General features: G+C 69.9%; 63 protein-coding genes (1 of these 63 only partly in view). 30 read left to right on the plus strand and 33 right to left on the minus strand.

Annotated features, from left to right (window positions below; genetic code table 11):
• Positions 1-125 precede the first annotated feature (125 nt).
• The 4 genes from ACFWQC_RS07160 to ACFWQC_RS07175 form a co-directional block, all read right to left on the minus strand.
• A complete protein-coding gene (locus tag ACFWQC_RS07160) occupies positions 126-2453 on the minus strand; it encodes a VanW family protein (RefSeq protein ID WP_378675088.1) in 2328 nt (775 codons plus the stop codon).
• Between the two features lie 62 nt (positions 2454-2515).
• Positions 2516-2872, minus strand: coding sequence for a hypothetical protein (locus tag ACFWQC_RS07165; protein WP_378675091.1), 357 nt, complete (start codon positions 2870-2872; stop codon positions 2516-2518).
• On the minus strand, positions 2869-3804 hold the full coding sequence (gene mshB / locus ACFWQC_RS07170) for an N-acetyl-1-D-myo-inositol-2-amino-2-deoxy-alpha-D-glucopyranoside deacetylase (RefSeq protein ID WP_378675094.1): 936 nt from the start codon (positions 3802-3804) through the stop codon (positions 2869-2871). The genes ACFWQC_RS07165 and mshB overlap by 4 nt, the downstream gene beginning before the upstream one ends.
• 10 nt (positions 3805-3814) lie before the next feature.
• Positions 3815-4522, minus strand: coding sequence for a (deoxy)nucleoside triphosphate pyrophosphohydrolase (locus ACFWQC_RS07175; protein ID WP_378675097.1), 708 nt, complete (start codon positions 4520-4522; stop codon positions 3815-3817).
• A gap of 112 nt (positions 4523-4634) precedes the next feature.
• On the opposite strand from ACFWQC_RS07175, the gene ACFWQC_RS07180 reads away from it, so the two are divergent.
• The gene (locus ACFWQC_RS07180; protein WP_378675100.1) at positions 4635-6257 is read left to right on the plus strand and encodes a D-alanyl-D-alanine carboxypeptidase family protein; all 1623 of its coding nucleotides are present in this window, start codon (positions 4635-4637) and stop codon (positions 6255-6257) included.
• Between the two features lie 18 nt (positions 6258-6275).
• On the opposite strand, the gene ACFWQC_RS07185 is transcribed toward ACFWQC_RS07180, so the two are convergent.
• Complete coding sequence (locus ACFWQC_RS07185) at positions 6276-7103, minus strand: thioesterase family protein (RefSeq protein ID WP_378675103.1); 828 nt, start codon at positions 7101-7103, stop codon at positions 6276-6278.
• Positions 7104-7148: 45 nt separating this feature from the next.
• Here ACFWQC_RS07185 and ACFWQC_RS07190 point away from each other — a divergent pair, with 45 nt between their 5' ends.
• From ACFWQC_RS07190 to ACFWQC_RS07225, 8 genes are all read left to right on the plus strand, one after another.
• Positions 7149-7526, plus strand: a complete 378-nt coding sequence (locus ACFWQC_RS07190; RefSeq protein ID WP_378675106.1) for a YidH family protein — start codon at positions 7149-7151, stop codon at positions 7524-7526.
• Between the two features lie 58 nt (positions 7527-7584).
• Positions 7585-8640, plus strand: coding sequence for an acetamidase/formamidase family protein (locus ACFWQC_RS07195; protein WP_378675109.1), 1056 nt, complete (start codon positions 7585-7587; stop codon positions 8638-8640).
• Entirely contained in the window at positions 8637-10172 is a 1536-nt protein-coding gene (locus ACFWQC_RS07200) for an AtzH-like domain-containing protein (protein ID WP_378675112.1), read from the plus strand. Before ACFWQC_RS07195 ends, ACFWQC_RS07200 begins: the two co-directional genes overlap by 4 nt.
• Before the next feature lie 75 nt (positions 10173-10247).
• Positions 10248-10742, plus strand: coding sequence for a 2-oxo-4-hydroxy-4-carboxy-5-ureidoimidazoline decarboxylase (gene uraD / locus ACFWQC_RS07205; RefSeq protein ID WP_378675732.1), 495 nt, complete (start codon positions 10248-10250; stop codon positions 10740-10742).
• Positions 10743-10753: 11 nt separating this feature from the next.
• Positions 10754-11068 carry a hydroxyisourate hydrolase gene (gene uraH / locus ACFWQC_RS07210; RefSeq protein ID WP_378675115.1) on the plus strand — a complete coding sequence of 105 codons (315 nt, stop codon included), beginning with the start codon at positions 10754-10756 and terminating at the stop codon, positions 11066-11068.
• On the plus strand, positions 11068-11955 hold the full coding sequence (gene pucL, locus ACFWQC_RS07215) for a factor-independent urate hydroxylase (protein WP_378675118.1): 888 nt from the start codon (positions 11068-11070) through the stop codon (positions 11953-11955). Before uraH ends, pucL begins: the two co-directional genes overlap by 1 nt.
• On the plus strand, positions 11952-12764 hold the full coding sequence (locus ACFWQC_RS07220; protein WP_378675121.1) for a MurR/RpiR family transcriptional regulator: 813 nt from the start codon (positions 11952-11954) through the stop codon (positions 12762-12764). Before pucL ends, ACFWQC_RS07220 begins: the two co-directional genes overlap by 4 nt.
• 62 nt (positions 12765-12826) lie before the next feature.
• The gene (locus ACFWQC_RS07225; RefSeq protein ID WP_378675124.1) at positions 12827-13306 is read left to right on the plus strand and encodes a nucleoside deaminase; all 480 of its coding nucleotides are present in this window, start codon (positions 12827-12829) and stop codon (positions 13304-13306) included.
• A 116-nt stretch (positions 13307-13422) separates the two neighbouring features.
• Here ACFWQC_RS07225 and ACFWQC_RS07230 read toward each other — a convergent pair whose 3' ends face one another.
• From ACFWQC_RS07230 to ACFWQC_RS07260, 7 genes are all read right to left on the minus strand, one after another.
• Positions 13423-14013 carry an ABC transporter permease gene (locus tag ACFWQC_RS07230; protein ID WP_378675127.1) on the minus strand — a complete coding sequence of 197 codons (591 nt, stop codon included), beginning with the start codon at positions 14011-14013 and terminating at the stop codon, positions 13423-13425.
• 210 nt (positions 14014-14223) lie between these two features.
• Positions 14224-15033 (minus strand): ABC transporter permease, encoded by an 810-nt coding sequence (locus ACFWQC_RS07235; protein WP_378675130.1) that lies wholly within the window; start codon positions 15031-15033, stop codon positions 14224-14226.
• Complete coding sequence (locus tag ACFWQC_RS07240) at positions 15033-15866, minus strand: ABC transporter ATP-binding protein (protein WP_378675133.1); 834 nt, start codon at positions 15864-15866, stop codon at positions 15033-15035. Before ACFWQC_RS07240 ends, ACFWQC_RS07235 begins: the two co-directional genes overlap by 1 nt.
• Positions 15867-15868: 2 nt before the next feature.
• Positions 15869-16999, minus strand: a complete 1131-nt coding sequence (locus tag ACFWQC_RS07245; protein WP_378675136.1) for an ABC transporter substrate-binding protein — start codon at positions 16997-16999, stop codon at positions 15869-15871.
• A 284-nt stretch (positions 17000-17283) separates the two neighbouring features.
• On the minus strand, positions 17284-17970 hold the full coding sequence (locus tag ACFWQC_RS07250) for an NUDIX domain-containing protein (protein WP_378675139.1): 687 nt from the start codon (positions 17968-17970) through the stop codon (positions 17284-17286).
• 25 nt (positions 17971-17995) lie between these two features.
• Positions 17996-18703 carry a YoaK family protein gene (locus ACFWQC_RS07255; protein WP_378675141.1) on the minus strand — a complete coding sequence of 236 codons (708 nt, stop codon included), beginning with the start codon at positions 18701-18703 and terminating at the stop codon, positions 17996-17998.
• 25 nt (positions 18704-18728) lie between these two features.
• The gene (locus tag ACFWQC_RS07260; RefSeq protein WP_378675143.1) at positions 18729-19280 is read right to left on the minus strand and encodes a TetR/AcrR family transcriptional regulator; all 552 of its coding nucleotides are present in this window, start codon (positions 19278-19280) and stop codon (positions 18729-18731) included.
• A gap of 84 nt (positions 19281-19364) precedes the next feature.
• Here ACFWQC_RS07260 and ACFWQC_RS07265 point away from each other — a divergent pair, with 84 nt between their 5' ends.
• Entirely contained in the window at positions 19365-19688 is a 324-nt protein-coding gene (locus ACFWQC_RS07265) for a multidrug efflux SMR transporter (protein WP_160024812.1), read from the plus strand.
• Between the two features lie 28 nt (positions 19689-19716).
• Here ACFWQC_RS07265 and ACFWQC_RS07270 read toward each other — a convergent pair whose 3' ends face one another.
• Entirely contained in the window at positions 19717-21390 is a 1674-nt protein-coding gene (locus tag ACFWQC_RS07270; protein WP_378675146.1) for an FAD-binding dehydrogenase, read from the minus strand.
• 137 nt (positions 21391-21527) lie between these two features.
• Here ACFWQC_RS07270 and ACFWQC_RS07275 point away from each other — a divergent pair, with 137 nt between their 5' ends.
• Positions 21528-22439, plus strand: coding sequence for a hypothetical protein (locus tag ACFWQC_RS07275; RefSeq protein WP_378675149.1), 912 nt, complete (start codon positions 21528-21530; stop codon positions 22437-22439).
• Positions 22440-22466: 27 nt separating this feature from the next.
• On the opposite strand, the gene ACFWQC_RS07280 is transcribed toward ACFWQC_RS07275, so the two are convergent.
• Positions 22467-22763, minus strand: coding sequence for a GNAT family N-acetyltransferase (locus tag ACFWQC_RS07280; RefSeq protein ID WP_378675152.1), 297 nt, complete (start codon positions 22761-22763; stop codon positions 22467-22469).
• Between the two features lie 168 nt (positions 22764-22931).
• On the minus strand, positions 22932-23510 hold the full coding sequence (locus ACFWQC_RS07285) for a TetR/AcrR family transcriptional regulator (RefSeq protein ID WP_378675155.1): 579 nt from the start codon (positions 23508-23510) through the stop codon (positions 22932-22934).
• A gap of 137 nt (positions 23511-23647) precedes the next feature.
• On the opposite strand from ACFWQC_RS07285, the gene ACFWQC_RS07290 reads away from it, so the two are divergent.
• From ACFWQC_RS07290 to ACFWQC_RS07300, 3 genes are all read left to right on the plus strand, one after another.
• On the plus strand, positions 23648-26128 hold the full coding sequence (locus ACFWQC_RS07290; RefSeq protein ID WP_378675158.1) for an MMPL family transporter: 2481 nt from the start codon (positions 23648-23650) through the stop codon (positions 26126-26128).
• Positions 26129-26214: 86 nt separating this feature from the next.
• Complete coding sequence (recQ, locus tag ACFWQC_RS07295; protein WP_378675161.1) at positions 26215-28032, plus strand: DNA helicase RecQ; 1818 nt, start codon at positions 26215-26217, stop codon at positions 28030-28032.
• Positions 28033-28090: 58 nt separating this feature from the next.
• On the plus strand, positions 28091-28672 hold the full coding sequence (locus ACFWQC_RS07300; protein WP_378675164.1) for a histone deacetylase: 582 nt from the start codon (positions 28091-28093) through the stop codon (positions 28670-28672).
• Here ACFWQC_RS07300 and ACFWQC_RS07305 read toward each other — a convergent pair.
• A complete protein-coding gene (locus ACFWQC_RS07305) occupies positions 28656-28850 on the minus strand; it encodes a helix-hairpin-helix domain-containing protein (protein WP_378675167.1) in 195 nt (64 codons plus the stop codon). The two genes, ACFWQC_RS07300 and ACFWQC_RS07305, sit on opposite strands and share 17 nt — an antisense overlap.
• A 58-nt stretch (positions 28851-28908) precedes the next feature.
• On the opposite strand from ACFWQC_RS07305, the gene ACFWQC_RS07310 reads away from it, so the two are divergent.
• Complete coding sequence (locus ACFWQC_RS07310; RefSeq protein WP_378675170.1) at positions 28909-29379, plus strand: DinB family protein; 471 nt, start codon at positions 28909-28911, stop codon at positions 29377-29379.
• A 28-nt stretch (positions 29380-29407) separates the two neighbouring features.
• On the opposite strand, the gene ACFWQC_RS07315 is transcribed toward ACFWQC_RS07310, so the two are convergent.
• Genes ACFWQC_RS07315 through ACFWQC_RS07325 form a run of 3 tightly spaced genes read right to left on the minus strand, consistent with a single transcriptional unit; the run spans position 29408 to position 33896 of the window.
• Positions 29408-30526: a 2Fe-2S iron-sulfur cluster-binding protein gene (locus ACFWQC_RS07315; RefSeq protein ID WP_378675173.1), complete on the minus strand. Its 1119-nt coding sequence runs from the start codon at positions 30524-30526 to the stop codon at positions 29408-29410.
• Entirely contained in the window at positions 30519-31811 is a 1293-nt protein-coding gene (locus ACFWQC_RS07320) for an aromatic ring-hydroxylating dioxygenase subunit alpha (RefSeq protein WP_378675176.1), read from the minus strand. The genes ACFWQC_RS07315 and ACFWQC_RS07320 overlap by 8 nt, the downstream gene beginning before the upstream one ends.
• A 27-nt stretch (positions 31812-31838) precedes the next feature.
• Entirely contained in the window at positions 31839-33896 is a 2058-nt protein-coding gene (locus ACFWQC_RS07325) for an FAD-dependent oxidoreductase (protein WP_378675179.1), read from the minus strand.
• Between the two features lie 84 nt (positions 33897-33980).
• On the opposite strand from ACFWQC_RS07325, the gene ACFWQC_RS07330 reads away from it, so the two are divergent.
• The 6 genes from ACFWQC_RS07330 (at position 33981) to ACFWQC_RS07355 (ending at position 40287) form a co-directional block, all read left to right on the plus strand.
• Positions 33981-34901, plus strand: a complete 921-nt coding sequence (locus ACFWQC_RS07330; RefSeq protein ID WP_378675182.1) for a LysR family transcriptional regulator — start codon at positions 33981-33983, stop codon at positions 34899-34901.
• A 99-nt stretch (positions 34902-35000) separates the two neighbouring features.
• Positions 35001-35648, plus strand: a complete 648-nt coding sequence (locus ACFWQC_RS07335) for a LysE family translocator (protein WP_378675185.1) — start codon at positions 35001-35003, stop codon at positions 35646-35648.
• 84 nt (positions 35649-35732) lie between these two features.
• Complete coding sequence (locus tag ACFWQC_RS07340; protein WP_378675188.1) at positions 35733-36725, plus strand: DUF5829 family protein; 993 nt, start codon at positions 35733-35735, stop codon at positions 36723-36725.
• A 19-nt stretch (positions 36726-36744) separates the two neighbouring features.
• Positions 36745-37488, plus strand: a complete 744-nt coding sequence (locus ACFWQC_RS07345) for an IclR family transcriptional regulator (protein WP_378675191.1) — start codon at positions 36745-36747, stop codon at positions 37486-37488.
• A gap of 93 nt (positions 37489-37581) precedes the next feature.
• A complete protein-coding gene (locus ACFWQC_RS07350; protein WP_378675194.1) occupies positions 37582-38799 on the plus strand; it encodes an MFS transporter in 1218 nt (405 codons plus the stop codon).
• Between the two features lie 24 nt (positions 38800-38823).
• Positions 38824-40287: a benzaldehyde dehydrogenase gene (locus ACFWQC_RS07355; protein WP_378675197.1), complete on the plus strand. Its 1464-nt coding sequence runs from the start codon at positions 38824-38826 to the stop codon at positions 40285-40287.
• Between the two features lie 249 nt (positions 40288-40536).
• Here the strand turns inward: ACFWQC_RS07355 and ACFWQC_RS07360 are convergent, their stop codons facing one another.
• Positions 40537-41391: a carbohydrate kinase family protein gene (locus ACFWQC_RS07360; RefSeq protein WP_378675200.1), complete on the minus strand. Its 855-nt coding sequence runs from the start codon at positions 41389-41391 to the stop codon at positions 40537-40539.
• Positions 41392-41504: 113 nt separating this feature from the next.
• Between ACFWQC_RS07360 and ACFWQC_RS07365 the strand changes: the two genes are divergently transcribed.
• Both ACFWQC_RS07365 and ACFWQC_RS07370 read left to right on the plus strand, forming a co-directional pair.
• A complete protein-coding gene (locus tag ACFWQC_RS07365; RefSeq protein WP_378675203.1) occupies positions 41505-42098 on the plus strand; it encodes a TetR/AcrR family transcriptional regulator in 594 nt (197 codons plus the stop codon).
• The gene (locus ACFWQC_RS07370; RefSeq protein WP_378675206.1) at positions 42095-42784 is read left to right on the plus strand and encodes a hypothetical protein; all 690 of its coding nucleotides are present in this window, start codon (positions 42095-42097) and stop codon (positions 42782-42784) included. Before ACFWQC_RS07365 ends, ACFWQC_RS07370 begins: the two co-directional genes overlap by 4 nt.
• Here the strand turns inward: ACFWQC_RS07370 and ACFWQC_RS07375 are convergent, their stop codons facing one another.
• Both ACFWQC_RS07375 and ACFWQC_RS07380 read right to left on the minus strand, forming a co-directional pair.
• Positions 42785-43243 (minus strand): YkvA family protein, encoded by a 459-nt coding sequence (locus ACFWQC_RS07375; RefSeq protein WP_378675209.1) that lies wholly within the window; start codon positions 43241-43243, stop codon positions 42785-42787.
• Between the two features lie 80 nt (positions 43244-43323).
• The gene (locus ACFWQC_RS07380; RefSeq protein ID WP_378675212.1) at positions 43324-43986 is read right to left on the minus strand and encodes an SDR family NAD(P)-dependent oxidoreductase; all 663 of its coding nucleotides are present in this window, start codon (positions 43984-43986) and stop codon (positions 43324-43326) included.
• An 88-nt stretch (positions 43987-44074) separates the two neighbouring features.
• On the opposite strand from ACFWQC_RS07380, the gene ACFWQC_RS07385 reads away from it, so the two are divergent.
• Both ACFWQC_RS07385 and ACFWQC_RS07390 read left to right on the plus strand, forming a co-directional pair.
• The gene (locus tag ACFWQC_RS07385; RefSeq protein ID WP_378675215.1) at positions 44075-44452 is read left to right on the plus strand and encodes a TetR family transcriptional regulator C-terminal domain-containing protein; all 378 of its coding nucleotides are present in this window, start codon (positions 44075-44077) and stop codon (positions 44450-44452) included.
• 98 nt (positions 44453-44550) lie between these two features.
• On the plus strand, positions 44551-45159 hold the full coding sequence (locus tag ACFWQC_RS07390) for a dihydrofolate reductase family protein (RefSeq protein WP_378675735.1): 609 nt from the start codon (positions 44551-44553) through the stop codon (positions 45157-45159).
• Here the strand turns inward: ACFWQC_RS07390 and ACFWQC_RS07395 are convergent.
• Positions 45134-45370 carry a hypothetical protein gene (locus ACFWQC_RS07395; protein WP_378675218.1) on the minus strand — a complete coding sequence of 79 codons (237 nt, stop codon included), beginning with the start codon at positions 45368-45370 and terminating at the stop codon, positions 45134-45136. The two genes, ACFWQC_RS07390 and ACFWQC_RS07395, sit on opposite strands and share 26 nt — an antisense overlap.
• A 30-nt stretch (positions 45371-45400) precedes the next feature.
• On the opposite strand from ACFWQC_RS07395, the gene ACFWQC_RS07400 reads away from it, so the two are divergent.
• The gene (locus tag ACFWQC_RS07400) at positions 45401-45544 is read left to right on the plus strand and encodes a hypothetical protein (protein WP_378675221.1); all 144 of its coding nucleotides are present in this window, start codon (positions 45401-45403) and stop codon (positions 45542-45544) included.
• Here ACFWQC_RS07400 and ACFWQC_RS07405 read toward each other — a convergent pair.
• From ACFWQC_RS07405 to ACFWQC_RS07415, 3 genes are read right to left on the minus strand one after another with little or no spacing between them, the layout of a single operon-like run.
• Positions 45500-46057, minus strand: coding sequence for a hypothetical protein (locus ACFWQC_RS07405; protein WP_378675224.1), 558 nt, complete (start codon positions 46055-46057; stop codon positions 45500-45502). The genes ACFWQC_RS07400 and ACFWQC_RS07405 overlap by 45 nt on opposite strands.
• Complete coding sequence (locus tag ACFWQC_RS07410; RefSeq protein WP_378675227.1) at positions 46057-46533, minus strand: GNAT family N-acetyltransferase; 477 nt, start codon at positions 46531-46533, stop codon at positions 46057-46059. Before ACFWQC_RS07410 ends, ACFWQC_RS07405 begins: the two co-directional genes overlap by 1 nt.
• 21 nt (positions 46534-46554) lie before the next feature.
• Entirely contained in the window at positions 46555-47796 is a 1242-nt protein-coding gene (locus ACFWQC_RS07415; protein WP_378675230.1) for a DUF222 domain-containing protein, read from the minus strand.
• Positions 47797-48218: 422 nt separating this feature from the next.
• Here ACFWQC_RS07415 and arr point away from each other — a divergent pair, with 422 nt between their 5' ends.
• Positions 48219-48629 (plus strand): NAD(+)--rifampin ADP-ribosyltransferase, encoded by a 411-nt coding sequence (gene arr / locus ACFWQC_RS07420; RefSeq protein WP_378675233.1) that lies wholly within the window; start codon positions 48219-48221, stop codon positions 48627-48629.
• A gap of 8 nt (positions 48630-48637) precedes the next feature.
• Here arr and ACFWQC_RS07425 read toward each other — a convergent pair whose 3' ends face one another.
• The 5 genes from ACFWQC_RS07425 to ACFWQC_RS07445 are packed head-to-tail and all read right to left on the minus strand — an operon-like array spanning position 48638 to position 51060.
• Positions 48638-49216: a DUF1349 domain-containing protein gene (locus tag ACFWQC_RS07425; protein ID WP_378675236.1), complete on the minus strand. Its 579-nt coding sequence runs from the start codon at positions 49214-49216 to the stop codon at positions 48638-48640.
• Positions 49217-49222: 6 nt separating this feature from the next.
• Positions 49223-49552, minus strand: a complete 330-nt coding sequence (locus ACFWQC_RS07430; protein ID WP_378675239.1) for a nuclear transport factor 2 family protein — start codon at positions 49550-49552, stop codon at positions 49223-49225.
• Positions 49553-49587: 35 nt separating this feature from the next.
• Positions 49588-49986: a low affinity iron permease family protein gene (locus ACFWQC_RS07435; RefSeq protein ID WP_378675242.1), complete on the minus strand. Its 399-nt coding sequence runs from the start codon at positions 49984-49986 to the stop codon at positions 49588-49590.
• Positions 49987-50015: 29 nt separating this feature from the next.
• Complete coding sequence (locus ACFWQC_RS07440) at positions 50016-50345, minus strand: branched-chain amino acid transporter permease (RefSeq protein ID WP_378675245.1); 330 nt, start codon at positions 50343-50345, stop codon at positions 50016-50018.
• The gene (locus ACFWQC_RS07445; protein WP_378675248.1) at positions 50338-51060 is read right to left on the minus strand and encodes an AzlC family ABC transporter permease; all 723 of its coding nucleotides are present in this window, start codon (positions 51058-51060) and stop codon (positions 50338-50340) included. Before ACFWQC_RS07445 ends, ACFWQC_RS07440 begins: the two co-directional genes overlap by 8 nt.
• 63 nt (positions 51061-51123) lie before the next feature.
• On the opposite strand from ACFWQC_RS07445, the gene ACFWQC_RS07450 reads away from it, so the two are divergent.
• Positions 51124-51576, plus strand: coding sequence for an Lrp/AsnC family transcriptional regulator (locus ACFWQC_RS07450; protein ID WP_350838185.1), 453 nt, complete (start codon positions 51124-51126; stop codon positions 51574-51576).
• A 1-nt stretch (position 51577) separates the two neighbouring features.
• Here ACFWQC_RS07450 and ACFWQC_RS07455 read toward each other — a convergent pair whose 3' ends face one another.
• Positions 51578-52240 (minus strand): TetR/AcrR family transcriptional regulator, encoded by a 663-nt coding sequence (locus ACFWQC_RS07455; RefSeq protein ID WP_378675252.1) that lies wholly within the window; start codon positions 52238-52240, stop codon positions 51578-51580.
• 97 nt (positions 52241-52337) lie between these two features.
• On the opposite strand from ACFWQC_RS07455, the gene ACFWQC_RS07460 reads away from it, so the two are divergent.
• Entirely contained in the window at positions 52338-53243 is a 906-nt protein-coding gene (locus tag ACFWQC_RS07460) for an SDR family NAD(P)-dependent oxidoreductase (RefSeq protein ID WP_378675255.1), read from the plus strand.
• A 30-nt stretch (positions 53244-53273) separates the two neighbouring features.
• Here the strand turns inward: ACFWQC_RS07460 and ACFWQC_RS07465 are convergent, their stop codons facing one another.
• Positions 53274-54074, minus strand: a complete 801-nt coding sequence (locus ACFWQC_RS07465) for a helix-turn-helix domain-containing protein (protein ID WP_378675258.1) — start codon at positions 54072-54074, stop codon at positions 53274-53276.
• Between the two features lie 116 nt (positions 54075-54190).
• Here ACFWQC_RS07465 and ACFWQC_RS07470 point away from each other — a divergent pair, with 116 nt between their 5' ends.
• Positions 54191-54429, plus strand: the 5' portion of a protein-coding gene (locus tag ACFWQC_RS07470; RefSeq protein ID WP_378675261.1) for a nuclear transport factor 2 family protein. 115 nt of this gene lie beyond the right edge of the window; 239 of the gene's 354 nt are visible here — the first part of the coding sequence; it begins with the start codon at positions 54191-54193; the stop codon falls past the right edge of the window.

Consider the following 54429-nt stretch of genomic DNA (forward strand, 5'->3'; position numbering starts at 1 on the left):
AACACCATCGTGGCCCGGCCCCGGTCACAGCGCTACCGGAACCGAGCCACGATCTTCAACTTCCACAGTCACCGAAGGTGCCCTCCGGCTCGGCGTTGGTTGTGGTCAGAACCGGCCGACTCGGCTCAGTTGGGATCGGCGGGCGGCGGCGGCTTCTCAGACTCGTCGGTGCACTCGACCTCGTCCTGCGGGATGTAGGTGGTCTTGAAAGTCTCGGTGTCGACCTTCGAGCCCGAACCCGCGTTGTAAAAGTCGCGCCAGACGTTGATCGAGAAGCCCTGGGCGCCGACGGTGTTCTCGCAGTTGCCGTCGGTGATCTTCTGCTTGCCCGGCTGCTTGAAGTCGTAGCGCTCGCCGGTGCGGGTCTTGATGTCCCAGATCTTGGTGGACCACATCTCGACGGTCACCGAGCCCTGGCTGCTGCCGCTGGCAGGGTTCACCCAGGAGCGGATCAGGACGCCGTACTTGGTGTTGTTCTTGAACTTGAGGTCCAGCGAGGGCCAGGCGACGGTCGCCTCACGGCCGATCGGGTAGCGGTCGATGTAGAGCGAGTGGGCCTTGTGCTCGACGTCTTGGAGGCCGGCGAAGAACATCGCGTTGAACGTGGTCGTCGCCATCTGCGAGACACCGCCGCCGTAGTCCTCGCGGAAGACGCCGTTCTGGATCATCCAGCCCTTGGTGAACCCGTTGGCGGCCGTACGCTCCCCGACGATGCCGTTCATCGAGAAGGTGTCCCCCGGCGCGAGCACGGTGCCGTTGACCAGCTCGGCGGCGCGACCGATGTTGACGTTGCGGTATTCGGCGTAGGGGAAGTTGGTGGTGAAGGTCGAGACCTTCTCCTTCACGCCCCAGGCCTTGGCCTCCTCGGTGGTGACCTTCGGCTTGGCGACCTTCGACTTCACCTCGACGGTGCGCTCGCCCTTCGGCGCCGTGACGACGTCGAGGAAGACCGCCTCCAGGTCCTTCTGGTTGAAGGTGACACCCGGCTTGGCGGGGATGACCTTCGGAGCGCCGTTGACCATCTTGATGGTCGCGTCGACCGGCTTCGCGGCGTCGTCGGCGAGGGCCTTCTTGAGCACCTTCTTGAGCTTGCTGGGCGCGACCGAGGCCTGCAGCTCGCCGTCCTTCGGGTCGAACCGGATCGCGTCGCCGAACTCCTTCGGGGACAGCTCCACCGGCGTCTTCTCGAACTTCAGCGTGATCGGCCCGGAGACCGCCGGCGTGGCGACCTTGTCGACCGCCTCCTGGACGTCGGCCTCGTCGACGTCGGGGGTGAGCTCCGCGAGAGGTACGTCGGCCTTGCGGTCGCCCTCGACGAGGAGCTGACCGGCGAGCGCGGTCCGGAGGGCCTCGTCGCTGACGCCCTCACCGGCGACCGGCTGGGTGGTCTTGATCTTGCCCTTCTTGATGACGACGTCGCCGTCCTTGAAGGGGGTGCCGGCGCGCTTGTTCACCTTGGCGGCGACCTTGGCGATCAGCTTGTCGTCGGCCTTGACGACGGGCTCGATCTCGGCACCGCCGGTGAAGTGCTTCCACAGCTTGACCGGGCTCCAGCTGCGTACGGCGTTGGCCTTCTCGATCGTCGCCTCGGCATCGAAGCTCAGGCCGGCGTCGGCCGGGTTGACCTCGGTCGTGCTGTCGCCCGCGCTCACGTTGATCGGCTGGCTGTGGGCGGGAGCGAACTTCTGGTCCAGCAGCGGAGTCGCCGCGGCGGCCGTCATGCCGCCGATGTCCACGCCCGCGACCGTGGTGCCTTCGGGGATCTTCTCCCCCGCCACGGCGTACGCAGCAGCCCAGCCGACGAAGGCCAGGACTGCGATGCCCCCCGCGATCGCAGCGACGACCTTGGTGCCGGTGCCGAGCGGCTTGCTCTCTGCCGCGACCGGCTGGGCGTAGTCGGGCTGCTCGAAGGCGGAGTGATCGTAACCGGAGTGGTCGAAGCCGGGCTGGTCGAAGCCGGGCTGGTCGAAGCCGGGCTGGTCGGCGGGGGCCGGCTCGTGCACGACGAACGGCCCGACGCCCATGACGGTCGCCTCGAGCGGCTCGTCGTCGAAGTCGGGAGGGTTCTGGGCCTGGTTGTCGAGCGCGATCTCGGTGGCCGCATCGCTGTCCAGCTCGGGGGCGGCGTCGACCGCGTCCGGCTCCGGGGCGAACTTCCGGTTCTTCGATACGAAGAGGAAGTTGTCGTCCTGCGGCAGCTCCGCACGCTTCGGCAGCTCCGAGCGCAGCATCGTGCTGCGCAGCAGGGTCTCCTCGGCGGGATCCTGATCGGCGTCGTTCGGGACCGGCGTAGCACCCGTGGACTCGGCAACACGGGCGTCGATCTCGATCTGAGGGATCATGATCGTCTCGATGGCAGCATCGTCCGCGCCAGCTTGGCTGGCGTTGGACCCGGCCGCGTCAGTTTGCTTCGCGGGCTCGGGGGCCTTGGAGGCCTCGGGCTCATTGGACATGCGGGAGAGCCTAGGACCTATACCCCCCTAGGCCGAACCCGTAGCCCATCTTGGGACGTTCGTCACTTCCCGGGGAGGTCCTGATCCGCCCGGGAAGCGACCCTCGACACGGTCGCGGTGGCCACGACGATCATCAGCACGGCCCAGAAGATCGTCAGGTACCCCGCCACGTCACCCGCGACGGCATAACCGCCCGTCGACCTCGGCGTCGCGGCCAGTGCGACCACGATCGCCCAGGCCGCGGCGTACGCGATCCTCGAGACCCCGCGCGGGAGCACGAGCAGCAACGCCGAGGACGCGGCCAGGGCGAGCAGCAGACCCCACCACCAGGGGTGGACTGCGACCGCCGCGACCCCGACGACGAGACCGAGGAGAAGACCGGCCGCACAACGAGCCAGGCCGCCGCCGAGCAGCCTCACAACCCGGCGAAGAGGTCGGTCAGGGTGGTCCCGTCGACGGTCCCTTCGACAGTCTCTTCGATGGCTCCCTTGGCGATCCGGAAGTGCTCCTGGGACCACGCGGTCGTACCGAGGCTGTTGGTCATCGCGAACATTCCCTGCTCCATGTCCATCTGGGTCGGGTAGGCGCGCATCGCGGCGACCTTCTGATCGGCATAGGCGGTGCCGTCGATCGCGGCGGCGATGTCGACGTCGGGAGTGGCCATCGGCAGCGGGCCCTCCGGGTCCATCCCACCGAGCGCGTCCTCGTCGCCGGCCGCGCGGGCCGCCCGCAGCCCCTCGCGGATCCAGCTCTCCGCGATCGCGGTCCAGAAGATCCGGTCGATCTCGTGGGCCTCGCCGAGCTCCTTCTTGTAGGTCGGCACGGCGGCGAGATGGGCGGCGTACGTCGCGACCCGGTGAGCCTGGATGTGGTCGGGGTGGCCGTAGTTGCCGAACTCGTCGTAGGTGACCAGAACCTGCGGGCGCACCTCGCGGATGATCGTGACGAGGTGGTCGGCGGCCTCGTTGAGGTCGGCGTACCAGAAGGCGTTCTCGCGCGCATCGGGGTCGGGGAGCGCGTGGGTGCGGTCCTCGCTCCAGGTCATCCCGGAGTCACGGTAGTTGCCGAATCCGCCCAGCCAGCGGTGGTCGACCTGGCTGCCGTCGGGTGCCTTCAGGGCCGCCATCGCGTCGTCGATCTCGCCCCGGCGGTGCTCGCCCAGGGCGTCGTCCTGGTCGGCAGCGAGATGGGCGAGGCCGGGGACCAGGATCTCGCCCATCTCACCGGCGGTGCAGGTCACCAGGGTGACGCGGGCGCCCTCGGCGAGATATCTCGCCATCGTCGCCCCCGTCGCGATCGTCTCGTCATCGGGGTGGGCATGCACGAGCAGCAGGCTCTTCTGTGAAGTCACGTTATCGATCCTAGGAGTTGCCCAAGTCTGGGCGCTTTATCCGCTTCGGGTTGTCGGGCAGCTCGACGGGTTCGGGGGCGATCGAGTCGTCCGGTGCGTCCTCGGGGATGTCGAGCCAGCCGTCGTGCTCGTCCACCAGCAGTTCCAGAACCATCTCCGGGGCGTCCGTCTCCACGGACCAGGGGTGGTCCTCGTCGTCGTCCTCGCCCTGGTAGCGCTCCCGGCTGACCCGGGCCGTCCAGCCCTCGCGCTCCAGCCTCGAGGCGGCCGACCGGGCGTGCTCCTCCTCGAAGAAGATGCCGCGAAGGGTGGGCCCTTCGGGCACGCCGAGTACGTGGCGGAGCGCATCGAGGAACGGACGGTCGGGCTCGAGCCAGTCGATCGAGTCGAGGTCCTCGGCCGTCAGCCAGAGGATCTGGTCGTGCTCGCGCGGTCTCGGCTCCCCGGCGACCACCCGGGCGGTCGCAGCGACCAGCCGGTGGCTCTCGCCGATCGATGCCTCGCCCTGCATCCAGTCGAGCACCTCGATCAGGCAGCCGAGCTCCTCGCCGATCTCCCGGACGAGGGCCGCCTCCGGCGTCTCCCCCTCCTCGACCTTGCCGCCGGGGAGCTCCCAGCGTCCGGCGGCCTCGGGCGGGGAGGTACGCCTCGCGGCCAGCACCTGCTTGCCGTCGGCGCTCAGTATCGCCGCGGCTACTACGGTCTTGGGGCTGTTCACGTGTGAGATTGTTCCCTAGACGCCCGGAAAGTGGTGTCTCTTGGGTACGCTCCAACGCCGTGCCCCGCTGTCTTCTGCTCATCGCCTACCTCCCCCCGTCCGGGGTCCGTTCATGAGCGATCAGCAGTGGCCCCCGCGGCGCCCCGGCGAGCCTCGCCCGCCCTACCGGGGACAGGAGCCCTTCCCCGGCCCGCGGCAGCCCCAACGACCACCGGCGCAGCCGGGCCGACCTCAGCAGCCCCACCCGGGTCAGCACCAGCCCCGCCCCGGCCAGCAGCAGCCGCACCCCGGTCAGCAGCGGCCTCATCCGGGGCAGCACCAGCCCTACCCGGGCGGGCAGCGCTACCCCGACCAGCGGCCGTACCCGCCTCAGCAGCAGCCCTATCCGCCGGCACAGCAGCCTTATCCGCCTGAGCAGGACCCCTACGGCCAGCAGCCCTATCCGGATCAGCCCTACCCCGAGCAGCCCTACCCCGAGCAGCCTTACCCCGAGCAGCCGTACGGGCAGCAGCCGCCCCCGGGGTACCCGCAGGGTTTCGGTCCCGGCCGGTTCGGGCCCGAGCCGCCGAAGAAGCGGCGGTGGCCGAAGGTTCTCGTGAGCCTGCTGGTGCTCGCGCTGGTCGGTGTCGGCGGCTACGGGGCGTACGACTTCTACGACCAGATGCAGAAGTGGAAGCAGACCACGACCGACGACCTGAACGGCGTCGGCAGCGACCTGTCGGTGGCCGTGGCGTCGCTGCGCAGCGTCGGCTGGGAGGTGACCGCCGCGGACATCGGCACCTGGCTGGAGCAGCCGGGCGCCTACGGCGACGGCCTGAGGCTACGTACGCTGCAGGTCGACGAGGCGAACAGCAGCTTCTCGGTGGCGGGCTACCGGACCTGGCAGGACACCTACGCCAAGCGGGACCACACCACGGTCGTGTGCGCCGACATCACCCTCGCGACCGGGACCCAGAAGCCACTGAGCGAGTCGATCACGACCTGCCCCGAGGACGTCCCGAAGACGGCACCGGACGCCGCCCAGACCGACCCTGACGCGAACGCGGGCGGGGTCACCGGCCACCTCGCCGAGCTGGCCGTGGAGGCCTCTGAGCAGCGTGCCGCCGGCGCAGCCGAGGACAAGCTCCTCGAGGTCGCGGCACCGACGAGGCCGGTCGGCAACCCACGGGCCGACTCGACCGCGCTCATGTGCTCGCCGGGGACGAAGGACCTCGGCGAGGGCGAGGGGTACGACGAGGGCAGGCTGATCCCGGTGCGGCTCTGCGCGGTCGAGGGGCTGCCCAACACGGGCACCGAGAGCACCGAGGGCGACCCCTACTACATCGACGGCGCCGACGGCCTGACCGTCGTCAACGCCCGCATCTCCGGGGCCGCGGCGGCGCTGGTCAAGAAGGCCTCGAAGCAGGGCGTCGACCTGGTCGCGGGCAGCTCGTTCCGGACGATGAAGAAGCAGAAGGCGCTGTGCCAGACCGACGCCACCGGCGGCTGCCCGGCCGGCGACTACACGCTCACCGCCCAGCCCGGCTACTCGTCTCACCAGCTCGGCATCGCCATCGACTTCGAGCAGCCCAGCGCGACCGGCGGAAAGACCTGCGCGACGCGGGCCTCGGAGCCGGCCAGCGCCGTGTGGCGGTTCCTGAACAAGACCGCGCTGAGCGTCGGGCTGAAGCAGTACTCGGCCGAGGCCTGGCACTGGGACGCGTACGGCGGGAAGGACCGCTGCGCCCCGATGTGACCGCCCCGCCCTGACCCGTCAGGCGCGCGGCAGCCGAGCCAGCTGACGCGCCTGCGCGACCAGCTTGCCCGCGGAGTCCCAGACCTCGCAGTCCTCCTCGAACATGCCGCCCGAGAGGTTGCGGGAGAAGTGGGTGACCTTGAGCCAGCCCGGCGCCGGCTTGTGGCGGATGTGGCAGGTGAGCTCGAGGGTCGGCGCCCAGCCCGGCAGCTCGAGCCCGAAGGTGACCGGTGGGAGCGCGTCGAGCACCTGCAGCAGCGAGATCGGGTCGGGCTCGCGGTCGTGGTGCCGGAACCAGCCGGTGAAGACGGCCTCGCCGGTCGGCGCGGCGCCGCCCCAGACGAACTGGTCCTTCGGCACGCAGAGCTCGTAGCGGTCCAGCATCGGCACGAACTTCTTCATCTCCTCGGGCGCCGTGGTCGAGGAGAGGCACTCATCGAGGGGCGGCAGCTCCGGCTCGGTCGCGGTGACCCGCTCGTAGCCGCTGCTCTTGGCGTGGAGACCGTCGAGGTCCGCGTACGTCGCCGTGGTGGTGATCCGCAGCTCCTCGCCCTGCCACAGCTCGGCGGTCGCGATGGCCAGCGAGCCCTTGTCGCGCTTGGTCTCGATGCGGACCTCCGCCGGGTCCGGGGTGCTCGCGCCGGCGTAGAACGCGCTCAGCACGATCGGGTCGGGGTGGTTCGGCAGGTGAGCCCGCAGCGCGTTGGCGATCACCGCGAGCAGGTAGCCGCCGTTGACTCCGCCGCCGACCACCCAGCCGGGGGCGAGGTCGGCTGCGTACGTCTTCTGGTCGGTCCTGCGGACCGCGATGTCACGGTCGAACTCGGCCGCTTCCCTATTACCCATGGGTAATAATCTAGATCGGGACGCGATGTGGTGGACGATGGGGGCATGACCGAGACGCCATCGAAGGAGGACCCGCGGCACCCGCACTGGGTCTACCACCACGGCTCCGAGCCGGATCCCCGGTTCACGCTGGCCAACGAGCGCACCTTCCTGGCCTGGGCACGCACCGTGCTCGGCCTGCTCGCCGGCGCGGTTGCGCTGCACTCGTTCCAGGTGCCCACCGCGGAGGGCGTACGCGTCGGGGTGGTCGCCATGCTGGTGCTCACCGCGATCCTGTGCACGGTCCTCGCGATGGTCCGTTGGGCACGGGTCGAGCGCGCGATGCGGGAGCGGCGCCCGCTGCCGGCCTTCTCCACCGGGTTCATCCTCGCCGGGGCGCTGCTGCTCATCGCGGTGCTCCTCGGCGTCGCGCTCGTCTTCTGAACCATCGGCTGATCCGCGCGTCACGAGCGTGAAACATCGGTTCCATACGGTTTCGGCCATGACTGCCCCCACCGTGACGGCACTGCAGCCGGGAACCGGACCGATCAGCTCCTCGACCTACCTTCCTGCCGAGGTCGACAACGTGCTGTGGGGGCGGCTGCCGTGCGCGACTGACTCCCCCGTGCTCAGCATCGCGCCGGGGACCTCGGTGACCGTGGACACGATCTCCCACGAGGGCATCCTCGAGGACCAGGGGAGGGATCCGGAGAGGTTCTTCTCGGCCCACGGCGTCTCCGACGTCCTCTCCGACGCGGTCGCTCTCGCGTCGTCGGGCTACGAGCGGACCTTCGGCGTCGACGGTCCGCACGTGGTCTCGCGGCCGATCGAGGTCGAGGGTGCCGAGGTCGGTGACCTGGTTGCCATCACGGTGCTGGAGACGCTGCCTCGGGTGCCCTACGGCGTGGTGTCGAACCGGCACGGGCGCGGCGCGCTGCCGGACGAGTTCCCGCGGGGCGACTCGCCGGTGCACAGCGTCTTCACCCCCGTCGTCGACGGACGCGGGGTGATCGGGCCGGCGTCGTTCGCCCTCGACCCGTTCCTCGGGATCATGGGGGTCGCCGTGCCGGGTTCTGAGCGACCGCACTCGGTCCCGCCCGGGTCGCACGGCGGCAACATCGACATCCGGCTGCTCACGGCCGGGGCGACCCTCTACCTGCCCGTCCAGGTCGCCGGGGCGCTGGCCTACGTCGGCGACCCGCACTTCGCGCAGGGTGACGGCGAGGTCTCACTGACCGCCTTGGAGGCCTCGCTCCGGGCGACGCTCCGCTTCGACCTGGTCGCTCGCGAGGAGGCCGCCACGCGGTTCGGCGAGCTCGCCGGTCCGCTGGCGGAGACCTCGGAATTTCTGATCCCCACCGGGCTCGACGAGTCCCTCGACGTGGCCACGCAGAACTGCGTCCGTGCCGCGATCGCCCTGCTCAGCGCGCGCTTCGGGATGGAGCCGGAGGCTGCGTACGCCTATCTCTCGGCGGCCACCGACTTCCGGATCTCTCAGGTCGTCGACGTCGTCAAAGGCGTACACGCCACGATCCGCAAGGCAGACTTCGCCCTATGACCCCTCGACATGCCGGCGCCCAGCTCAAACCGGTCCCGCACGGGCTGCTGCAGGCCTTCCGGGCGTACGAGAGCGCGCTGATGTCCGACGACGTCGCCGCTCTGGACGCGCTCTTCGCCGACTCACCGACCACCCTGCGCGGCGATGCCGCCGGGCTGCTCGTCGGGCACGAGCAGATCTCCGCCTTTCGCGGGTCGCGCGGCGGCGCGCCGAATCGGCGCATCGTGCAGACCCATGTGCAGGTGATCGACGACGACCACGCGCTCATCGTGGCCGTCACGGAGCTCGACCGCGGCGGGCGCGGTCTGCAGACGCAGCTGTGGGCGCGGGACCCGGTGCGGATCGAGTACGGCGGCTGGCAGGTCACCGCGGCCCATGTCTCGGCGCCCGCGCCGGCCTTCGACACCCGGATCTGGCGGGTCGTCGGCGACCCGCTGGTCTCCTCGCACACCGCCGACGGCGCGCTCTCGGGAGAGACCGTCGCGGTCAAGAATCTCTTCGCGGTCGCCGGTTTCGCGGTCGGCGCCGGGAGCCCGGCCTGGCTGGAGCAGGCGCCGACGGCGCCGTCACATGCCGCCGCCGTCGCCGCGCTGCTCGACGCCGGAGCGTCGGTACGCGGGATCGCGCGCACCGAGGAGTTCGCCTACTCGCTGTCGGGGCTCAACGCCCACTATGGGGCGCCGCCGAACCCGAAGGCTCCCGGCCGGATCCCCGGCGGCTCCTCATCGGGGTCGGCGACCTCGGTCGCCCTCGGCCAGGCCTCGATCGGGCTCGGCACCGACACCGGCGGCTCGATCCGGGTCCCGGCCGCCTACCAGGGCCTCTACGGGATCCGTACGTCGCACGGGGCCGTCTCGCGCGAAGGCCTGCTCCCGCTCGCCAAGGCCTTCGACACCGTCGGCTGGATGACGCGTTCGGCGTTCCTGCTGCAGGCGGTGGGGGACGTACTGCTGCCGGAGGCGCCGGCGGCGTCGCCCGCGCTGGACGAGATCCACCTGGTGCCGTCGCTGGTCGGGCTCGCCTCGGAGGATGTGGCTACCGCGGTGAGCGAGGCGTTGCCGGGGGCCAAGCCCCTGGCCTGGGAACCGGCACAGCTGGACGAGTGGCGCCAGGCCTTCGTCACCGGGCAGGCCTACCAGGCGTGGCAGGCCCACGGGGCCTGGCTCGAGACCCGGCTGGACACGCTCGGCGAGGCGGTGCGGGGTCGGTTCGAGATGGCTCGTTCGGTGACCCGGGAACAGGCCGCGGACGCGCGTGCCGTGCTCGCGGAGGCGCGTACGGAGATCCTCGACGTCGTCGGCGACCGTGTCCTCGCCTACCCCAGTGCCTCCTCGGTGGCGCCGACCGCTGCCGACGCGGCCGGGGTGCGCGACGACACCATGCGCCTCACCTGCATCGCCGGGATCGCCGGTCTCCCCGCCGTCTCGATCCCGGTCCGCACGCCCACCAATCTTCCGGCCGGCCTCTGCCTGGTCGCCGCACCCGGCCGCGACCGCGACCTCCTCGCCCTGGCGCAGAGCTTCGCGGGGTAACCGCTCGGGCGTTACACAAAGGCAACCTGCGTTTCGGGCGCCGAAACGCTCGTTTCATAGGCTGACCAGGTGACGATGACGCTCGCCGAGTTCGATGCCCTGCCCGCCGACAAGGCGGAGGCGCTGGTCGCACCCTGTGTCGCGATCCCCTCGTGGTCCCGCGGACTGGTCGCGGGGCGTCCCTATCCGGACGTGCCGGACCTGCTCGCCGCCGCGAGGCAGCTGGCCGCGGCCTGGACGGACGAGGAGGTCGAGGCAGCCTTGGCCGACCACCCCCGGATCGGCGAGCGGCACGCCGGGGACGGGGAGAGCGCCGCGCTCTCCGCCCGAGAGCAGGCCGGGGTCGACCCGGCCGACGCCGAGGCCCAGGCGCGACTGAGGGCGGGGAACGCGGCGTACGAGGAGCGGTTCGGGCGTATCTACCTGGTGCGGGCGGCCGGGCGCAGCGCCGAGGAGATGCTCGCGCTCCTCGAGGAGCGGCTGGAGAACGACCCGGCTACCGAAATCACGGTGACCAAGGGCCAGCTCGCCGAGATCGCGTTGCTCCGACTGCAAGGCTTGCTGGCATGACAGGTTCTCGTATGACCACCGTCTCCACGCACGTCCTCGATGCTGCCCTCGGCCGGCCTGCCGCCGGGCTCGCGCTCTACCTCACCCTTCCCGACGACAGCGCGCGCACCGCGACCACCGACGCCGACGGGCGGGTGCGGTTCGAGGGCGAGGTGCCGCCCGGGCCGCACCTGCTGACCTTCGCGACCGGCCACTGGTTCGCCGAGCAGGATCGCGAGACCTTCTTCCCCGAGGTGACCATCGGATTCACCGTCACCGCCGGCGAGCACCACCACGTCGCCCTCCTGCTCAGCCCGTTCTCCTACACGACCTATCGAGGAAGCTGATGTCGATCACTCTTGGCCCCAACCAGCACGGCAAGGCGGAGGTGCGTCTGGTCAAGGTCGATCGGGAAGGCGCGCGACACACCATCCACGACCTGAACGTGTCCACCCAGCTCAGAGGCGACTTCGCGACGGCCTTCACCGAGGGTGACAACGTGCACGTGCACGCCACCGACACTCAGAAGAACGTGGTCTACGCGAAGGCCAAGGAGCTCGGCATCTCCTCGCCCGAAGCGTTCCTGCTCGACCTCACCGCCTACTGGGCCGGGCAACCGTGGGTCACCGGGTCGGTGATGAAGGCGGAGTCCTACGCCTGGGACCGCATCCCGGCGAACGAATTCTCGTTCGCCCGGCGCGGTCAGGAGACGCGTACGGCCGCGGTCAACAGCTATGGCGAGCGAAGGTTCGTTCTCTCGGGCCTGACCGATCTGGTGGTGCTCAAGTCGACCGGGTCGGAGTTCCACGGCTTCCCGCGCGACCGCTACACCACCCTCGCCGAGACGACCGACCGGATCCTGGCGACCGAGATCACCGCGTGGTGGCGGTGGGAGAGCCACCCGGAGGACTGGAACGGGGCCTACGACCGGATCCGCGCGATCATGCTCGACACCTTCGCCGAGGTGCACTCGCTCGCGCTGCAGCAGACCATCTACGAGATGGGTCGGGCCGTGATGGAGGCCTTCGAGGGGATCGCGGAGTTCAAGATCTCCTGCCCCAACAAGCACCACTTCCTCGTCGACCTCTCCCCCTTCGACCTCGAGAACGCTGGGCCGGACAACCCCGGCGAGGTCTTCTTCGCCGCCGACCGCCCCTACGGGCTCATCGAGGCGACCCTGCAGCGCGACGGATCGACCGAGCCGGACGCCTGGGCCTCGGTGGCCAGCCAATGAACGCGCGGATCGACCGGCGGATCGCTGTGCACTACCAGGAGCTCTCACCGCAGGAGCGCAAGGCGGCCGACACGCTGCTGGAGCATCTCGACGACCTGGCGACCTACCGCTCGGCCGAGCTGGCCTCGCTCGCGGAGGTCTCGAAGGCGACGATGAGCCGGCTCTTCCGCTCGCTGGGATTCGACGGCTTCGACGAGGTACGCGACCACCTGCGGGGGCTGCGTACGGCCGGCGAGCCGCGACGTGTCGAGGGAGCCCCGGACCTCAGCGCCCATGCCGAAGGCGAGGCGGCCGCGATCGGGCGCGTCGTGGAGCAGGCGGGCATCGCCGAGGCGATCGCGGCGATCGCCGGGGCGAGCGACGTGATGGTCGCGGGCTGGCGCAACTCCTACCCGGTCGCGCTCCATCTGCGCCAGCAGCTCACCCAGACCCGCGAGCGGGTCACGCTCGCTCCCGCCCCCGGCCAGGTCATCGGCGAGGAGCTCGCCGAGCTCGGCGAGGGATCGGTGGTGGTCGCGGTCGGGCTCCGCCGCCGACCGCCCGGCTTCGGCGGGTTCGTCGACGCCGCCGCCGCATCTGGGAGCACCGTGATCGTGATCGCCGACCCGACCGGAACGGTCCACCTCGGCCGTGCCGACATCGCGCTGGAGTGCCCGGTCCAGGGTGCTCTGGCCTTCGACTCCCTGGCCGCACCGATGTCGCTGGTGAGCGTGCTCGCCGACGGCGTACTCCACGAGCGGGGGCGGGCCGGACGCGACCGCGTCTCGGCCATCAGCGCCACCTACGACCGACTCCACGAGGTCGAGTGATGTCGGGGAGCAGAATGGCAGTAGAAACATCGATCCTCGGGCCTGTGCAAGGGGGAATCGGCATGACCGACAGCATGTGGTTGGAGCAGGCGGTCGCACTGGCCGTGCGCAACGTCAACAACGGCGGTGGACCGTTCGGGGCCATCATCCTGCGCGACGGCATCCTGCTCGGCACCGGCCAGAACCGGGTCACCCGCGACCTGGACCCGAGCGCTCACGCCGAGGTCGTCGCGATCCGTGCCGCCTGCAAGGAGGCCGACAGCTTCTCGCTGGCCGGTTGCACCCTCTACACCTCGTGCGAGCCCTGCCCGATGTGCCTGGCGACCGGACTGTGGGCGCGCCTGGACCGCGTGGTCTACGCGGCCGATCGTGACGACGCGGCCAAGGGCGGGTTCGACGACCGCGCCTTCTACGACCTGTTCGGGACCGGCCGCGCCAACGAGCACCACGAATGGCCGACCCGCGTCGACGAGCTGCGGATCCCGCAGGCGTACGACCCCTTCGACGCCTGGCTCGCGAAGCGGGACCGCACCGACTACTGACAGCCGAGGCGTCACCCCGTCGGCCGAAGCGTCACGCGCGTCGGCCGAGTTGGCATCAGATTGCCCACTCGGCCGACGGGAGTGACGCTTCGCGCGACGTACGTGACGCCTCGGCGCTAGCGGGTCGTCATCCCCATCCGCTCCAAAGCGACCGACTCCAGGAGCTGGACGAGGTTGTAGAGCACCAGCGTGACCACGGTGATGATCGCGACGGCTGCCCACAGGTCGTCGAAGCGGGCGGCGGCGGGGAACTTCTGGATGTTGCCGCCGATGCCCTTGCCGGTCGAGAGCCACTCGGCCAGCAGCGCGCCGGTGACGGCGCCGGGAACCGAGACGCGGGCGGCGGCGAAGATCGACGGGAGCGCGCCGGGCAGCGACACCTTCCGGATCGCGGTGAGCCGTGAGCCGCCGTAGACGGCGACCAGGTCCAGCGACTGCGGCGAGGCCTGCGAGAGGCCGAACAGGACCGCGGCCAGTGCCGGGAACAGCACCACGATGATCCCGAGCACCACGACCGATGCTGTCGAGGCGCGGCCGGTGATCAGCATGACCACCGGAGCGATCGCGACCAGCGGGATCGAGCGCAGCAGCAGCGCCAGCGGCATCACGCCGGCCTCGACCGTACGCGACAGGTTGAACAGCACCGCCGCCACCACCGCGAGCGCCATCCCGGCGAGAAAGCCGAGCGCGGCGTCCTTCAGGGTCACCCAGGTCAGCGGGAACAGCTCCGCCCGGTGGGCGGCCGCGTCCGGCCCGGTGAAGAGGTGGTCGAGGACGTCCAGCGGCCTTCGCGACGAACTCCGAGACGCTGGAGAACGACACGAACCCCTGCCAGAGCACGACCACGATCGCCAGTGCGGCGACGGTGTGCAGCACCGGCCCCAGGACCGCCCGCGACAGGCCCTTGGCATCCGACCTCATCCGGACCTCCCAGCGACCCACGGCGTCACCAGACGCGAGACCAGCCCCAGCAGCAGGTAGCCGGCCAGAGCGACCAGGGCGCAGACCAGGAAGACGGCCCAGAGCCGCTCCGGGTCGGGCTTGCCCTGCAGGACGATCAGAGTGCGCCCGACGCCACGGTCGGTGGAGCCGAGGTACTCGCCGAGCACGGCACCGAGGATCGCGGTCGGCACCGCGATCTGCAGCGCGTTGAGGATCGCCGGCACGGCCGCGACGAGGCGTACCTTCACCAGCTGGGTCCACACCGACCCGCCGTAAACCCGCACCACGTCGAGCGAGGCGCGATCGGCCGACTTGAACCCGAGCACGGCCCCGACGACGGTCGTGAAGAAGACCATCAGCGCGGCCAGGAAGATCGATGTCTTGGAAGGGTCACCGGGCTGCTCGGCGCCGCCGAGGACCACGATCGAGATGCCGCCCACGGCGACCACGGGCAGGCAGTACGTCGTCACTGCGATCTGCATGATCATCGGTTCCAGCCACGGCACGAGCAGCACCAGCGAGGCCAGCAGCAGGGCGATGAGGTTGCCCCAGAGGAACCCGATCGACGCCTCCATCAGCGTCTCCCGGAGCACGCCGTCCCAGAACGCCGACGGACCCGCGGCGGCCATCTCCGAGAGGACCGTCCACGGCGGTGGTACCGGCGTGAACCCGGTGCCGGGGTCGGGCGGGAACCCGGCCACGGCCACGACCGCCCACAGCACGAAGAGGGCGACCACGCCGATCAGTCCGGCCAACCAGCCAGCCAGCTGTTGACTCAGTCGCATCAGGACTCCGCCTCGGCGCGCCCGTCGTCACCGAAGAGCAGCTCGGAGGCCCGGTCGGCCAGCGCGTGGAACTCCGGGGTACGCATCATGTCGGGCGTACGCGGCCGGGGAAGGTCGACCTCGATGATCTCCTTGATCCGGCCCGGTCGCGGTGACATCACCGCGACCCGGTCGGAGAGGAAGATCGCCTCGTTCACACCGTGGGTGACCAGCAGGGTGGTCGCCGGCTTCTCGGTCCAGATCCGCAGCAGCTCCAGGTTGAGGTTCTGCCGGGTCATGTCGTCCAGCGCGCCGAACGGCTCGTCGAGCAGGAGCACCGACGGCTTCAGCGCAAGCGCCCGGGCGATCGAGACCCGCTGCCGCATCCCACCGGAGAGCTGCGCGGGGCGGGCCTTCTCGAAGCCCTCCAGCCCCACGAGCTGGATCAGCTCGCGGATGTAGGACATGTCGGGACGCCGCCCGGCAACCTCGAAGACGAGCTTGATGTTGCCGACCACCGAGCGCCACGCCAGCAGCGCGTGGTCCTGGAAGGCGATCCCCAGCTCGGAGTCACGCCGCAGCTCGGCGGGAGCCTTGCCGTCGACGTACGACTCTCCGCTCGTCGGCGTCTCCAGGCCCGCGAGGATCCGCAGGATCGTCGACTTGCCGCAGCCTGAGGGCCCCAGCAGGGCCAGGAACGAGCCCTGGTCGGTGTGGAGCTCGGTGTCCTTGAGCGCGGTGACGGCCTTCGACCCGGAGCCGAAGACCTTGCTGATTCCGGAGATGTGGATGCCGGTGCCGCCGCCGGTCTCCGCAGCGGGAGCACCGGCATCCATGAGCTTGTTCTCGGCCATGACTACTTCTGGTAGTCCTTCAGCTCGGGGTTCTCCTCGTAGATCTCGTCGATGATCGAGGTGTCGAACAGGTCCTCGACCGAGACCTCCCAGCCGGCGGCGGCGAGCGAGTCGACGGTCTGCTGCTGGAGTTCATCGGAGATGGTGAAAAGGCCGTTCTTCTCGGTCTCCGGCGTCGAGATCAGCTTCTGCGACTCCTCGAGACCGCGCTTGGTCTTGACCGGGTCGAGCTCACCGAAGCTGGCCTCGAGACCGTCGGAGTCGCTGGCCGCCTGGTTGTAGTGGGTCGTGACGACCTTGACCACCTCGTCGCTGGGGTTCTTGAAGGTCTCGGTCCAGCCCTTGATCTCGGCGGTCAGCAGCGCCTTGAGAAGGTCGCGGTTCTCGGCGAGGTACTGGTCGGTGACGGTGTAGGTCTCGGCGACGTACGGCACGCCGTTCTCGGCGTAGGGCAGGTTGGTGACCTCGTGGCCGGCGAGCTCCACGGTGATGGACTCGTTGGTCAGGTAGGCCATGAAGCCGTCGACCTGGCCCTTCATCAGCGGCGTCGGGTCGAACTCGACCGGGACGACGGTGATGTCGTCCTTCTTCTCCTCCAGGCCGTTGGCCGCGAGGATCGCCTTGAAGACGTTGACGTTGGAGTCCTGGACGCCGATCTTCTTGCCCTTGAGGTCGGCCGGCGTCGCGATGTTGCCGCCGTCCTTCAGCGAGAGGATCGTGAACGGGTTCTTCTGGAAGGTCGCGCCGATGATCTTCAGCGGCGCCTCCTGCTCGGCGATCGCGGAGCCGACCGAGGCGGCGTCGTTGATGGCGACCTGGACCTTGCCGGAGAGCAGCTTGGCCACGCCGGTGTCGGGGCCGGAGATGCCGTTGACAGCGTCGAAGCCGGCTTCCTCGTAGTAGCCCTTGTCCTCGGCGTAGAACTCGCCGGCGAACTCTTCGTTCTTGATCCAGGAGTACTGCATCGAGATGGTGCCGAAGCCCTCCTCGCTGCTGCCTTCTTCGGAGTCGGAGCCGCAGGCGGCCAGGGTGGTGGCGGCGACCAGGGTCAGGAGGGCCGCGGCGGCCCGGCGGTGCAGATATCGGGGGTGTACTGACTTACGTCGCGAGGTCCGAGAGGCGGGGGCAGACATCGAAACGAGTTCCCTTCGAGGAGTGTCACGCATAGGTTTCGGGGACCGTAGCGAGCGGAGGTTTCAGGGGCTGGCACTGGCGTTTCGGCGTTGTAACGACCCTTTCAAGAAGGAACTCTGGACCAGGGCGTACGGTCCCGAGACACGGCGTCCGCTGGACAAGAATGCCGTGGCTGTTGTCTAGTTACCCGACGTGCTCGGCCGCGTCGCGTGTGCCGTCTGCCACACCGGCTCCGCCCGTTATCGGTTCGTGATCAGCCTGAGACCGTTCGGTGACCAAACCGTCAGGTCGTACGACGCAGCAGCGGCGGGTGCAGGTGCTCGGCGGAGCCCCGGCGGAAGAGCTGAGCCGGCCGGCCACCGTCCCTGGTCGTCGTGGTGCCCGTCGGTTCGAGGAACGCCTCGGTCTTGGTGACCTTGCGATGGAAGTTGCGGGGGTCGAGGCGCTCGCCCCAGACGATCTCGTAGACCCGGCGCAGCTCGGCGACGGTGAACTCCTCGGCGCAGAACGCCGCGCCCAGCGGTGAGTACTCCAGCTTGGAGCGGGCGCGCTCGACACCGTCACGCAGGATCGCGGCGTGGTCGAAGGCGAGGCCGCCGCCGGCCAGGAGCGAGTCGACCGGCCACCACTGCGCGTCCGCCGCATCCGAACCCGCCGCGGGCACCGGCAGGTCGGGCGCCAGCGCGAGATAGGCGACGGTCACGACCCGCGTCCGCGGGTCCCGCCCCGGAGATCCGTACGTCGCCAGCTGCTCGACATGCACACTCCCCGGCCGGATGCCGGTCTCCTCGGCGAGCTCGCGCGCCGCAGCCTCCTCGAGGCCCTCGTCGTCGAGGACGAACCCGCCCGGAAGCGCCCAGGCGCCGGCGAACGGCTCGATGCCGCGGCGTACGACCAGGGCGCAGAGCGCGTCGTCACGCACGGTGAGCACGACGAGATCGACGCTGACCGCGAACTTGGGGCACTCCACGTGGCAGACCCTAGATGATCCGGCCCTAGATGATCGCGCGGTGTACCCGGGCGTGCCAGGCGCCGAGGATGGTGGCGAGCCCGATCAGGATGCCGGCGAGCAGCAGACCGCCGCCGGTGTGCCACAGCAGCATCCCGGCGCCCGCGGAGGCGCCGAGCAGGATCAGCAGCACGGTGATCGCGCGCCGCGCAGTGCCGCCGCCGCGGAAGGACGCCTTGCCGGACCCGATCGGTGAGTCGGCCGCGAGGCCGGTGATCGTGCTGGTGACGACGACGGTGGTCACGTCCTTGACCGCGATGTGGCGAGCGGCCGCCGCCTGGGTCCCCATGGCGAACGCGGCGAGCGTGGTGGTCGTGATCATCACCGCGCTCGAGGGCTCGTCCCCGGTGACGAAGAGCAGCCCGGCCAGCGCCAGCATCACCGCTGCGACCAGGGAGAACAGCACGGTCGTACGCGCGCTCCAAGCCCGCTTGTCGGCCTTCAGCACCCGCCCACCGAGAGCGGCGCCGGCCATGAACCCGACCAGCGCGAGCGCCGGTCCGAGGACCGGGAGTCCGGTGTCGCCGACCAGTGCCATGCCGAGGATGACCACGTTGCCGGTCATGTTGCCGGTGAACACCTTGTCCAGACCGAGGTAGCCGACGGCGTCGTTGATGCCCGTGGTGAAGGTCAGCACGAGCATCAGCCACAGATGCATGCGGTCGGCGGGGATGGTCTTCAGCAGCGAGTTCACCCGCGCATTGTGCCGGACCCCCCGATCAGCCCTCGGCGATCGCACCCGCGGCCGCGGCGAGATCAGCCACACCGGCGGCGAGCTCGTCCGGCCGGTCGGTGGCCAGGTCCAGGTGGAAGCCGAACAGCGACGAGTCGACGAGCGTGACGATCCGGCCGGCACGCTCGGCCGGCGCGCCACAGGCGGTGATGTAGTCGCGCAGCGCGGCGTACCACAGCTCGTTGGTCTCCCGGACGACCGAGCGATAGGGCTCCATCCCGATCAGCCCGGTCGCGGCCGCCTGCAGGTAGATCTGCAGACAGCTGTGCAGCGGCTCGGTGCGGTAGGCCCGCCACAGGGCATCCACCCCGGCACGTACGTCACCGGCCGGCTCCAGCGCCGCGACCGCCGCGACGGAGAGCTCGTTGGTGCGCGCCACCACCGCGGCGACGAGCTCGTCGCGACCGCCGAAGTGATAGATCAGCATCCGGTCGCTGGTGCCGATCGCCGCCGCCAGCGGACGCAGGGTCAGCCCGATCAGCCCGCGCTCGAGCACGTGGTCGACCACCTGCCCGAGGAGCTCCTCCTTGCGGTCCATGAAAAGCATTATGCCCAACATGTAGCGACTGCTACATTTGGCATGATGTAGCAGTCGCTACATGCGCCTCAGGAGGACCCGAAGATGTACGCCGCCATTCTGCTCGTCGCCGCCATCGCGATCGAGGTCGTCAGCACCGCGCTGCTCCCCCGCACCGAGGGCTTCCGCAACCTCGGCTGGTCGGTCGCCGTCCTGGCCGGCTACGGCGCCTCGATCTGGCTGCTGTCCGTCGTCGTCGAGCGGATGCCGGTCTCGGTGGCGTACGCCATCTGGTCAGGCCTCGGCACCGCACTGGTCGCGGGCATCGGGGTGATGTTCCTCGGCGAGCACCTCACCGCCGCCAAGGCCGGCTTCCTGGCGATGATCGTCGTCGGCGTGGTCGGGCTCAACCTCTCCGGCGCCCACTGAGCCGGTCTCGACAAGCTCGACCCCCGAATCAGACCGCGGCGGCCGCGGCCCTGCCCGCCGTACGTCCCGAGAACAGGCAGCCGCCGAGGAAGGTGCCCTCGAGAGCGTTGTAGCCCATCATCCCGCCGCCGCCGAAGCCGGAGACCTCACCGGCCGCGTAGAGCCCGGGCAGCGGGGTGCCGGCGGCGGTCAGGCAGCGGCCGGACAGGTCCGTCTCGAGCCCGCCGAGGGTCTTGCGGGAGAGGATGTGCAGCTTGACCGCGATCAGCGGGCCGGCCTCGGGGTCGAGGATCCGGTGCGGCTTGGCGGTGCGCTGCAGCTTGTCGCCGCGGTAGTGGCGAGCCGCGTACAGCGCGGTGATCTGGGCGTCCTTGGTGAAGTTGTTGGCGATCTCGCGGTCGCGGGCCTCGAGGATGCGACGCAGCTCGCCCTCGTTGATCTGCGGTCCGGTCGGGTCCTTGTCGGCGAGGCCGTTCATGCCGTGGACCAGCGCGGTGAGGTTGTCGGCGACCACGAAGTCCTCGCCGTGCTCCATGAAGCTCTTCACCGGGCCGGGACCCTTGCGCGCCCGCTCGGCCAACAGCTTGATGTCCTTGCCGGTGAGGTCCGGGTTCTGCTCCGAGCCGGAGAGAGCGAACTCCTTCTTGATGATCTTCTCGGTCAGCACGAACCAGGAGTAGTCGTAGCCGGTCTGGCGCAGGTGCTTGAGAGTGCCGAGGGTGTCGAAGCCGGGGAAGAACGGCGCCGGGAGACGCTTGCCGGTCGCGTCCAGCCACAGCGAGGAGGGGCCAGGCAGGATCCGGATGCCGTGGTTGGCCCAGATCGAGTCCCAGTTGCGGATGCCCTCGACGTAGTGCCACATCCGGTCGTCGTTGATGATCTTGGCGCCGGTGGCTCCGGTGATGGCGAGCATCCGGCCGTCCACGTGCGCCGGGACGCCGGAGACCATCGACTTCGGCGGCGTGCCGAGGCGGGCCGGCCAGTGCTTGCGGACGAGGTCGTGGTCACCGCCGATGCCGCCGGAGGTGACGATCACGGCCTGGCCATTGAGCTCGAAGTCCTCGACCTCCGTGCGCGAGGAGGCGTGGCCGCGCTCGATGTCGCTCGGTTCGAGCACCTTGCCGCGTACGCCGGCGACGGCCCCGTCCTCGACCACGAGATGGTCGACGCGGTGCCGGAAGGCGAAGGTGATCCGCCCGGTGTCGGCATGGGCGCGCACCCGCCGCTCGAACGGCTCGACCACGCCCGGCCCGGTCCCCCAGGTGATGTGGAAGCGCGGCACGGAGTTGCCGTGGCCGTCGGCGCGGCCGTCGCCACGCTCGGCCCAGCCGACGACGGGGAAGACCCGGTGGCCCATCTGGCGCAGCCAGGACCGCTTCTCGCCGGCCGCGAAGTCGAGGTACGCCTCGGCCCAGCGTCGCGGCCACAGGTCCTCGTCACGGTCGAACTGGGCGGATCCCATCCAGTCCTGGAGAGCCAGCTCCGGCGAGTCCTTGATCCCCATCCGGCGCTGTTCGGGGCTGTCGACGAGGAAGAGTCCGCCGAGGCTCCAGAAGGCCTGGCCGCCCAGCGACTGCTCCGGCTCCTGGTCGACCAGGAGAACGCTCTTTCCGGCGTCCGCGACCTCGGCCGCTGCTGCCAGGCCGGCAAGGCCGGCTCCCACCACGATCACGTCGGCGTGCCGTTGAATCTGCGCAGTCATGTCGGCAGATCCTGCCACCATTACTACCCGCGAGTACATGGAACCTGTCGCCCGACCGTTCCGTCAGGTGGACAGTTGTCGGACTCGCGCCCCGAAGCGACCGCCGATCGGTGTCCGAGCGGATAGATTTTTTGATCGTGATCGACCCCAAGGTGACCGCCAAGAGGCAGCAGAAGTGGGTCCAGCGCGGCATCGACCGCACCGAGACCTGGCTGGGCCGTAGTGGCAGCAGACTCGGTCCGCTGATCCCGCACATCGCCACCGCCGGGGTGCTCACCGGGGACGAGGACCACGGCTGGGTCCCTCAGGGCCTGGCGTACTCCCCCGAGGCCGAGCTGCTCCTGCAGGGCTACCACGGCGACAAGCTCGGCTCCGCGCTGGCTCTGGTCGACCGGCCATCGGGCGAGCTCATCAACGCCGTCTATCTCGGCGGGCCGAAGGGCAGCGTCAGCGGCCCGGTCAACGCCGGCGGTGTCGCGGTGATCGGCGACGAGGTCTACGTGTGCCGCGAGGGCAACCCGCCCCGCCTCTACCGCTACTCACTGACCCAGATCGTCCACGCCGAGCCGCTCTCGACCGTCACGACCGTCTCCCCGCTGGTCGCGCTCGCCGCCGGCTCCTACCTCGCCGCCGCCAAGGACCTCCTCTACGTCGGGTCGCACGCGAACAACCGCCTCTACAAGTACATCCGCAAGGACGACACCTGGCAGATCAAGACCCCGATCGGCGTACGCACCCCCGTCGGCACCCAGGGCGTCGTGGTCCGGGAGGAGGAGTACGTCTTCAGCGTCAATCGCGGCCCGGCCAAGCGCAGCCAGCTGATCGTGCAGGACCGCGTCACGATCCGGCCCCGTGCGCTGCAGTGGCTCCCGAACCTGGCCGAGGGCGTCGCCGAGGTCGGGGACGAGTTCTTCGTGACCTACCAGTCGGGCGCCAGGCTCTACTCCCGCGGCTCCTCCCGGGGCCAGACCTGGCCCTCGGCCCACATGACCCGCACTCCCCTGGCCAAGCTCGGCCTGGAGCCGCGGAAGTCGGCAGACTCCCTCTGATCCAGCCTCGTGATCAGGCGTCGGCGATCAGGCCGGCCAGTCCGTGATGTCGGCGTACTCCTCGCCGTGCCGCTTCAGCCACCCGGCGACGTACGGGCAATGCGGGATGATCCGCTTCCCCTTCGCCTTCACATCGGCCAACGCGAACGCCACCAGCTTCGAGGCAAGCCCCTGCCCGTTGTAGGCCTCCTTGACCTCGGTGTGCAGGAAGTCCACATGCTCGTCGTCGGGCAGCCGATAGGCCGCCAGCCCCGCGACGGTCTCCCCGTCGCGGATCTCGTAGCGATGCCTGGCCGGGTTGTCTAGGAACTGGATCTCGCTCACGGCCCCATTCTCACCCACCCGCTCAGGACATACGCGGGGTCTCACTGTCGCTCGCGTGCCGTTCTTGGAGGCCCACGGCGACGTAGACGGGCGGCGGCACCTTCGGCATGCCCCACACCGTAGCCCGGCAGCGGAGGTCCGCACCCCTCTGTCTTGGGTGAAGAGAGTTCAGTGCAAGAGCGCGCGGACCAGGCGCTCGGCGACGTCCGGAGCAGGCTCGGTGCGCTCGAGGGAGTGGAGCACGAAGCCACCGACCAGGGCACGCACGAACTCCTTGACCGGCAGGTCGGCGGGCAGCTGGCCGGCCTCGACGGCCGCCTCGATGCGGGTGGAGACGGCGGCGGTGATGCCGAGCGCGTCGTTGAGGCGGGTGCCGATGTCGGGGTTCTCGCAGGCGGCCGCGACGAGCGAGCGGACGAGGCCGCCATTGCCGGGCTGGGCGACGAGGTCGATGAGGCTCTGCATCCAGGCGATCAGGTCGGCGCGGATGTCCCCGGTGTCCGGTACGACCGGGTGGTCCGGCAGCAGCAGGTCCTCGATCAGGGCATCGGCGACGACGGCGCTCTTCGAGGGCCACCAGCGGTAGATCGTCTGCTTGGAGACACCGGCCTCGGCCGCGATCCCCTCGATGGTGAGGTGGTCATAGCCCTGGGTGGCGAAGAGCCGCCCGGTTGCGTCGAGGACCGCCATGCGAGCCTCCTCGCTGCGTACGGCACCTCTTCGGCGCACTCCTGCTGACGCTGGCATGAACGGCATCCTAAGAGCCCGTGGCATCTCCTGGCCACGGCACAGGTGTGACACATCACTCGCTCAGCAACCCTTGTCCATCGGCGTACAGGTGATTAACTGGACGCACCGTTGCGTATTACCGGAGGGATGCCGTCATGGCGGAGCTGTTGTACCGATTGGGCAAGTCGGCCGCGCGCCGCGCGTGGCTTGTGATCCTTGCCTGGGTGCTGGCGCTGTCCGGCGCCGCCGGGGCGTACGTCGCCTGGTCCGGCGAGCTCACCACCAGCTTCGACATCCCGGGGCTGCCCTCGTCCGAGGTGGTCGACGAGCTCCAGGAGGGGCTGCCCGACCTGGCCGGCGGCTCCGGCACGATCGCCTTCCAGACCGAGGACGGCACCCCACTCAGCGCGACCCAGAAGCAGGAGATCCGGGCGCTGATCACCAGCGCCGAGGACCTCCCCGACGTCGCCGCGGTCACCGACCCGTTCCAGACCGAGGCCCAGCGCAAGGCGCAGGCCGAGAAGGTCACCGAGGGCCGGGCCAGGCTCGAGGCCGGCCGGACCCAGCTCGACAGCGCCCAGGCCAGGCTCGACAAGGCACAGGCCGACCTCGACAAGGCCCGCGCCCAGCTGCAGGCCGCCGGGATGCCGACCACGCAGATCGACACCCAGCAGGCCGCTCTCGACAAGCAGCAGTCCAGGCTCGACGACAGCGCCGCCGGCCTCCAGACCAACACCGCCAAGGCCGAGAACGGCGCCGAGCTGCTCGAGCTCTCCGAGGAGATCCGGATGGTCTCCGCGGACGGTTCGGCCGCCCTGGTCAACGTCGCCTACTCCGTCGGCCGTCTGGAGATGTCCGAGGAGACCAAGAAGGCCACGGTCGACCACTTCACCGACTCGCCCGTGGACGGAGTCGAGATCGGCGTCTCCTCCGACATCTCCCAGGAGGCGCCCAACCCGATGGGTCCCGGTGAGATCGTCGGCGTCGGCGTCGCCGCGATCGTCCTCCTGGTCATGCTCGGCACGATCATCGGCGCCGGCGTGCCGCTGGTCACCGCGCTGACCGGGGTCGGCATCGGCGCGCTCGGCGCGCTCTCCCTCTCCGGCGTCGTGCAGATGGCCTCGATGACCCCGGTCCTGGGCCTGATGCTCGGCCTGGCGGTCGGCATCGACTACTCGCTCTTCATCCTCAACCGGCACCGCAAGCAGCTGCTCCACGGCGCCGACGTGAAGGAGTCGATCGCGCTCGCCAACGGCACCGCGGGCACGGCGGTCGTCTTCGCCGGCTCCACCGTGATCGTCGCGCTGGTCGCCCTCAACATGACCGGGATCCCGTTCCTCGGCCTGATGGGCTCGGTCGGAGCGGCCTGCGTCGCGATCGCCGTCCTGGTCGCGATCACCCTGACCCCGGCCATCCTCGGCCTCGTCGGTGGCCGCATCGTCTCCAAGCGCGCCCGGAAGAAGGTCGCCAAGCAGGACGCAGCCGAGGCCCACGCCAAGCCGATGCCCACCTGGCGTGCGCTGGTCACGGTCGTCGCCTCGGTGGTCGCTCTGCTCGCGCTCGCGGTCCCCGCCCTCGACATGCGTCTCGGCCTGCCCGACGGTGGCTCCGAGCCCGAGGGCTCGCTGGCCAAGACCGCCTACACGATCACCGAGGACAGCTTCGGCGCCGGCGCCAACGGCCCGCTGCTGGTCGCCGCCGAGCTGCCCGACGGCCTCAACGAGGCCGGCATCCAGCGATCCCAGCTGACGGTGGCCAAGGCGCTGGCAGACCTCGATGACGTACGCGCCGTGGCTCCGGCCGCGGTCTCCGAAGACGGTCGCACGGCCGCCTTCCAGGTCGTCCCCGAGGAGGGCCCCAACAGCGTCTCGACCAACGAGCTGGTCAACGCGATCCGGGAGATGCCGGCGGTCAATGGCGACATCACGCTCGGTGTCGCCGGTGCCACCGCGGTCGCGATCGACGTGTCGCAGGGGCTCAACGACGTACTCCTCCCCTACCTCGGCGTCGTCGTCGGCCTCTCGCTGCTGATCCTCATTCTGGTCTTCCGCTCGCTCCTCGTTCCGCTCATCGCGACCGGTGGCTTCGTGCTCTCGCTGCTGGCGACGTACGGACTCGTGGTCGCGGTCTTCCAGAAGGGCATCGGCGCGGAGTGGATCGGCATCGACAGCACCGGGCCGATCCTGAGCTTCCTGCCGATCCTGCTGGTAGGCATCCTCTTCGGGCTGGCGATGGACTACCAGCTGTTCCTGGCCTCCGGCATGCGGGAGGCGTACGTCCACGGGGCCCCGGCCCGCGTCGCCGTCGCCCAGGGATTCCGCGCCGGGCGTTCGGTCGTGATCGCGGCCGGCCTGATCATGGTCTCCGTCTTCGGCGGCTTCATCTTCGCCGAGTCCGTGATGATCCGCTCGATGGGCTTCGGGCTCGCGCTCGGCGTGCTGCTGGACGCGTTCATCGTCCGGATGCTGCTGATGCCGGCGCTGATGCACCTGCTCGGCCGCTCCGCATGGTGGCTGCCGAAGTGGCTCGACCGCATCCTGCCGAACGTGGACGTCGAGGGCGCCGCGCTCGAGCGCGCCCACGGCCCTGTCGCTGCGCCGGAGGACACCGTGCGACGCGAACGGATCGGCGTCTGAGGAGGTTGTGAAGCTGAGAGTGACCTATAGACCACTCTCGGCTTCACAACTCCGGACCGTCGGTGGCGGCCGATAGGGTCACACCTGTGAGTGAGCTGACCCCGGAGCTGGATGTACTGCGCCGCGTCTTCGGCTACGACGAGTTCCGCGGCGAGCAGGCGGAGATCATCGCGCACGTCGCCGGCGGCGGCGATGCGCTGGTCCTGATGCCGACCGGCGGCGGGAAGTCGCTGTGCTACCAGATCCCGTCCATGGTGAGGGCCGGGACCGGGGTGGTCATCTCGCCTCTGATCGCGCTGATGCAGGACCAGGTCGACGCGCTCTCCGCGCTCGGTGTGCGCGCCGGCTTCCTCAACTCCACCCAGATGCCCCACGAGCGGCAGCAGGTGGAGAAGGCGCTGCTCGCCGGCGAGCTCGACATGCTCTATCTGGCCCCCGAGCGGCTGCGGGTGCCCGAGACCGGCCGGCTGCTCGACCAGGCCAAGATCTCGCTGTTCGCGATCGACGAGGCCCACTGTGTCTCCCAGTGGGGTCACGACTTCCGCCCCGACTACCTCCAGCTCTCCCACCTGCACGAGCGCTGGCCGGAGGTGCCGCGGATCGCGCTGACCGCGACCGCCACCGCCGAGACCCGGCGCGAGATCGCCTCCCGGCTCGACCTCGAGGACGCCCTTCACTTCGTGGCCTCCTTCGACCGGCCCAACATCCAGTACCGGATCGCCCCGAAGGACAAGCCGGCCAAGCAGCTCCTCGACCTGATCAGCACCGAGCATCCTGGTGAGGCCGGCATCGTCTACTGCCTCTCGCGCAACTCCGTCGAGCGCACCGCCGCGACCCTGGTCGGCGCCGGGATCCCCGCGCTCCCCTACCACGCGGGACTCGACGCCAGGACCCGCGCGCAGAACCAGTCCCGCTTCCTGCGCGAGGACGGCATCGTCATGGTCGCCACGATCGCCTTCGGGATGGGGATCGACAAGCCGGACGTACGCTTCGTGGCCCACCTCGACCTGCCCAAGTCGGTCGAGGGCTACTACCAGGAGACCGGCCGGGCCGGGCGTGACGGTCAGCCGTCGACCGCATGGCTGGCCTACGGGCTGGCCGATGTCGTCCAGCAGCGGCAGATGATCGAGACCTCCGAGGGCGACCGGGCCCACAAGCACCGGCTCGGCCAGCACCTCAACGCGATGCTGGCACTGTGCGAGACCGTCGACTGCCGGCGGGTGCAGCTGCTGCGCTACTTCGGCCAGACCGCCGAGCCGTGCGGCAACTGCGACACCTGCCTGGCCACGCCGGAGTCCTGGGACGGCACCGTCCCCGCCCAGAAGGTGCTCTCCACCGTCATCCGGCTCGACCGCGAGCGCAACGGTCAGCGCTTCGGGGCAGGCCAGATCGTCGACATCCTGCGCGGCAAGGAGACCGAGAAGGTCCGCCAGTTCCGCCACGACGAGCTCTCGGTATTCGGGATCGGCACCGACGTCGCCGAGAGCGACTGGCACTCCGTCATCCGGCAGCTGCTGGCCCGGGAGATGCTCGCCGTCGACACTCGCTACGGAGTCTTCTCGGTGGCCGAGGCGGCTGGCCCCGTGCTGCGCGGCGAGCAGCAGCTGATGCTCCGCAAGGAGCCGCCGCGGCAGGCCCGTCGCAGCGGCTCCGGGGAGCGGAAGCCGAAGGTGGCCGCCGCCGACCTCTCCCCCGAGGCCGCCGAGGTCTTCGAGCGGCTGCGGGCATGGCGCGGCGAGGTCGCCAAGGACCAGGGTGTGCCTGCCTACGTCGTCTTCCACGACGCCACGCTCCGCGAGATCGCCACCCGGCTGCCGGCCAGCCGCGACGAGCTCGGCACGATCAGCGGGATCGGCGAGGCGAAGCTGGAGAAGTACGCCGACGGCGTGCTCGCTGCCCTCTAAAGGTCACAGCCTAGGTCGCGAGCTTCTCAGTGACGCACCCTCGGTAGGCTGCGCCGCGATGAGTTCTGAGGTCTGGTACGTCGCCTATGGATCCAACATGTGCCGAGAACGCCTCGGCGCCTATCTCCTCGGTGGCCAACCGGAGGGTGCGCGGAGGTCCTACGTCGGCGCCCGTACGCCGGCCATGCCCGTCGACGACGTCGCCATCGACCTCCCCGGACGGCTCTACTTCGCGGGTGAGTCGAGGACGTGGACCGGTGGGGTGGCGTTCTACGACCACGACGCGGCCGGGTCGTGGACCGCTGCCCGGGCCTTCCGGATGACCGCCGAGCAGTTCGCCGACATCGCCGCCCAGGAGATGGACCGGCTGCCCGCCCCCGGCGACCCGATCGAGAAGGTCGTCATCGACGGGCTCGAGACGGGCCGCCACGAGGCGGGGCCGGGGCACTACGAGACCCTGATCGAGGTCGGTCGCCGCGACGGCCTCCCGATGCTCACCTTCACCGCGCCGCACGGCTTCGACGCCGTCCCGCACACCCAGCCGTCGGCTGCGTACGTCTCGATGCTGGTCCGCGGGCTCGAGGAGTCACTCGGCTGGGATCGCCGGCAGGCCGAGGCGTACGTCAGGGAGCGCTGCTGAGCGCCTCGCGCAGCAGGCGCACGGCCTTGGGCCCGACGCCGTGGAGCGTCAGCAGAGCGTCCAGGTCGTCCGGCAGGTCTGACCGCGTCAGGTAGCCCGCAGCGAGCAGCGCGCCTGCCGCGGGCCGCCCGATCCTCACGCCGTCGAAGACCGGCCCCGCGTCGTTCGTCGTCGACATGGCGGACAGGATACGGCCCAGGGGCCATGCAGCGGCGGGCGCCGGCTAGCCTGCCCGCATGAAGATCGGACAGGCCGACGAGCGCGCGCTTCTCGAAGGAATGGTCAACATCCAGCGGGACGAGATCAATGCCATCCTCGAGGACCTCGACGACGAGGAGGCGCGAAGGAAGCTGGTCCCGTCGCTGACCACGCCGTTGGCGCTGGTCAAGCATGCGACCTTCGTGGAGAAGGTGTGGTTCCACGCCAGGGTCGCGGGCGTGCCGCGCAAGGAGATCGGGCTGCCCGACACCGTCGACGAGAGCTTCATGCTGGACCCCGAGGACACGGTCGAATCCGTCCGGGCGGCCCACCGCGCGGCCTGCGAGCGCTCGCGCGAGGTCGCCGCCGGACACGAGCTGGACGATGAGTTCGACTGGCACGGAAACGCGGTGTCACTTCGGTTCATCTACGCGCACATGATCCAGGAGCTCGCCCGTCACGGCGGGCACGGCGACATCCTCGTCGAGCAGATCCGGGCAGGGCGCTGACCCGAGAACCGCCCGCACCGGCGTCTCCTCAGATGTCGATGACGAGGTCTCCGAGCGGTTTCGAACAGCAGGGCAGGAACATCCCGGAAGCCACCTCGCGCGGCCGGATCCCACCCGCATGGTTCATGTCCACCTCGCCGGAGACGAGGGTCGACTTGCACGTGCCACACATGCCCTGCACACACGATGACGGCACGCGTACGCCGGCGGCCTTCACGGCGTCCAGGACAGTCGCGTCCGGGGCACACTCGAGGTCGCGGCCGCTGCGCTGCAGCCGGATCCGGTACGCATCCCCGGCCGCAGCGGCCGGCGCCTCGACCTCCGGAGCGTCCTTGAGGACGAAGCTCTCCTCGTGCCACCGCTCGGAGCCTCCACCCAGCGCCTCGAAGGCCGTCCGTGCCGCACCCATGTAGCCGGACGGACCGCAGCAGAAGACCTCGCGTCCGCCCAGGTCAGGGACCAGTTCGGCGAGCTGTTCGGCGCTCATCAGCCCGGACGGCCCGGACCAGGAGTCGTCGGGCTGGTCGACGACCCACACGACGCGTACGCCGTCTTGGGCGGCCGCCAGGGCCTCGAGCTCGGGCCGCTCGATCAGGTCGGCCGGCGTACGCGCGTGATGGACGACGACCACGTCGGTGGTCTCGGCGAGGTCGGCGAGCGTGCGCAGCGTCGAGAGGGTCGGGGTCATCCCGCTGCCGCCGGAGAGGAGCAGGTAGGACGAGGAGGGGTGCTCCCGAACCGAGAACCCGCCCATCGGCCCGCTCGCCCACAGCCGGTCGCCGACGGCCAGCCGATCGTGGAGCCAGCCCGACATCGGCCCGTCGGGCACCCGCTTGACTGTGATGGTGAGCAGGTGCGGGCGGGTCGGCGGCGAGGAGATCGTGTAGCACCGCTCGACGGGCTCGCCGTCGATCGACGCCCGAAGGGTCAGGTACTGCCCGGGTGCGAAGGCGAAGCTCTCGCCACCGGTCGGCTCGAGGGTCACCTCGACCACGTCGTGGGTCACCCGGCGCACCCGCCGGCACCGCAGCTCTCCCTCGAACGGCTTCTCCTCGGGCAGGATCCCGGCTCCCAGCGGCGACGGGACCACGTAGAGCTGCGCCGGCGCCGGCAGCGGCGCCACCTCGACGGGCCATGGCTCAGTCATCGGCTCCACCTCTCTGCGCTTCCGATCGGATCTGGGCGTCGTACCAGCGCACGAAGTCGTCGACCTGCCGCTCCGCCTCGTTGTAGGGACCGGGGAGGTAGGCCGGGTCGGCGACCCCGAGCTGGGTGTTGCGTACGAGCTCGGCGTCCTGCTCGTTGGTGGCCCGCCACACCGCGGTCAGGGCCTCGACGTCGTAGTCGACCCCCTCCACCGCGTCCTCGTGGACGAGCCAGGTGGAGCGGACCAGCGTGCGGTCGGGCGAGAGCGGCGTGACCGAGAAGGTCACCACGTGGTCGGCGAGCAGGTGGATCCAGGCGTTGGGCTGGGTGTGGAGGGTGCAGCGGCCGAGCTGCGGGTCGTCGAGGTCGCCCAGCAGCCGGCCCACCAGCCGGGACCCGTCGATGCTGAAGGACTCCCCCGCCCCGTCGAGCGGCTCGCGCTGGATCCGGAAGCCGAACGGGCGGTCGGCGAGCTCCTCGATCAGCGCGTACGGCATCCCGAGCGCGTCGCAGCGTCGCGCCAGATCGGCCTCGGCGAACAGATAGCGGTCATGTTCCGCCCGGAGCCGGTCCGGGATCTGGTCCTCGCGCAGCCCCCAGGTCGGGAAGAAGGTGCAGATCAGCTCGGGGTGGCCACCCTCGCAGTGGTAGCACTCCCGGTTGTTCTCCATGACCAGCTTCCAGTTGCCCTCCTCGACCAGGTCGACCTGGGCGGCGACCTTGGCCCGGTCGAGCCGGTGCGGAGTGATGTAGTCGTGGACCTGCTCGGCGACCACGTCCAGGTCGCCGTCGGGCTCGGCGGCGAGCGAGCAGTAGAGCAACCCGCCGACCTCGCGCAGCGCGACCGGGCGCAGGCCGAGGCAGGCGGTGTCGATGGCCGGCGAGAGCTGGGGCGCGTAGCGGAGCGAGCCGTCGGTGGCGTACGTCCAGCTGTGGTACCCGCACACCAGGTTGCCGACGCTGCCGTGGCCCGGCGCGACCAGCCGGGAGCCGCGGTGGCGGCAGACGTTGTGGAAGGCGCGTACCTGCTCCTCGTCGTCGCGGATCACCAGGACCGAGGAGCCGGCGACATCGAAGGAGAAGTAGTCACCGGGCTCGGGCACCTCGGCGACGGTGCCGACGAAGAGCCAGCGGCGTCGCCAGAGCAGGTCGACCTCGCTCGCGAAGACGTCGGCGTCGGTGTAGAGAGCAGCCGGCAGCGAGTGGCCGGGGGTCCTGCGGTCGAGATGGTCGAGGATTCTGGTACGTCGGCCGGCGAACGGTTCGCCGACGAGTTGGTCTGTCATCCATCGCTCCCAGGCAGATTCAGGGGGTCAGATCGTCAGGCACAGCCGCAGCGCGTCGTAGACCGCGGCATGGACGTTCCGGCTGGCGACCGCGTCGCCGATCCGGAACAGCTGGTAGCTGCCCGCCGCATTGCGGGACACCGTCTGCGGCGCGCCGGTCAGCAGCGCCGCCTGGTCGACCTCACCGAGGTTGATCGAGCTGGGGACGAGGTCGTGGTAGAGCTCGTCGTTAGGGGTGGTCCCGTGCTCGACCACGACATGGTCGACGTGTCTCTCGACCTCGGCACCTGCTGCGTATTCGCTGGTCAGAGTGGCAATGAGCCGGTGTTCCGAACCCGCCGGGGCCCGACGCACCGCGACCAGCCTCCGGGCCACGGTCAGGGTCACGTCATGCGCGGCGAAGACCCCCAGATAGGCCGGGCTGTTCATCGAGCCGACCGAGATCCCGACCGTACGCTCCGGGGTGACCAGCTCGACCTGAGCGCCCAGCGTCGCCAGGTGCTCGCCGGCGTCGAGCGCGGGCTCGGCGCCGTTGTCGTCGTAGACGAGGACGGTGCCGTTGCCGGGCGTCAGGGTCCCGTCGAGCACGTCCCAGGTGTCGTTGACCAGCTCGGCGCCCACCGGGACGCAGGAGCGGTCGGGCACCCCGCCGGTGGCGACGACCACGACATCCGGGTCGAGGCTCCGGACGATGTCGGCGTCGGCGTAGGTGCCGAGCCGGAAGTCGACGCCGCTGTGCTTCGCCTCGGCGACGCGCCAGTCGACGATGCCGATCAGGTCGCGGCGGTGGCTGGTCGAGGAGGCCAGCAGGAGCTGACCACCGGGCCGGTCGGCGGCCTCCAGGACGGTCACGGCGTGACCGCGCTCGCCCAGGACGCGAGCTGCCTCGAGACCGGCGGGCCCGGCGCCGACGACCACGGCCCGGCGGGTTCGAGGCGCCGGCGGCGTGAGGTGGGGCAGCGACTGCTCACGCCCGGTCGCCGGGTTGTGGATGCACTTGGCATCCCCGGACTCGTAGATCGCGTCCAGGCAGTAGCTCGCGCCCACGCACGGCCGGATCCGGTCCTCCTCGCCGCGCGCGACCTTGGCGACCAGGTGCGGGTCGGCGAGCTGGGGACGGGTCATCCCGACGAGGTCGAGCAGCCCTTCGCGGAGCGCGTAGCGCGCGGTCGCGACGTCGCTGATCCGAGCAGCGTGCATGACTGGGACATCCACCCGGCGGCGTACCTCACCGACGAAGTCGAGGAACGGGGCCGAAGGCGTGCCCATCGACGGGATCACCGCGGCGAGGCGGGCGTCGGTGTCGAGACCTCCCTTGATGACGGAGAGGAAGTCGATGCCGGCGCCGACGTAGCGACGCATCACCTGCTCGGTGTCGTCCAGGCCCAGGCCGGTAGGCAGATCCTCGTCCATCGCCATCCTGACCCCGACGATGAAGTCGGGCCCGACGGCGGCCCGGATCGCGTCGATCATCCGCAGAGGAAAGGCGAGCCGGGCCTCCGGGTCGCCCCCGAACTCGTCGTCGCGGAGGTTGGTGGCGGGCGAGACCCAGGCGTCGAAGAGATGGCCGTAGGACTCGATCTCGATGCCGTCCAGGCCCGCCGCCTGGCAGCGCGAAGCCGCCTCGGCGTAGTGCCGCACGATCCGGTCGACGTCCCAGGCCTCGGCGACCTTCGGGAACGACCGGTGCTGCGGCTCGCGCAGCCGGGAGGGGTAGACGAGCGGCAGCCAGTCGCCGGTGAAGTTGCTGGTGCGGCGGCCGAGGTGGGTGATCTGGCACATCACCGCGGCGCCTTCTTCGTGGACGTCGTCGGCGAGCCGGCGCAGCCAGGGCACGACCTCGTCGCGGTAGAGCAATATGTTGCCGAAGGCCGGTGGGCTGTCGGGCGAGACCACCGCTGACCCGCCGATCATGGTGAGCCCGACCCCGCCGCGCGCCTTCTCCAGGTGGTAGAGGCGGTAGCGGTCCTTCGGCATCCCGTCCTCGGTGTAGGCGGGCTCGTGGGAGGTGCTCACCACGCGGTTGCGCAGGGTGAGGCTCCGGAGCCGGAAGCTCGCCAGAAGTGGATCGGCGCTGGGGGACACAGGACCAGCGTGGCGCCTCGGCACTGTTCAAGAAAAGCACACGTTTCCGCTATTTACCGTGCGATTCCATTGCACAATCGAAGCATGATCGACCAGCGGCTCCACGTGCTGCGGGTGCTCGCCGAGCGCGGCACCGTCTCGGCCGCCGCAGCAGACCTCGGCTATACCCCCTCGGGCATCTCCCATCAGCTGCGCACACTGGCCCGCGACGTGGGTGCGGAGCTGCTGGTACCGGAGGGCCGCGGCGTACGCCTCACCGGGGCCGCCCTCACCCTGCTCGACCGCAGCCACGACCTGTTCACGCAGTGGGAGGAGATCCGCGCCGATGTACAGCAGGCCTCGGGCACCTCCCGTGGCTACCTGCGGATGGCCGGCTTCTCCACCGCCGCCTCGGCGCTCCTGCCGCCGGCCGCGGTGGCGGTCGCGCGGGAGTTCCCGCAGTCGACGATCAAGATCATCGAGGCCGATCCCGAGGTCTGCTTCGACATGCTGCTGGCCGATCAGGTCGACGTCGCCGTGGTGGTCAACATGTCGGAGCTGCCGCCGACCACCGACCCGCGGTTCGAGCAGGAGCGACTGATGGAGGACACGCTCGACCTGCTGGTCAATGCCGACAGCCCGCTCGCCTCCCGGTCCCGGGTCCGGCTCACCGATGCCGCCGAGGAGCACTGGATCATGGAGCATCCCGGCCGTCCCTACCACCAGCTGGTGACCTCCGCCTGCGCCGCGGCCGGCTTCACTCCGGAGCACGCCCACGAGGTCGTCGAGTGGGACACCGGCGCCGCCCTGGTCAGCGCCGGCTTCGGTGTCGCCCTGGTCCCTCGCCTCGCCCGGATCCCGAACGCCGCCGGCCTGGTCCGGATCCCGCTGCGCGGCGAGGCGAGCCCGGTGCGGCACGTCCGGACCAGCGTACGCAGCGGCACCTCGCGCCAGCCGGAGATCGCCTGTGCCCTCGCCGAGCTCAGAAGGGTCGCCACCTCCCTGGCCGAGATCGACGCCGGCTAGGGCCGACCCGTCGCGAAAGCCCGTCAGGTTGAGCCGAGCCGGCGTAGCGCGTCTCGCCCACCAGAAATCATTCGTACGCCACCACGACCCTGCCGCAGAATGAACGACGTGCCCACCCTGAGCCAGTTCGCCGCCTTCGCGCTCGCGTCCGTCATCTTCATCCTGATCCCTGGCCCGAGCGTGCTCTTCGCCCTCGGCCGGGCTCTGACCGCGGGCCGCCGCGAGGCGGTGCTCGCCGTCGGCGGCAACGCGCTGGGTCAGTTCGGTCAGGTCCTGGCGGTCGCCGTCGGGCTCGGCGCGCTGGTGGCTGCCTCCGCGACGGCGTTCACCGTCGTGAAGCTGGTCGGTGCTGCGTACGTCGTCTATCTCGGCATCCAGGCGATCCGCCACCGCGCCGACGCCCGGGCCGCCCTCCACGGCGAGGACGTGGTGCGGACGACCGCGTGGGGCGCGATCCGCACCGGGATGATCGTCGGGGCGACCAACCCGAAGACGATCGTCTTCCACCTGGCCTTCCTGCCCCAGTTCATCAACACCTCCGCCCCGGCGGTGCCCCAGATCCTCCTGCTCGGTGCGATCTTCTCGGCGATGGCGTTCACCTGCGACTCCGGATGGGTCCTCGCGGCCAGCCGGGCCAAGGCCTGGTTCGCCCGTAAGCCCAAGCGTCTCGACAGTCTCGGCGCCGGTGGCGGCGTCGTCATGATCGGCCTCGGCGCCACCATGGCGACCGCGTCCCACGGCGCCTGACCGGCGCGACGCGAACGCCGGCAACCAGCCGTCAGCCGCCGAATTCCGAAGACAGGAGCGCCCTGGTCACCGAGACTGGGACGCATGCGGACTCCACTCTCGGGCCTCATCGCGGCCGCGCTCGCCTCACTCGCCATCACGTCGGGGGCCCTCGCGACTCCCGCCCACGCCACGGAGGCTGCCCACGCCGAGGAGGGGCGTACCGACCCGCTCCTTGCCTTCAACCACGCCTGGGCGATGGTCGACCGGGAGACGGCCGACGCGATCGAGCACTCCGACTACCTGGGCGAGTTCGCCGACCGCCGGATCAACACCGGCAATGACGGGACCTCGACCTGGACGGGTCGCTACCTGCTCGGCAAGGAGACCTACCTGGAGTTCTTCGGTCCGGGCGACGCTCCCGACGCGGTCGCCGGTGACACCGGGCTCGCCGTCTCGGCGGACAACGACGGCGACCTGGCCATCGCGGCCGCCAACCTGCGCGACCTCGGCGCCGACCCGGTCGAGTTCACCCAGGTGACCGACCTCGGCGACGGCAACCCGATCCCGTGGTTCGACGCCGCCTACACGACCTCGACCTACGACACCTTCTTCTCCTGGGCGATGGAGTATCGCGACGAGTTCCTCGACGACCCGCGGCTCTCCTTCCCGCCCGCCGCCTACGAGGGCGACGTCAGCCGCGACCGCTACAACCGGGATCGCTATCTCGACCACCAGATGCGCGACGTCATCGGCGTCCAGATCGCCACCACCGCCGCCGACATCGAGAAGATGGTGCCGCTGTGGCGCGCTGCCGGGATCACCATCCGGGTCCTCAAGGACGGCGGCGTCCTCGCCTTCGACGGCATGACCACGATCCGCCTGCTCCCGGTGCCGGCCGAGGAGGCAGGCGTACGCCACATCATCCTCGCCCTCAACGAGGCGGCCGAGGAGCCGCACACCGAGACGATCGGCAACTCGACGCTGCACGTCGGCCCGGGGGCGTACGCGCTGTGGACCTTCGACCCGATCGAGGCCTCCGCGTCCACCCGTTCCAAGGGGTCCGGCAAGCCGCTCCACCCCGCGTTCGGCGGCTGAGGTAGTAATCTCCGCAGCAATGGCAGGGAACACCCGAGAGTCTGGCACGAGCGTGACCAGCCGGGCACTTGCGATCCTGAGCGCTTTCGACGAGCAGCACCGGTCGATGTCTCTCAGCGACATCGCTGCCCGCGCGGACCTTCCGCTCGCCACGACCCATCGGCTCCTGGGCGAGCTCTTCCGGTGGGGTGCCCTGGAGCGTCTTCCTTCCGGCGACTACGTCATCGGCCGGAAGATCTGGGACATCGGCCACCTGGCACCTGCCGAGACCGGGTTGCGCCAGGTCGCCGAACCCTTCCTCCACGACCTCTACGGAGCGACCCTCGCAACCGTCCATCTCGCCGTCCGTGAGGAGCTCGAGGTGGTCTACCTCGACCGGCTGCGCGGCAATCAGTCCGTCCCGGTCGTGAGCAAGGTCGGCGGACGGCTGCCTCTGCACACCACCGGGGTCGGCAAGGTCCTCCTCGCTCACGCTCCGGCCGAGGTCCAGGACACGGTGCTGGGCGCACTCACCCGGATCACCCCCTACACGATCACCCAACCGGGTGTCCTCCGCAGACAGCTGCGGCAGGTGCTCGACAAGGGCTACGCCACCACCCGCGAGGAGATGAGCCTCGGCGCCTGCTCGATCGCCGTCCCGATCCACCGCCACGACGAGGTGATCGCCTCCCTGGGCCTGGTCGTGCCCACGCTCAAGGGCAGCGAACAGAGGTTGTACGGCGCACTCCGCGTCGCCGCTCAGTCCATCGGACGACGGCTCTGAAGAGCTTCGGTCTCTGAAAAACTTTGGCAGGGTTTCCACTGAACGGAAGCTGTGTCGATGTTCACAGGGGTGACCGCTCTTAGGTTCGTACCCATGAATGTGTCCGCAACCACATCGCCCACGGTCGGTGGCGATACCCGGAGCCTTTGGCCGGTCGTCCTCTGCTGGCTCGCTGTCGCCCTCGACGGCTATGACCTCGTCGTCCTGGGAGCGGTCATCCCCACCTTGGCCGGGACCGGCGCGCTCGGGTTCACCGAGGCGTCGCTGACCACGGCCGCCACCGTCGGCCTGATCGGGGTCGGCATCGGTGCCGTCGCCATCGGCCCGCTCGCCGACCGGTTCGGCCGTCGCCGGACGCTGATCAGCAGCATCGCGCTGTTCTCGCTGCTCACCCTGGCCGTCGCCTTCGCTCCGAACGCCACGGTGTTCATCGTGCTGCGCTTCCTGGCAGGTCTGGGCCTGGGCGCCTGCCTGCCGACGGCCCTGGCTTTCATGAGCGAGCACGCCCGCCAGGGACGTTCGGGCACGGCTATGACGCGGATGATGACCGGCTACCACGTGGGAGCCGTACTCACCGCTCTGCTGGCTCTGTGGGTGATCCCGAACCTGGGCTGGGAGGCGATGTTCGTGATCGGCGGCGTCGCGGGCCTGCTGACGGTCCCGGTGATGTGGGCGAAGCTCCCCGAGTCGCAGGCTTACCTGGAGACCGTCGAGGCCGAGAAGGTACGTCCCTCCGAGGTCGTTCGCGGTCGCCTGCTGTGGGTCAGCCTGGGCCTGTGGGCGGCGTCGTTCTGTGGACTCCTACTGGTCTACGGCCTCAACACCTGGCTGCCGACGATCATGGGCGAGGCGGGCTACTCCCTCGACGCCGGGCTCGGCCTGCTCCTCACCCTGAACGTGGGCGCAGTGATCGGACTCGTCCTGGCCGGCCTGATCTCTGACGCCAAGGGCAACAAGCCGACGGTGGTGACCTGGTTCGGCGTTGCCGCGCTGATGCTGGCCCTGCTCTCGATCAAGATGGAGAGCAGCTTCTTGGTGTACGCGGCGGTGCTGGCCGCCGGCATCTTCGTCTTCAGTGCGCAGGTGCTGGTCTACGCGTTCGTCAGCCACCTCTACCCTGCCCGGATCCGCGGCACGGCGCTCGGCATGTCCGCCGGCATCGGCCGGGTCGGCGCCATCGTCGGACCGTTCCTCGGCGGCGCACTCCTCACCGCCGGCATCGCCTATCCATGGGGCTTCTACGCCTTCGCCGGCGCAGCCGTGATCGCCATGCTGGCTCTACTGACCGTGCCGGCGCATCCCAACAACTAGCCACCCGACATCCAGGAGCACACCATGTCCGTTCTCGACTCCGTCGACTGGTCCGGAAACATCCTCAAGGCCGGCGCCTGGCAACCCGGGCGAGGAGGCGACTACGCCGTCGTCGAACCGGCCACCGGCGCCGAACTCGGCAGGATGGGTCTGGCCACCGCGGCCGACGTGGCGGATGCCGCCGCAGCGGCCGCCACGGCCCAGCTCGAGTGGGCCGCACTTCCGCACCCGGAACGCGCCGCCGTCCTGCGTCGCGCCGGCGACCTGTGGCAGCGGCATGCCGAGGAGATCACCGGGTGGAACGTCCGTGAGGTCGGCGCCGTGCCCGGTATGGCCGGGTTCGCACTCCACGTCGCGGCCGAGGAGTGCTACGAGGCCGCCAGCCTCCCGAGCCGCCCGATCGGCGAAGTCATCCCGTCCGAGCAGCCGCGTCTGTCGATGGCACGCCGCATGCCCGCCGGGGTGGTCACCGTCATCGCCCCCTTCAATGTGCCGATCATCCTCGGCATCCGCTCGGTCGCCCCTGCCCTCGCCCTCGGCAACGCCGTCATCCTCAAGCCGGACCCGCGCACCGCCGTGACCGGTGGCACGCTGATGGCCCGCATCTTCGAGGAGGCGGGCCTGCCCCCGGGAGTGCTCCAGATGCTGCCGGGCGGCGCTGACGTCGGCGAAGCGCTGGTAACCGATCCCCGCGTCCGGGTCATCTCGTTCACCGGCTCCACGGCGGTCGGCCGCCGCATCGGCGAGCTGGCCGGCAGGCACCTCAAGCGTGCCCACCTCGAGCTCGGCGGTAACTCTGCACTGCTGGTCCTCGATGACGCTGACGTCGAGGCCGCCGTCAACTTGGCCGCATGGGGCTCGTTCTTCCACCAAGGCCAGATCTGCATGTCGACCGGCCGACACCTGGTCGCCGCCAGCATCTACGACGACTTCGTCGAGGCCCTCGCCGAGAAGGCCGGCCACCTATCGGTCGGCAATCCCGCCACCGACCAGGTCGCCCTCGGCCCCGTCATCGACGCCGGCCAGCGCGACAAGATCCACGGCCTGGTCACTGCCTCGGCGGATGCCGGCGCCATCATCGCGGCCGGTGGCACGTACGAGGATCTCTTCTACCGGCCCACCGTCCTGGCGAACGTCCCGCTCACCGCGCCGGCGTACGCGGAAGAGGTCTTCGGCCCTGTCGCACCGGTGACCAAGGTCGAGTCCGTCGAGGACGCGATCGCGCTCGCCGGGGCCAGCGAGTACGGCCTGTCCCTGGGCATCGTCACCAAGGACGTCATGCGTGGCCTCGCGGTCGCGGAGCAGATCCCGACCGGCATCGTCCACATCAACGACCAGACCGTCAACGACGAGGCCAACGCGCCGTTCGGTGGCGTCCGCGCGTCCGGCACCGGATCCCGGTTCGGCGGCGCCGAGGCGAACATCGAGGCGTTCACCGAGACCCGGTGGATCACCATGCGGGGAGAGCCGGCGCGCTACCCGTTCTGAGCCGGCGACTCTGACGGGCTTGCAGGTGAGGCTGCTCGAGCGCCTCCCAGACGCGCGTGACGACCTGCTCGCCCGGGTCGATCGTGTGCGGCGAGCTCATAGCCGAAGATCTCGGTGAGCGTCTTGGCCCTGACGTACGCGGGCGATGCCGGTGCGCGGCGTCGCCCGCGGGTCGGAACCGACCGCGACCTGCTCCTCGACGTGATGCTGTCCGGGCTCTCCCCCACCGCCTGGCCCCTGCTCGACGACCTACCTGTCGAGCGCCGGGTGGAGGTGTTCGGTCTCGATCGCGACCCGGGCCTGCTCGGCGGCGGCATGGAGCGCGACCTCGACCGGTTCCGTACGCAGCCGCGCAGCCAGGAAGCCGGCCATGAACGCGTCGCCGGCGCCGTTCGTGTCGACGACAGTGGCCGGCACCGCGCTGACCTCATGTCGAGCACCGCCGGCCTCGAGCGCGATGGCTCCCTTCGCGCCAAGGGTGCACACGGCAAGACGGGGACCACGCTCGAGGCAGGAGCTCATCAGCTCCCAAGGGTCCTCGGTGGCGTCGTCGTTCATGAACACACCCTCGGCTGCCCGCAGGAAGGGCTCATGGAACGCCGACGATCCGTCGTAGTCGTGCAGGTCCATCCACAGCGGCGTTCCTCGCCCCGGCAGGGCCTCGAGCACCAGCCGGCCGAGCTCGCTCAGGTCGATCACCGCGAGGTCCGCGCCGGCCACCGCCCTCACCGTCGCCTCGACCGCGTCGGCGGGCGGGATCGAGGGGGTCGAGACGTACAACGAGACCCGGCCGCCACCCTCGGCCATCAGATTGACGTGCCGTTCGGTCTGCTCGCTCGCGATCGCCTCCACGACGACCCCTGCCTTCTCGAGCCGCTTCCGCAGCCGCGCACCGTCCGCGTCGTCGCCGACAGCCGCCCACAGACGTACGTCGATGCCGAGCCCGGCCAGATGCAGCGCCTTGCCCGCCGAGGTGCCGCCGACCGTGTGCCACGCCCGCCGCGCGAACTGCATGTGCGGCACCGGCTCGGGCAACCGGTCGAGCTCGATCAGGTGGTTCCAGGACGCGGGGCCGCACACCACGATCCGGGGGGAGGAAGGCATGCGCCTATTCAGCACCATCGGTGGGTGTCGCGCACACCGATAACGCGAGTTGGCCAGCATCTTGTTACCAATGGTAACGTTACTAGTAGTAACTTGGCAGGAGAGGACACCCGATGGATCGCGCGACGCGCGTGCCCGCGACTCAGCGGCGGGAGATGCTGGTCGCAGCGGGCGTGGAGATCGCCCGCGCCGAGGGCGGCCGAGCCGTCACGCTCGCCCGGGTCGCCGAGGCGTGCGGGGTCTCCAAACCGATCGCCTACCGGCTCTTCGACTCCCTCGCCGACCTGCTGACCCAGATGGAACGGCAGGTCGTGGCCGGCTACGAGACGGTCGTGGCCGACGCGCTCGACGAGGCTCACCGGTCAGGGGCATCCCCTGCGGAGCTCCTGGACGTCCTGGCCCGGGCCTACGTCGGCCACAGTCTCGGCGAGGGCGCGGTCTACGACACGGTCTCCGCCGCACGCGCGGCGACGGAGGAGGTCGAGGAGCACTTCTTCGAGGTGCCCGAGTCGTTCACCCGGCTCTGCCGAGAGATGTTCGCCGTACCCGCCGGGGACGAGACGGCGCTGCTGGCGATGTTCCAGGGCGCGGCCGACAACCTCGTCACGGCCATCCAGGCGGGCGCCATCGAGCAGACCGCCGCAGTCGCCCACCTGGTGGCGCTCTTCGCCCCGCTCGTGCCGGCCGATTCCGGGAGACGCCCGTGAACCCGCTGGCCGCCATCGGCGGCATCGTCGGGTTCGGAGTGGCCGGCCTGGACCCGTTCGGCGCACTCGTCGTCGTACCCGCCCTGGCCACCGGCGCCCGGCGACGCGTCGTCCTGCTGTTCTTCGGGACGGCCTGGCTCACCACCGTGCTGACCGGGATCGCGCTCGGCGAGTCCGTCCAGCACGTCGTCGCCTGGCTGCGCAACCTGCTCAGCGTCCCCGACCCGGTGCGCCTGACGGTGCAGCTGGTCACCGCCATCGGCCTCGGCCTCTGGGCCGCCCACCGCTGGGCGCACCGCAACGACGCGAGGCCGGAGAAGACGAAGAAGTCGATGCTGGCCGGCCCGACGGGGATGAGCCTGATGGGAGTCTTCTGGGGTGTGAGTGCCCTGACCGACCCCAGCTTCTACGGGGTCGCGACCATCGGCGCGAGCATGCCGAGCCTGTTGGCCGGCGCCGCAGTCTTCAGCGGATGGTTCCTGATCAGCCAGGCTCCCCTGTGCCTGGTCGTGCTCACCCTCGCCGCCGGCAAGGACTCCCGCCCTGTCCAGCGCGCCGTCGCACTCGCCCGCAGGACCGCCCGCCCCGCCTCGTACGTCATGACCGCTCTTCTCGCCACCGCCTCGCTCTTCCTGGTCGCCAGCGCGGCCGCGTACCTCGCCACGGGGACCTACTGGCCGGCTTGATCACCGCCGACGCCCTTCGCCGCGATGGCCATCCGGCGACGGCCGCCGGGGTTCGAGCCCGGCGATCAGCACGAGAGCGGCGAAGCCATCGTCGCTGCCCGGCCACTGGGCTCGGACCGCATCGATCCCGGCGCGGCGTACGACACCACGCAGGACGGCGGCGACGATGATCGCGTCATCCGCGTAGCCCAGCACCGGGATGAAGTCGGGCACCAGATCGATCGGCAGGGCGAGATAGACCATCAGCAGCCCGAGCCTGACCCGTACGCCGCGCGGCATCGACCTGTCAGCCGCGAGCCGACGCAGCAGCCGCACCACATCGGGCAGGATCCGCAGCGCTTCGCGGAGCAGGTCGCCGCGCGGTCGGACGACGAGCAGCGCGACGATGAGGCAGAGCCAGGTGAGCAACAGGGCCGCGACGATGCCGATCGCCAGGTCCCACCAGAACGAACCGGTCATCCTCACCCTCCGAGCCACGCCGCGCTCCGTGGTGGCGCCGCATCCCTGAATTGGATCACGGCGCCGCCCCGGGCCTGGTGTCAGGCCGCGACGACCGCCACGCCCGTACGTCCGCCGTCGACGTCCAGCACTGCGCCGTGGACGAACTCGGCCTCATCGGAGGCAAGGTACGCAACGGCCGCGGCGATCGCGTCCGGACCGCCCGAGCCACCCGCCGGAGTGCCGGCCATGAGTCCTTCGGCGGCCCAAGGGCCGTCCAGAGCGGGATCGCGGATGACACCGGGCGAGACCGCGTTGACCCTGATCCCGCTGTCGGCGAACTCCGCGGACCAGGCGCGTGTGAGGGTCTCCATGGCTGCCTTCGTCGAGGCGTACAGGGCTCCCAGGGGGAGGCTCAGCCGCGCCACCCAGCTGCCGAGGTTGACGATGACGCCTCCACCAGCCGCCTGCATCTGCGGCGCGAGCGCCTGGGTCAGGAAGAACGGCGCCTTCACGTTGACGCCGTACACCTGGTCGAACATCGTGGCGTCGGCCGTGAGGGTGGTGGCCGCCGGGAAGATCCCGGCGTTGTTGACGAGGATGTCGAGCCGTCCACCGAGCGCGGCGAGGGCCCGCTCGGCGAGGGCCAGGCTCGCTTCGGGGCTGCCGTCGAGGTCCGCGGCGACGAAGTCGGCGCGGCCGGCCGCCCACCTGCGCACCCAGGATCCCGGCGGGATCACGCTCGAGGACATCAGAGCCGTCACCCGAACGAGCAACAGCCAGATCTTCCACTACTTCCCCGGCGGGAAGGAGGAGCTGTTCCTCGAGGTCGCCCGCCATGAGGCCGACCAGGTGATCGAGGACCAGCAGCCCTACCTCTCGGCTCTCGACACCTGGGCGGACTGGGAGCGATGGCGCGAGACCGTCCTCGCCCGCTACCGGGCCCAGGGACAGCAGTGTCCCCTGGGATCGCTGATGAGCCAGCTCGCGGAGACGCCCGGCGCACCCGAGGTCATCTCGGCCCTCATCGAGCGGTGGCGGGCCGAGATCGAGCGCGGGATCCGCAGCATGCAGGCCTCCGGCCTGATCCGTGCCGGTCTCGACCCGGCGCGCTGCGCGGCCGCGATGATCGCCGGGATCCAGGGCGGCGTGCTGGTGCTGCGCTCGACGGGCGACCTCGGGCACCTCGAGGCGTCCATGGAGATCCTGTTCGATCACCTCCGCGGCTGATCCTCGAGCAGTACTCTCGACCAGACGGCGAGCGGACCTCGACGTCGTCGTGGTTCACGGAGGAACCCATTCCACTCACCAGAGTCCACAATCTTTCGATCTCGCTCGACGGCTTCGCGACCGGGGAGCCGCAATCGGCCGAGGCGCCGTTCGGCCATGCCGGCGAGCGCCTTCACGAATGGATGTTCGCCACCCGCTACTGGGACTCGTCCGGCGGCGCGGGCGCGGACGACGCCTTCGCGCAGCGACACAGCCAGGGCATCGGCGCCGAGATCATGGGCGCGAACAAGTTCGGACCGCCGCGATGGCAGGACGACCCCGACTGGAAGGGCTGGTGGGGCCCCAACCCGCCGTTCCACTCGCCGACCTTCGTCCTCACCCACCGCCCGCGTCCGCCCGTGGAGATGGAGGGCGGCACCACCTTCTACTTCCTGGATGCGTCCCCGGCCGAGGCGCTGGAGGCCGCGCTCGAGGCGGCCGATGGTCAAGACGTACGCCTGGGCGGCGGGGCGACGGTGGTGCGCGACTTCGTCGCCGCCGGGCTCGTCGATCTGATGCACCTGGTCCAGGTCCCGATCGTCCTCGGTCGTGGCGTACGCGTCTGGGACGGACTGGAGGGCATCGAGAACGACTACGACATCGAGGCCGTCTCGACGCCCAGCGGCGTCACCCACCTGACCTTCACCCGCAAGCCTGCTGACTCCTGAGGCGGGCGGACGGTCCGTCGAGAGCGGCCCACTGCAGGAGCATGACGGTCTTGCCGTCCATGATCCGGCCGTCCCGGATCATCGCGAGCGCCTCGGCGAAGTCGAGCTCGAGCACCTCGATGTCCTCGCCCTCCTCGGCGCCCCCTCCCCCGTCTCCGGTACGGCTCGCCGGCGAGTAGGCCGCCGCGAAGAAGTGGAGCCGTTCGGTCACCGACCCGGGGCTCATGTAGGCGTCGAGGACGTGATCGACGCCGGAGGCACCACCGCCCTCGCCGTCGCGGAGGCACTTCCCCGGGACATCACCGACGCCGCCCCGGCCGATGACGTGATCAAGCAGCTGTCAGCACTCGACGTCGAGATCCTGCACGCCGGCGGCGCGTTCTAGGAACCGTTCGACATCCCGCCTCGAGCGAAGCCGGAGGAACCGCAGGTGGGAGTGACGTGGATCGGCCATCGCGGCTTCGTACCGCTTCACCTGCGGACCATACGAATCCCATGCCCAGCGGATTACCGAGTCACTCGGATCCCAGAGACGAAGACCGCCCCAACCCTCGCGGTTGCCGTTCCAGAGCTCCTCGCGTCTCGCCGCTCTCCGCAACGTACGCAGGGTGACCTGCACCATCACCCGCCACCGCGGCGGGTTCACCCACACGACGAGCTCCGCCGGCCCCCACACCAGGGTGCCGACCTTGCTCTGGTAGTTCCCGTCGATGACCCATGCATCGCCGCAGGTCGCCTCCCGGACCCTACCCACGAACACGTCCGGCTCTTCCTCGATCCACCCCGACCGCCAATGAAGCGCGTCGAGCTCGACGTACGGCACGTCGAGGACGTCCGCCAGTCTCCTGGCGACCGTCGACTTGCCCGACCCCGAGGATCCGACCACCGATACCCGCATCAGAGTGTCTTCTTCATGAGCACACGACGGTATCCGCTGTCGACCAAGTAGCCGGTCTCCTCATACCCCAGGCGCGCGTAGAGTCGCCGGTTCTCGGTCATCGCCTCATGCGTGAAGAGCTCGACGTACGCCGCGCCGCTGGCTGTCGCGCGAGCCTCGACATGGGCGATCAGGGCGCGTCCGATCCCCCGGCCTTGATGACCCGGGTCCACCGCGAGGTTCTCCAACAGCACGCCGTCGTCCCCCGGATGCCTCATGACCGCGTATCCGGCGACCTCGCCATCAGCCATCGCCACCCAGACCTCCGCGGACTCGATGGCGTCCTCGTAGTCCGCCCCCATCGGCGCCGGCTCGAGCCCGATCCGCTCCACGTACCTCGCGTACGCCGCTTGCGCGATCTCCTTCAGCCGGAGGGCATCCGCCGGCTCCGCTGGCCTGATGCCCTCCGGTGTCGGCCCGGTCGGGATAGCACTCATGGTGGCAACCGTACGGCGGGTCTATGTGCGTCGAATGAAGCGGATGTCGCCGTCGGGAAGGCGTTCGTGGAGGTACGCGGCGTCGTGGGCGCGGTGGTGGTGATGACTGCAGAGCAGGGCGGCGTTGTCGAGGTCGGTTGGGCCGCCTTGGGCCCAGGCGACCCAGTGGTGGGCCTCGGCCCACGTGCCCGGTATGTCACAGCCCTCGGCCTCACACGTCGCCGACCTGAGCAGGAGCGCACGGCGTTGGGCCGCGGTGAAGAAACGTTCCTTGCGCCCGAGATCCAGCAGCTCCGAGGCACCCCCAAGTACGGCGGGGATGATGTTGGCGGTGCAGGCCAGCCGCCGGGCCTCGGCTGCGGTGATCGGGCTGCCGCCGACGATCTGAGCGATGCCGGCCTCTCGGCGGAGCTGGTCGAGGTCGATGGTCACGATCACCGTGGTGGCATCCCCACCGTGGATCGGGAGCCGGGTCGGGTCGAGGGTCTCGAGCATCTGGCACAACGCCCGGCCCAGGCGCCGCTCGTAGGGCAGGTAGTCGCCGGTCTCGGTGCGGGTGCCGTCATCGCGGCGCGGTGAGGCGAACGCTTCCAGGTTGGTAGCCAGCCGGTCCGCGGCCGCGTCCGGGATGACCGCGGTGACACGTGTGGTGCCATCCCCGAGCCGCCGCATGGACAGGCGGGTCTTCTTCTGCGCGTGGGCCTCCTCGGCGGCGAGGCGTTTGGCTTCTTCGGCTTCGGCGATCTCGGGGGCGATGACGTCGAGGATCCGGCGCCCCAGGCGGCGCAGCTGGGTGGGGTCGAACCGGGTCGCGTAGCCGACCAGGGTCTCTTCGGCCTTGGTCTTGATCTCGGTGTCGAGATCGGCGGGGAGCTCGTCGAGCGCGTTCACGATCACCTGTGCCTGGGCGGAGTTGCAGTCGCCGGCGCGCATCGCGGCAGCGACCCGGTGATAGGAACGGTCGAGCGCCTGGGCCAACCGGAGGTCGGCGCGCAGGGTCTCGGGGCGCTGGTGGGTGTGGTGATGCAGCCACGCCGCCACATCCCGCGCGGCACTCTCCGCCGCAACGTCATCGGCAGCAGCCAGCACCCGCAGCTCGAGCTCAGCCAGCTGGGCCTTAGCCCGGGCGATCTCGAGCAGGGTGGCGACCTTCTGGTCGGTGGCCATGAAAGAAGGGTTCGCCGCCGTAACCCCATCAAGCGCGGCAGTGACCGCGACCACGGCCCCGAGCACAGGATGTTGGGGCTGTTGCAGCGTGGTCATCACGGTCACCTCCCGACGTACGAACTCAAGGGTTTCTGCCTGTGCAGAATCCCGGTTGGTTCGCTGGTCTCGGAGGCCCGGCAGTACGGGCTATTACTTACCCTGGCAGCTCGGCGTTCACGCCCCTGGTTCCCCTGGATTACCCGCCATCCGTTGTGTCTCGGATGGATAGGGCACGCCTCTTGAGAGGTGGTCGGCCTTCACGTGTGCGCCTGCGCCGAGCCTACCACACAAAGCAAAACCAATGAACCCATTCAGGGACAGATATCCCAATCCCAAACCCAGACCGCTGCTGGAAGCCCGCAAGACAGCCACATGGCACCCCGCCCAGGCACCCTGCTTCTAAATCTCCCAACCCAGGCACCCGTATTGGCCCCACCCACGCTGGAACCCAAGCACAAATCCCCGAGTAACCTGCACGCATGAGCAAGCCGCTGGACGACGGGCCGTTCTACCACGGCACAAAGGCCGATCTGCGCGAAGGAGATCTGCTCACCGCCGGGTTCCGCTCCAACTACAAGCCCGATGTCGTGATGAACCACATCTACTTCACCGCCCTCCCCGACGGCGCAGGCCTAGCCGCCGAGATCGCCCCCGGCGACGGAGAGCCACGGGTCTACCTCGTCGAGCCGACCGGCGAGTACGAGAACGACCCCAATGTCACGGACAAGAAGTTCCCCGGCAACCCGACCCGCTCCTACCGCAGCCAAGCGCCACTCCGGATCGTCTCCGAGGTCCACGACTGGACCCGACTGACCCCCGAAGCCTTGCAGCTGTGGCGTGACCGCCTCGCTGCCATCCGGACCGACGACCGGGCCGAGATCATCAACTAGCCCGCCGATCAGTGCAGGCCGACGTCCGCCGAAGTCGTATGCCAGGCGTGGAAGGCGATCGTGAGCCCCGACCGCGTGGGAGCACAGGTGAACGGCCCAGCCTCCACGACGAGGTCCGGCGCGAACGGGACCAGTCGGACGAGCTGAAGCGAACCACCGTCGACCGCGGCCCGGATCGTGAGCGCGTCGCCAGACCGACTGACCCGCATGAGGACCCTGCGGTCGCGCCAGTCGGGCACCGGCGCCAGTGACCAGTCGGACCGACCATCGGTGACGACGGCACCGAGCTGCGGGCGGCCGTCGGCGTACTCGACGCCGGCCTTGACCCAGTGCGTCTCGCTGACGCGTACGAAGATCCCGGCCTGGTCGAACTGCTGCGAGAAGGCGGCCGTGAACTCGACCTCGACCGCGGTGTCTTGGTCGAAGGGAGCCAGCAGGGCGTGCTCACTGTCGTGGACGAACCCGTAGGAGGTCGTACGCCACGCGTCGCTCCCCTCGGCGGCGGTGACGAGCAGGTCGGAGCCGCGCTCGACAGCGGAGACGGGCGGATGGGTCCAGCGCCCACTCCCCCAGCGGATCGAGGTCAAGGCGGGTCAGCCCTCGCGAATGGTCATCTTGGTGAGCCGGTCGCCGTCGATGTCGAAGACGAACTTCGAGCGGCCGTTGGCGTGGGTGGAGCGCCACTCGCCGATCACGGTCACGCTGGCGCCCATGGCTTCGACCTCCTCGACGGCGAGGGTTCCCTGCGCGCCGATGAACTCGTTGTCGCTCCACCCCTTGATCTGCTCTCTTCCGGTGAAGACACGGCCCCAGTCGTCGACGGCCCCACTCTCGGTGAAGGCGTCGAGGAACGCGGACTCGTCATGCCGGTTGACGGCCTCGATGAAGGCCGCGACCGGCTCAGGGATCGTCTGCTCGGTCATGTGCGCTCCTTCTCAGCGGGTGATCTCACGAGTATTCAGTGTCGCTCCTCGAGCCCCACGGCCTCGCGCAGGATGCGCACCGAGTCGGCGAGCTCCTCGTCGTCGCGAGCCCGGGACTCCATGAGATCAGATAGCGCCGAGGCGATCACGTTGAGCTTCTCGTGGGAGGCCTCCTCCGAGCGCCGCCCCGCGTTCTGGAGCAGCACCAGCAACAGCAGCGACAGGACCGAGGAGCCCGTGTGCAGGGCCAGCTCCCACTTGGTGCTCGAGGACCAGAACGGGAGACTCACCACCCACACCACCAGAACACACACGATTACATAGAAGAACGGAGCGTGGCTGACCAACGAGGTGACCACCTCCACGAAGCGTTCGAACCCGTTCCGTCCGTCGCCTCGCTGACGAGATTTCCTGGCCTTGTTCTCTACGGTCATGCGCACACGGTAGTCCGGATCGCCGCCGCTCAGGCCGCGAGGACCGAGGTGACCAGGACGTAGGCCGCCGTGCCGGCGAAGATGCTCAGCGTCATGCTGCCTCGCCACAGGTGCAGCCCGATCGTGATCGCGAGGGCGAGGGCGGCCGGCGCGACCGAGGTCACGACGACAGGGTCGGTGTCGCGGAGGGTGTAGGCGGCGAGGATGACCATCACTCCGACGGGCATCCGGTCGCCGATGTAGGACAGGAGCTCGCTGTGCCGCAGCGGGGCGAGCATCGCGAACGGAGCCGCGCGAAGGGTCCAGGTGACGGCCGCGGAGACGAGGACGGCGGACAGCACGTACCAGGGATCAGTCACGCCTGCTCCTACGAGCGGCCAGGACGTACGAGCAGACCAGCGCGACACAGAACATGCCCATCGCGATCAGCAGCATGCTGTCTCGCGAGATCAGTGCCGCGACGATCGCGCAGCCCAGAGCGAGAGCCGAGATCGGCAGAGACCGACGGACCTTGTACGCCTCGATCCCCAGCACCACGAACAGTGCGGTGACGGCGAAGTCGAGGCCGACCACCTGCGGCGGGATCAGGGAGCCCAGCCCGGCGCCGGCGGCCACGCAGAGCACCCACGCCAGGTGGAAGAACGCCTGGATGCTGATGATCCGCGTCCGCGACCAGCCGGCCGCCTCCGGCGTCGCGGTGAGCGCGTACGCCTCGTCGGTCAGGGCGAAGGTGCTGTAGGCCCTCCACCCGCGGCCGTGCACCCGGTGCATCGGGAACGAGATGGCGTAGAAGACGTGCCGGAAGTTCACCAGCAGCGTGCTGACCGCGATCTGCGCCAGCGGAGCCGCGGCGGCCAGGAGGCCGACCAGCAGGAACTCCATGGAGCCGGCGAACACGACCGCGCCGAGCACCGGCGCCCACCACCAGGCGAGCCCGGACTGCACCACCAGTACGCCGAGCGCGAGCCCCAGCGGCACCACGGCGACACACGCGGGAAGCACGGTGCGCCACCCGGCGGCGACCTCCTCGCGGGTCCTCGCGGGCTCCCGGTGCGCCGTCTCCATCACCTGCATGCAGCAAGCCTAGGAAAGTTCTGACGTCCTTGGGTTGCCCATTGACGATGCTAAAGTGCCGCTGTGCGCAATGATCATGCGATCGATGACCTGGATCGAGCAATCATTGCCGAGCTCGAGGATGACGCCCGGCTGAGCAACGCCGAGCTGGCCCGACGGGTCGGACTCACCCCGGCGCCGTGCCTGCGCCGCGTACAGCGCTTGGAGCGCGACGGCGTGATCAAGGGCTACCACGCCAGCATCGACCCGAAGAGCGGCGGACGCGGGTTCGAGGTCATCGTGGCCATCGACATCGCCGTGAACGACGGCAAGACCATCGAGGACTTCGAGACCGCCGCAGTCGCCGTCCCCGAGGTCACCGAGATGCGCCGCATGCTCGGCCAGCCCGACTACTACCTGCGCGTCCAGGTCGCCGACCCCGATGCGTACGAGGCGCTCATCGTCGGGACCATCTCCCGGCTGCCCGCGGTGAACAGGCTGCTCTCGCACCAGACCATGCGGCTGATCAAGGGGTAGGTCAGCGCGGCAGCACGCCCACGAGCGACGCGGTGAACGAGGTCCGCAGGGCGTCGCGCAGATCCAGATGGAGTACGCCGAGGTCCGGCTCGTCCGCATAGGCGGCGAGGACGCTGGGCGGCGGCGGCACGTACGCCGCCAAGGCACCCGCCGAGATCAGGCTCATCATGCAGAACGTCTGGGCACCGTCGCCGAGCTCGGGCAGGTGGCGGCGCACGAGCTCGAGCATGGTCGTGAGGTTCGCGTGGGTGGAGCGCTTGTGACGCTTGACGACCTCGACCGAGACGTTGTGCTCGAGGACGCCGCCCTGCGCGCCGAAGAGGTCGCAGAGCACCATCCGCTCCGCCAACGACCGGCTCAGGCCCTCGGCCAGCTGGTCCGCCCGCACCTCCGGTGACGCGTCGGCCTCGATGCCCGCGGCCAGCTCCTCGGCCAGCTCCTCGAGCCACGCCCCCAAGAAATCGTCGAGCAGCTCGAGCAGCACCGCCTCGCGCGACTCGAAGTAACGCAGGACGTTCGACTTGGCCAGACCTACCCGCCGACTGAGCTCGTTGAGACTCACCTCGGCCACGGGCATCTCGTCGAGCATCGCCGCCGCCGTGTCCAGGATCGCGCGGCGGCGGATCTCTCGTTGCTCGTCGCTCCGCGCCCGTTGGAATGTCACAGCCCCAGCCTAACTTAAAGACCGCCGGTCCCTTGACATTAGACCACCGGTCTCTTAAGTTGTCGTAACAGACCGATGGTTCTTTAAGGAGCGGACAATGAGCGAGACCTGGACCGAGCAGCACATCCCCGACCAGCACGGCAGAGTGGCGATCGTGACCGGCGCCAACACCGGGCTGGGCTATGAGACCGCCCGGATGCTCGCCGGCCACGGAGCCCACGTGGTCCTGGCCGTGCGCGACGTCGAGAAGGGGAAGCAGGCGGCCGCGCGCATCGACGGTGACGTCTCCGTCCAGGTCCTCGACCTGACCTCCCTGGACTCGATCCGGTCAGCAGCAGCCGACCTCCGCGCCGCCCATCCGCGGATCGACCTCCTGATCAACAACGCCGGCGTGATGTACACGCCGAAGCAGGCCACCGAGGACGGCTTCGAGCTGCAGTTCGGCACCAACCACCTGGGCCACTTCGCCTTCACCGGGCTGCTGCTGGACCGTCTCCTCCCCGTCCCCGGCTCCCGGGTCGTCACCGTCAGCAGCCTGGGCCACCGCATCCGGGCCGACATCCACTTCGACGACCTGCAATGGGAGCGTTCCTACAGCCGCGTCGCCGCGTACGGCCAGGCCAAGCTCGCCAACCTGATGTTCACCTACGAGCTTCAGCGCCGGCTCGCACCGCACGGCACCACGGTCGCGGTGGCCGCTCATCCCGGCGGGTCCAACACCGAGCTCGCCCGCAACACCCCCGCCGCACTTCGGGTGCCCTTCGCCGTGCTCGCGCCGCTGCTCGCCCAGACCGCCGAGATGGGCGCCCTGCCCACGCTGCGCGCCGCCACCGACCCGGCCGTCATCGGCGGCCAGTACTACGGGCCCGGCGGCCGGGGCGAGGTCCGCGGGCATCCGAAGCTGGTGACCTCCAGTCCCTTCTCCTACGACCTGCAGACCCAGCAGCGGCTGTGGACCGTCTCCGAGGAGCTCACCGGCGTACGTATGCCCCTCGACAGCTGACCCGCATGCCCAGGCAACGGTGGCGACTGGTCACAGGCTGAGCAGCTGTCGCGTCCGGTCGTCGGCGGGGACGAAGGTCTCCAGATGGAGGCCGTTGAGCGTGACGTCGGCGGCGCTCTCGATCTGGCTGGCGACGCTGAAGAAGCGCAGCACGTGGTCGCCCGCGTCGACCTCCAGCGGGACGACCGGGTCGGCCAGCGGCCGGGCGGACGGCACGGCGGCGGAGGGGTAAGCGGTGACCTCGTCCCGGAGCGCGACCAGGGCCGGGTCACCGCCGGTGTGCGTGATGCGTTGGCCGAGCTGGTGGAGCAGGTGGGCGCGCCAGACGGGCAGGTTGCGGATGCGCAGGGCGAGTCCTCGCGGATGCAGGCAGAGCCGGATCACGTTCAGCGGAGGCTCGAGCAGGCTGGGGTCACAGCCGGTGAGCAGGCCGTCGACGGGCTCGTTGGCATCGACGATGTCCCAGTGGTCATCGAGGAGCAGGGCCGGGTACGGCGCGTGGGCGTCCAACAGGCTGCGCAGGCCGGCCATCACCGGCGCAAGCTCGTCGTCGTCGGTCGCGCGGTGCGGATAGCGAGGGGCGAAGCCACCGGTGAGCAGGAGCCGGTTCTGCTCGGCCATCGGCACCCGCATCACCTCGGCCAGTCGGACGATCATCTCCGGTGTCGGCCGGGAGCGCCCGTTCTCGACGTAGCTCACGTGCCGTGTGCTCACCTCGGCCTGAGTGGCGAGCGCAAGCTGGCTCAAGGACCGCAGCTCGCGCCAGCGGCGAAGCTCGCTGCCGACCGACGCTGACGGTGACGGTGAAGGTGACGTCGCGGTTGAGATCACGGCCCGAGGCTAGCCAACCCGGCATCGCAACGGCCATGACCTCAGAGGTTATCGACCAGCGCACCGACCAGCGGCGAACCTTCTCGTGGCAACCGATCCGAGAGAAGGAAGACACCATGAACGACATCGTGACGCGCTACCTCGACACCTGGAACGCCACCGACGAGTCGGTGCTCACCGAGCTGCTGGCCACGCACTGGTCCGACGACTGCGTCTACGTGGACCCGCTCGCCGACGTCCAGGGCCGCGAGGCCGTCGGGGCGACCATCCAGGCCGTACGCGCGCAGTTCCCGGACTTCGTGTTCACGCCCGTGGGCGCCGTCGACTTCCACCACCAGCAGGCCCGCTTCCAGTG

The sequence above is a fragment of the Nocardioides sp. NPDC058538 genome (genome assembly GCF_042719275.1).
Taxonomy (GTDB): Bacteria; Actinomycetota; Actinomycetes; order Propionibacteriales; family Nocardioidaceae; genus Nocardioides.

Coding starts and splice junctions, on each gene's coding strand:
- ACFWQC_RS07415 (WP_378675230.1), bottom strand. CDS start 47,796: ATGACCACGCTGCAACAGCCCCAACATCCTGTGCTCGGGGCCGTGGTC.
- ACFWQC_RS07405 (WP_378675224.1), bottom strand. CDS start 46,057: ATGCGGGTATCGGTGGTCGGATCCTCGGGGTCGGGCAAGTCGACGGTC.
- ACFWQC_RS07315 (WP_378675173.1), bottom strand. CDS start 30,526: ATGACTGAGCCATGGCCCGTCGAGGTGGCGCCGCTGCCGGCGCCGGCG.
- ACFWQC_RS07240 (WP_378675133.1), bottom strand. CDS start 15,866: ATGGCCGAGAACAAGCTCATGGATGCCGGTGCTCCCGCTGCGGAGACC.
- ACFWQC_RS07305 (WP_378675167.1), bottom strand. CDS start 28,850: ATGTCGACGACGAACGACGCGGGGCCGGTCTTCGACGGCGTGAGGATC.
- arr (WP_378675233.1), top strand. CDS start 48,219: ATGAGCAAGCCGCTGGACGACGGGCCGTTCTACCACGGCACAAAGGCC.
- ACFWQC_RS07260 (WP_378675143.1), bottom strand. CDS start 19,280: ATGGACCGCAAGGAGGAGCTCCTCGGGCAGGTGGTCGACCACGTGCTC.
- ACFWQC_RS07195 (WP_378675109.1), top strand. CDS start 7,585: ATGACTGCCCCCACCGTGACGGCACTGCAGCCGGGAACCGGACCGATC.
- ACFWQC_RS07360 (WP_378675200.1), bottom strand. CDS start 41,391: ATGCCTTCCTCCCCCCGGATCGTGGTGTGCGGCCCCGCGTCCTGGAAC.
- ACFWQC_RS07265 (WP_160024812.1), top strand. CDS start 19,365: ATGTACGCCGCCATTCTGCTCGTCGCCGCCATCGCGATCGAGGTCGTC.
- ACFWQC_RS07335 (WP_378675185.1), top strand. CDS start 35,001: ATGAACGACGTGCCCACCCTGAGCCAGTTCGCCGCCTTCGCGCTCGCG.
- ACFWQC_RS07200 (WP_378675112.1), top strand. CDS start 8,637: ATGACCCCTCGACATGCCGGCGCCCAGCTCAAACCGGTCCCGCACGGG.
- ACFWQC_RS07290 (WP_378675158.1), top strand. CDS start 23,648: ATGGCGGAGCTGTTGTACCGATTGGGCAAGTCGGCCGCGCGCCGCGCG.
- ACFWQC_RS07445 (WP_378675248.1), bottom strand. CDS start 51,060: ATGCAGGTGATGGAGACGGCGCACCGGGAGCCCGCGAGGACCCGCGAG.
- ACFWQC_RS07365 (WP_378675203.1), top strand. CDS start 41,505: ATGGATCGCGCGACGCGCGTGCCCGCGACTCAGCGGCGGGAGATGCTG.
- ACFWQC_RS07375 (WP_378675209.1), bottom strand. CDS start 43,243: ATGACCGGTTCGTTCTGGTGGGACCTGGCGATCGGCATCGTCGCGGCC.
- ACFWQC_RS07435 (WP_378675242.1), bottom strand. CDS start 49,986: ATGACCGTAGAGAACAAGGCCAGGAAATCTCGTCAGCGAGGCGACGGA.
- ACFWQC_RS07350 (WP_378675194.1), top strand. CDS start 37,582: ATGAATGTGTCCGCAACCACATCGCCCACGGTCGGTGGCGATACCCGG.
- ACFWQC_RS07345 (WP_378675191.1), top strand. CDS start 36,745: ATGGCAGGGAACACCCGAGAGTCTGGCACGAGCGTGACCAGCCGGGCA.
- ACFWQC_RS07320 (WP_378675176.1), bottom strand. CDS start 31,811: ATGACAGACCAACTCGTCGGCGAACCGTTCGCCGGCCGACGTACCAGA.
- pucL (WP_378675118.1), top strand. CDS start 11,068: ATGTCGATCACTCTTGGCCCCAACCAGCACGGCAAGGCGGAGGTGCGT.
- ACFWQC_RS07160 (WP_378675088.1), bottom strand. CDS start 2,453: ATGTCCAATGAGCCCGAGGCCTCCAAGGCCCCCGAGCCCGCGAAGCAA.
- uraD (WP_378675732.1), top strand. CDS start 10,248: ATGACGCTCGCCGAGTTCGATGCCCTGCCCGCCGACAAGGCGGAGGCG.
- ACFWQC_RS07270 (WP_378675146.1), bottom strand. CDS start 21,390: ATGACTGCGCAGATTCAACGGCACGCCGACGTGATCGTGGTGGGAGCC.
- ACFWQC_RS07460 (WP_378675255.1), top strand. CDS start 52,338: ATGAGCGAGACCTGGACCGAGCAGCACATCCCCGACCAGCACGGCAGA.
- ACFWQC_RS07330 (WP_378675182.1), top strand. CDS start 33,981: ATGATCGACCAGCGGCTCCACGTGCTGCGGGTGCTCGCCGAGCGCGGC.
- ACFWQC_RS07310 (WP_378675170.1), top strand. CDS start 28,909: ATGAAGATCGGACAGGCCGACGAGCGCGCGCTTCTCGAAGGAATGGTC.
- ACFWQC_RS07355 (WP_378675197.1), top strand. CDS start 38,824: ATGTCCGTTCTCGACTCCGTCGACTGGTCCGGAAACATCCTCAAGGCC.
- ACFWQC_RS07185 (WP_378675103.1), bottom strand. CDS start 7,103: ATGGGTAATAGGGAAGCGGCCGAGTTCGACCGTGACATCGCGGTCCGC.
- ACFWQC_RS07225 (WP_378675124.1), top strand. CDS start 12,827: ATGACCGACAGCATGTGGTTGGAGCAGGCGGTCGCACTGGCCGTGCGC.
- ACFWQC_RS07220 (WP_378675121.1), top strand. CDS start 11,952: ATGAACGCGCGGATCGACCGGCGGATCGCTGTGCACTACCAGGAGCTC.
- ACFWQC_RS07190 (WP_378675106.1), top strand. CDS start 7,149: ATGACCGAGACGCCATCGAAGGAGGACCCGCGGCACCCGCACTGGGTC.
- ACFWQC_RS07180 (WP_378675100.1), top strand. CDS start 4,635: ATGAGCGATCAGCAGTGGCCCCCGCGGCGCCCCGGCGAGCCTCGCCCG.
- ACFWQC_RS07235 (WP_378675130.1), bottom strand. CDS start 15,033: ATGCGACTGAGTCAACAGCTGGCTGGCTGGTTGGCCGGACTGATCGGC.
- ACFWQC_RS07430 (WP_378675239.1), bottom strand. CDS start 49,552: ATGACCGAGCAGACGATCCCTGAGCCGGTCGCGGCCTTCATCGAGGCC.
- ACFWQC_RS07300 (WP_378675164.1), top strand. CDS start 28,091: ATGAGTTCTGAGGTCTGGTACGTCGCCTATGGATCCAACATGTGCCGA.
- ACFWQC_RS07410 (WP_378675227.1), bottom strand. CDS start 46,533: ATGAGTGCTATCCCGACCGGGCCGACACCGGAGGGCATCAGGCCAGCG.
- ACFWQC_RS07285 (WP_378675155.1), bottom strand. CDS start 23,510: ATGCCAGCGTCAGCAGGAGTGCGCCGAAGAGGTGCCGTACGCAGCGAG.
- ACFWQC_RS07340 (WP_378675188.1), top strand. CDS start 35,733: ATGCGGACTCCACTCTCGGGCCTCATCGCGGCCGCGCTCGCCTCACTC.
- ACFWQC_RS07245 (WP_378675136.1), bottom strand. CDS start 16,999: ATGTCTGCCCCCGCCTCTCGGACCTCGCGACGTAAGTCAGTACACCCC.
- uraH (WP_378675115.1), top strand. CDS start 10,754: ATGACCACCGTCTCCACGCACGTCCTCGATGCTGCCCTCGGCCGGCCT.